Here is a 56056-nt window from a genome sequence, read left to right on the forward strand (position 1 = left end):
GGCGTGCCGGAAGTGACGCTGACGGCCACGCTGCAGAAGTAACGAGCCCGCCCCGGGCTTTGAGCCCCCAAAAGGCTGCCAGCGCTTGCGATACAAGCGCTGGCAGCTATTTTTTTGATAGCAGATTGGTCGCAGGCCGCAGCGGTGCGGCAAAACTGCAGCGCGTGCCTTATTGCTTCTGCTTCTGGTAGGCGTCGTGCGCGGGCTGGCCGCGGTCGGTGTCCTGCAAGCCGCGCTTGACGTCGCGGTAGGCTTGCTGGACGTTGGCGTCGGGCGCGCCGTCGGTCATGCCCACGGACTGGTCGCGCTCGTGCGGCATCAAGGGCGAGGCGTGTTTCTCGTCTTTGGCGCCCGCTGCAGGCGGATGCGGCGGGAGGTCGGCGCGGGTGGTGTCCACAGACCGGTGTTCGGTGCCTGCGTCCGCGTCGGGCGGCAGTTCGGACCGGGGGTTGCCGCCGGGGCGCTGGGCGGGATCGGTAGGGGGTTTGGAATGTTCGGCCATGTGGAGGGTCTCCTGGTGATTCATGTCGCCGTGCGGCGGTGAACCATCGTAGGTGGGGCGCGGCACAGGGGATGTAGGCTGGCGCGCTGGCCGGCTGTGAACCGGCTTCCATGTCACACTACTGTATGTCTCAACAGGAGTGGGCCGCGCAGGCCCTGCAGTCTTTCGATGCGGTGGTGTCGGCCACCGAGGGTTTCCGCAGCCGCACGGGCCAGCGCCGCATGGCCGAACAGGTGGCCCACACCTTCTCGCGCGCGCAGCTGGGCAAGCTTGAGGATGGCGAGGGCGAAGGCGCCCCGCCGCCCGCGCCGCAGCGCTCCATCGCCGTGGTGCAGGCGGGCACGGGCGTGGGCAAGTCGCTGGCCTACAGCGTGCCGGCCATCGCCATGGCGCTGGAGCGCGGCACGCGGGTGCTGATCTCCACGGCCACGGTGGCGCTGCAGGAGCAGCTGGTCAACAAGGACCTGCCGGCGCTGGCCAAGCGCATGGCCCAGCCCTTCCGCTTCGCGCTCGCCAAGGGGCGCGGGCGCTATGTGTGCAAGCTCAAGCTCGAACGGCTGGCGAGCGGCGGTTCGGCCGGCGGCGATGGCGAAGGCGGTGAGGGCGACGACCTGTTCGCCGACGAGGAAGCCGAGGAACGCGCACGCCGGCCGCGCCACGAATCGGAAGCGCGCATGCAGTTCTATACCTCGATGGCCGATGCGCTGTCGGCCGGCCAGTGGGACGGCGACCGCGACACGCTGCAGGCCCCGCCCGAATCCGAGGTCTGGAGCCCGGTGGCGGCCGAATCCAGCTCCTGCACCGGCAAGCACTGCCCGGTGTTCAGCCAATGCACCTATTACGACCGGCGCAAGGCGCTGGTGGCTGCGCAGGTCATCGTGGCCAACCACGACCTGCTGCTCTCCTCGATCGGCGCGCGGCTGCTGCCGGAGCTGGACAACTGCCTGCTGGTGCTGGACGAGGCCCACCACCTGCCCGCCACCGCGCTGCAGCAGTTCGCCTGCGAGGCCGACCTGAGCCGGCTGAACTGGATCGACAAGCTGGCCAGCCGGGCGCTGCGCATCGGCGCGCTGGTCGAGGTCGAGGAAATCGCCGACGTGCCCAATCACGCCGCCCGCCTGCGCACCGCGCTGCAGGACGCGGCCCGGCTGGCCATGGATGTCTATGGCGAAGAGCTGCGCGCCCCGCGCCCGGCCTGGGGCGGCCGCGCACGCCCGCAGGCGCCGGGCGTGCCCACCCGGGCACGGGTGGCCGGCGGCGTGCTGCCACCCGAGCTCATCGAGCCGCTGTCGCAGGCCGCGCACCATGCCGAGGGCTTTCTCGACGCGCTGCGCGCCATCTCCAAGGCCCTGCGCGCCGAGATCCGCGACAAGCCCGACGAGGCGCGGCGCCTGTCCACGCTCTACGCGCAGATCGGCGCGCTGGCCCCCCGGCTGGAGGCCGCGCATGCCACCGCCCAGCTGCTGCTGCAGGACGCGCCCGAAGGCGCCGTGCCCGCCGCCAAGTGGTTCACGCTGCAGGTCGATGGCGATTACATCGTCGTCAAGGCCCACGCCAGCCCGGTGCTGCCGGGCAACACGCTGCGCCACAACCTCTGGTCGGCCGTGCGCGGCGCGGTGCTGACCTCGGCCACGCTCACCAGCTGCGGTCAGTTCGATTTCTTCCTGCGCGAAGCCGGCCTCTTCGGCGACGAGGCCGTGACCACGCTGGAAGTGCCCAGCCCCTTCGACTACGCGCTGCAGGGCACGCTCATCGCCACCGAGACCACGGCCGACCCGCGCGAGGCCCAGGCCTTCACCGCCGAGATGGTCGATGCGCTGCTGAGCGATCTGGCCCTGGTCGAATCCGGCGCGCTGGTGCTGTTCACCTCGCGCGACCAGATGCGCCAGGCCGTCGATGCGCTGCCCACCGCCATGCGCGCCAGCGTGCTGGTGCAGACCGCCCTGCCCCGCCCGCAGCTGCTGGCGCAGCACCGCGAGCGCGTGGAGCGCGGCGAGCCGTCCATCATCTTCGGCATGCAGTCGTTCGGCGAGGGGCTGGACCTGCCGGGCGCGCTGTGCGAATCGCTCTTCATCACCAAGCTGCCCTTCGCCCCGCCGGACGATCCGGTGGGCGAGGCCCGCGCCGAGTGGCTGCGCGCCGCCGGGCGCGACCCGTTCAGCGAGCTGGTGGTGCCAGCCACCGCCATCCGCCTGGCGCAATGGGTGGGCCGCGCCATCCGCACCGAGGAAGACCGCGCCCACGTCTATTGCTACGACAAGCGGCTGGTGCGCACCTCCTACGGCCAGAGGCTGCTCAAGGGCCTGCCGCCCTTCACGCTGGAGCGGCGCGGGGCGGCCTAGGCGCAGGGCGGGCGGGGCCGACATGCGGCAGGCGCATACTCCCCGGCTTTTTGCGCCTTTGCAGCGCAATAACGACCATGCCCCACACGACCCCCGCCTGCCCCCAATGCGGCCTGGAAAACACCTACCCCGACGCCGACCTCTACATCTGCCCCGACTGCGGACATGAATGGCCCCAGGCCGGCGCCGTTGCGCAGGCCGATGACGCCGGCGGCGACGCCGGCGACGGCACAGTGCGCGACGCGAACGGCAACCCGCTGGCCGACGGCGACGCGGTGATCTTGGTGAAGGATCTGAAGGTGAAGGGCGCGGGCGCCACGCTCAAAAAGGGCACCAAGATCAAGGGCATCCGCCTGGTGGATGGCGCCGACGGCCACAACGTGGACTGCAAGACCGACCTGGGCAGCCTGCTGCTGAAGTCCGAGTTCCTGAAGAAGGCCTGAAGCCGGCCTGTGGACAACTTCGCCCGGGAGTTGTCCACAGCCGCTCACGGAACGCACACCACTGTCGGACGGCCCCCACAGCCAGCGGGGCCGCTTGCCGACCTGGCGCAGCCCAAGCCCGGCCTAGAGTGAATGAACCGAACGAAGGCGGATTCCCCTGCCTCCGTTGTTCCATCCCTTCATTCATTCAATCCACCCAGCCGGAGACCTCTCATGAGCCAGACCGAATCGAACCACGCCACGCTGTGGAAGCTGATCAAGGACATCCGTTTCGGCATGCTCACGCACCGCGCCGACAGCGGCGAGCTGCATGCCCACCCGCTGACCACGCAGAACAAGGACATCGACGAGCAGTCGCAGCTGTACTTCTTCATCCCCAAGAACGGCGAGCTCTACCAGCGCCTGCAGCGTGACAGCCAGGTCAACGTGAACTATGCCGATCCGGGCGAGGACAGCTACGTGTCCCTCTCGGGCAACGCCAGCTTCATCGAGGACATGGCCAAGAAGGAAGCGTTGTGGTCCCCCATGGCGAAGGCCTGGTTCCCCGACGGCGTGACCGACCCCAACCTCGCCCTGCTGGCCGTCCGCATTGGCCATGCCGAGTACTGGGACGTGAAGGAGAGCAAGATGCTCCAGCTCTTCAAGATGGCCGCTGCAGCGGTCACCGGCAAGCCGCCCAAGGACATGGGCGAGCACAAGGAACTCTCGCTCGGCTGACTCGGCCGAGCCGTCGCTCGGCACGGGGCGTGCCCGCATGCCGGGCCCCCCGCACTCAGGCGGGAGACCGCAGCCGGGGCGAACAAGCCCCCGCCGTGGACTGAGCCGGGGCGAGGACAATGGACCCCATGTCTTCCAGCCCCGCCATCGCCGTCATCGACTTCGAAACCACCGGCATGACGCCCGCCCAGGGCGCTCGCGCCACCGAGGTCGCCATCGTGCTGCTGCAGGGCGGCCGGGTGGTGGACCGCTTCCAGAGCTTGATGAACACCGGCGCCTGGATTCCGCCCTTCATCACGCAGCTGACCGGCATTACCAACGCCATGGTGGCCGAGGCGCCACCCGCCGCGCAGGTAATGTGCGAGGCCGCCCGCTTCGTGGGATCGGCGCCCATGGTGGCCCACAACGCCGCGTTCGACAGCAAGTTCTGGAGTGCCGAGCTGGCCCAGGCGGGCGTGACCGCGCAGCAGCCCTTTGCCTGCACGGTGCTGCTGTCGCGCCGGCTCTACCCGGAGGCGCCCAGCCACAAGCTAGGCCTCATCGTGGACCACCTGGGCCTGCCGCGCGCCGGCCGCGCCCACCGGGCACTGGCCGATGCGGAAATGGCCGCAGCACTGCTGGCACGCATGCAGCACGACCTGCGCCAGCGCTGGCATGTGGATAACCCGGACCATGCGCTGCTCAGCACACTGCAGCGCTGCGCTCGCCCCAAGGTGCCTGCCTTGCTGGCCGGCTGGGCTGCGGCCGGATCACGGCCCGCAGTCGCGGCCTGAAAAACAGCTTGCTGCGGTATTGATAGCAATCGGCGTGCATTCCAAGCACGCCACAAGGGTGCGAGAGCCCGCTGTTCGCCAGCCGCCAGGCGCATCGGGGATGAACCCGCGAGCAGGTGTGTGCCTGCTGCAACGACTGTATCGAGTCCGCATCGCAATGCCTCGCCCTGCCGTTGCGTGACATGCAATCCACCCCCGGCCCGGCGGTGCAATTGGTTACCCCCGCGCCGACCGCGATGAATAGGATTTGCATCGGAGGATCCACGCTTCATGACCGAACCATCGCATGCACCGCCCAGGCTGGCGCGCGTTCCGCTGCAGGCCGACGACCAGGCGCATGCCTTGCTGATCGTTCACGAACACGGGCATGTCGTTGAGCCGGCGGGCGGCCTGCGTCAGGTGCTCGGATTCGTGCCGGACGGTGCGGGCGGCTGGATCAGCGCCGCCCAGGCGGGCGACGGCCGATGGGGCTACCTCGACGGCCAGGGCTCATGGCGGGTTCGCGCCACGCTGGACGATGCCCGCAACTTCTCGGCCGACGGCGTGGCCCGCTTCTGCGACCACGGCCGATGGGGCTTCGTGGACCTGTGCGGCCGCGTGACCATCGCCCCCTTCTTCTCCGCTGCGCGGCCCATGCGCGGCGGCGTGGCAGCCGTGCAGACCGCGCCTGCCACCTGGCGCATCCTGCGCCACGGCGGCGACTTCGCATGCGATGCCATCTTTGAAGACCTGGGCGCCTTCGCCGCCTGCGGGCTGGCGCGGGCCCGCAGCCACGGCGCCTTCGGCTATGTCGATCGCAGCGGGCGCTGGGCGATCGCGCCGCAGTTGCAGCGGGCACGGGATTTCGCGGAGCAGTCCGTGACCGTGGCCTCGATCGACGGACACACTTACGGCCTGCTGGACGCCGAAGGCACCTGGGTGCTGCCGCCGTGCTACCCGCGCATCGACGCATTCAATGAAGACGGGCTCGCCTTTTTCGCCGAAGCCGATGAATGGAAGGACGGTCACGGCTACCTGGACACGCACGGCCGCGTCGCGCTGCGCGGCGGGGCCTATCTGTCCCCGCAGATGGCCTGCGGCCGCGTGGCCGACCATAGCGAGGAGGACGGCAGCGTCCGCTATTTCGCCGCCACCGGCCCGGCCACGGCAGACGCACTCGCCCCGACGGCCGCAGTCAGCCCGACCTGGAGCTACGGCACCGACTTTCGCCGCGCCGGCTGCATGGCGGTGGTGCGGCGCGCAACAGCAGCGCTGCAAGTGGAGGCCAGCGAACGCGGCATGGGCCTGGTCACGCCGGGGCCGGCGCGGGGCGCCTGGGGCCTGCTGCATGCCGACGGCCGCTTCGTTGCCGCACCCGGCGATGTGCTGGAGCCGCTGACCGGCGCCGACGGCTGGCTCGCACCGCTGCAGCCGGGCACAGCCCTGGTACCGTTCCACACCACCGATGGGCAGCTGGCCTGGATCGACGGCGAGGGCACTTGCGTCTGGCGAGCGCACTACGACGGACAGCAGGCCGCGCTGCTGGATGCCGACGGCCGCCCGCTGTGGCACAGCGCGCCGCGCGAGGCCTGCTGGCCGCCGCGCCCCTTCTTCCATGCGCCGCTGGTGGACCATCTGCAGTCGCTGGCCAGCGCCGACCAGATCGGCGTGCTGGCCCACACGCTGGCCGCCACGGCGGAGCAGCGTCTGCACGCGCTGGCAGCCGGCCAGCCTCCTGCTTCCGCCTCCGAAGAGGCCGACCGTCAGGCCACCACCGTGAGCCGCTGCGTGCTGCGCGCCACGTTGAGCGAGGCCCACCAGTCTGCCTACGCCTTTCTCCTGCCCGAACGCGAACGCCTGCTGCGCGAAGGCCGGCGCGTGCTGGCGCAACGCCTGGGCCAGCGCCACGGCACGCCGGACCAGCACCCCGACCATGCAGCGCCCGCGGAGTGCGGGACTGGCGAGGATCTGCTCGCCTGGGCCGTGCCGCCATCGCAGCCGCTGCCGGGCGATTCGGCCGAACGCCCCGAGGGCGCTGCCGCCCTGTGGCTGAGCCTCCACGCCCGCCGCAGCGAAGCAAGCCCCACGGCCGAAGGCGACGCCTGGTGGGAACTCTGGCTAATGGCAGCGCCCGACCGGAGCGCGCTGCGTGCAGCGCAGGCCGCGCGCGCGGCGATGGTGCGGCCGGTGCCGAACGTGGCCTGCGAAGCGGATGCATCGCTGCAGGTCGCGCAGCCAGCGCCGCAGCCCCTGCCGCGCGCACCAGAAGACACGGTGGCCGCGCGCTTGCCGGCGTTTCATGTCGTGCTGCCGCCGCTGGCGCCCGACGCGAATGCAGCGATTGCAAGCAGCACGGACGCGGTCTCCCGCGCGGGGCCGTCGCCAGCGCACCCTGCGCAGCACAGCCCTGCCGCGCAGCGGCCGCCCACCTCGCCATTGCGCAAGCCACAGCACCAGCCGCCCGATCTGGCTCTGATGGTGCACTTCGTGCTGAGCGTGGTCGCGCTGGCCTGCCACGTCAGCGTGGCGCTGACCGCCTGGAACGAGGCGGGCCCGCTGGCCGGCCTCGGCACGCTGGTCTGCATGGGCTTTGCAGAGCTGTACTGGGCCTGGCGCTTCGTCTTCCATGCCCCCGAAAGCCTGGTGCTGGCAGCGGCCGCGCTGGTGGTCGTGCTCTACCTGTTCGCCTGGTTCCCGCTCTACCGGCGCATGGGACAGTCCTTTTCCGCCCACCGCGCGGCGGCCTGAGCCCCGCATTCACCCTCCTGCGCTTTGCGCAGCCCTGTGCTACGATCTTTCCCATGCAACGCCGCCAGGTCCTGTCCACCCTATCGCTAAGCCTAGTGCTCGGCCGGGGTCTGCCTGCGTTCGCCTCTTTCGTTGCCTGATTCCAGCGCAACACCGACTTCTCCCCTGACCCCGGCCCGCGAACCAGCCTCCACACCCGTGGAGGGCTGCAGGGAGTCGTCGCATCGTTTCAGTCCCTAGTGATTTTTCGGAACCCGCCGGCGCAGCCACAAGTCGCCGCCGGCCTTAACGATTCGCGGAGCCCCTCATGATCGCCCAGCCTTCCACCAAGTACCAGGCATTCGCCCCCATCGCCTTGAACGACCGCACCTGGCCGTCCAAGACCCTCACGCGCGCGCCGATCTGGTTATCCACCGACCTGCGCGACGGCAACCAGGCGCTCTTCGAGCCCATGAACGGCGAGCGCAAGATGAAGCTCTTCCTGGAACTGGTGCGCATCGGCTTCAAGGAGATCGAGGTGGGCTTTCCGGCCGCATCGCAGACCGACTTCGACTTCGTGCGCCGCCTGATCGATGAAGACCTGATCCCAGACGACGTGACCATCATGGTCATGACGCAGTCGCGCAGCGACCTGATCGAGCGCACGGTGGAGGCGGTCAAGGACGCGCCGCGTGCCATCGTCCACCTCTACAACGCCACCGCTCCGGTCTGGCGCCGCGTGGTGTTCGGCATGAACGTGACCCAGGTGATGGCTTTCATCACCGAGCACGTCTCGCACTTGAAGCGCCTGACCGACGCCCGCCCCGAAACGCGCTGGACGCTGCAGTATTCGCCCGAGTGCTTCAGCGCGACGGAGCTCGACGTTTCGCTGCAGGCCTGCCAGACGGCGATCGCCGCCTGGGGCACGGGTCCGGGGCGCGAGATCATCATCAACCTGCCCACCACGGTGGAAAACGCCACGCCCAACGTGTTTGCCGACCAGATCGAGTGGATGCACCGGCACCTGAGCCCGCGCGAGCACGTCGTGCTCTCCGTGCACCCGCACAACGACCGCGGCACGGGCGTGGCGGCGGCCGAGCTGGCAATGCTGGCCGGCGCACAACGCGTGGAAGGCTGCCTCTTCGGCAACGGCGAGCGCTGCGGCAACCTCGACGTGGTGACGGTGGCGCTCAACCTGTACACCCAGGGGGTCCACCCCGGCCTGGACTTCTCCGACATCAACGCCATTGCCCGTGTGGCCGAGGAGTGCACGGCGCTGCCCATCCACCCGCGCCACCCGTATGTGGGCGACCTGGTGTTCACCTCGTTCTCGGGCTCGCACCAGGACGCGATCAAGAAGGGCTTCGCCGCGCACGAGGCGGACGGGCTCTGGGAGATCCCCTACCTGCCCATCGACCCCGCCGACCTGGGCCGCACCTACGACAGCGTGATCCGCGTGAACAGCCAGTCGGGCAAGGGCGGCATCGCCTTCCTGATGGAGCGCGAGCGCGGCGTGGTGATGCCGCGCCGCATGCAGGTCGAATTCAGCGCCGTGGTGCAGCGCCACACCGACACGAGCGACGGCGAAATGACCGGCGCGGCGCTCTGGGAACTCTTCCAGACCACCTACCTGCGCACGCCCCAGGACGTTGACGGCGCCGTGCACTACCACGCGCACCGGCTCACCGAAGACGGCCAGAGCATCGAGATCGACGTGACCATCGACGGCACGCGCCAGACCCTGCAGGGCCAGGGCAACGGCCCCATCGATGCGGCCGTCGATGCGCTCGGCCTGCCGCTGCGCGTGCATGGCTACGAAGAGCGCGCCACCGGCGCAGGCGCCAACGCCCAGGCGCTGGCCCTGGTCGAAGCCGGACTGGACGGACAGCCTGGCGCGACCTTCGGCGTGGGCCTGCACCACAACATCGTCACCGCCTCGGTGCAGGCGGTGGTGAGCGCGGCCAACCGGCTCATCGCCCGCAACAAAGCAGACGCGGCGGCCCCCGCCACCGCCTGAACCACGCACGTACGTACAACCCCGGCACCTGCCTGCTCGCCCCGCGGCCACGAGCCGCTGGCGCGGCCGGACCGCAGACACCGCCCATCCGGCGATGACCCTGCGCTCCGTGCGGCAGCCCTTGCCGACGAGCGGGCCGACTCCTGCATCCGTTACCCTCACGGTCCATGCATGACGCCGCCTCCCGCCGTGTGGTCCTCCTGCGCGCCGCCCTGCTGGCGGCGGCGCCCATTCCCCTGCTGCTGGCCGGATGCAGTTCCGCGCCGCCGCGACGTGCGCCGCGCCGCGTCGTCTATTCGCGCCTGACGCCGGAGCAGTCCAGCGACATCGCCATCCACGCCCTGGGCCTGGTGGGAACGCCCTACCGCTACGGCGGCAACACGCCCGACGGCGGCTTCGACTGCAGCGGCCTGATCGGCTACGTCTACATGAGCCGCGCCGGCGTGGCGCCGCCGCGCACGGTGGCGCAGCTCAGTGAATTCGGCGAGCCTGTGGATAACGACGAGCTGCGAACGGGCGATCTGGTGGTGTTCGGCTCCGGCCGGCCCACACATGCCGGCATCTACGTGGGCGCGGGCCGCTTCGTGCACGCGCCCTCCACCGGCGGCACGGTAAGGCTGGACCGCCTGAGCTCCGGCTACTGGGCCCGCCAGCCCACGGCGTTTCGCCGGCCTTGACGCACGGCAGGCCCTGGCCCGGCGGGGCGCGCGACAATCGCGGGTTATGACGACCCACGCCCACCGCCCCGCCAAGCCGCTTTCCACCCACGACACCACCCGCATCGACGACACGCGCATCGGCGCGGTGCGCCCGCTGCTCACGCCCGCGCTGCTGCAGGAATGGCTGCCCGCGCCCGATGCCGCGCAGGCACTGGTCGAGTCCAGCCGCGCCGCCATCTCCCGCGTGCTGCATGGCGAAGACGATCGCCTGGTGGTGGTGGTCGGCCCCTGCTCCATCCACGACCACGCGCAGGCCATGGACTATGCGAAAGCGCTCAAGGTGCAGGCCGATGCGCTCAGGAGCGAGCTGCTCGTCGTGATGCGCGTCTATTTCGAGAAGCCCCGCACCACCGTGGGCTGGAAGGGCTACATCAACGACCCGCGCATGGACGGCAGCTTCGCCATCAACGAAGGACTGGAGATGGCCCGCGCCCTGCTTCTGGACGTGCTTTCTCTGGGCCTGCCCGTGGGCACCGAGTTCCTCGACCTGCTCTCGCCGCAGTTCATCAGCGACCTGGTGAGCTGGGGCGCCATCGGCGCGCGCACCACCGAAAGCCAGAGCCACCGCCAGCTGGCCAGCGGCCTGTCGTGCCCGGTGGGCTTCAAGAACGGCACCGACGGCGGCGTGAAGGTGGCGAGCGACGCCATCCTCGCTGCGCAGGCACCGCATGCCTTCATGGGCATGACCAAGATGGGCCAGGCCGCGATCTTCGAGACGCGTGGCAACAACGACTGCCATGTGATCCTGCGCGGCGGCAAATACCCCAACTACGGCGCAGGCGATGTGCAGGCCGCGTGCGACCTGCTGCGCTCGGCCGGCCTGCGCGAGCAGGTGATGATCGACGTGTCGCACGCCAACAGCAGCAAGCAGCACCTTCGCCAGATCGAGGTGGCCGCCAACGTGGCCGCGCAGATCGCTGGCGGCGATACCCGCATCACCGGCCTGATGATCGAAAGCCATCTGCAGGAAGGCCGCCAGGACATCGTGCCCGGCCAGCCGCTGGCGCACGGCGTGTCCGTGACTGACGCATGCATCAGCATGGAGCAGACCGTGCCGGTGCTGGAGCAACTCGCCGCAGCCGTGCGCGCACGACGGGAGCTCGCCCAGGCGTAGGAGATCATTCCTCGCGAGCCTTTGTCCTACATAGACAGCATGCTATTGAGACGATAGCGGACAACATGGACGCAGGCAGCCGGTGTAGCATGAGAATGCCTTCATTTAGACACCTTTCCTTACACGTCCCCATGCTCACCTCTCTCTTTGCACACGCTTCAGATTGCGCTTGCGTGGGTTCGCAGCGGGGCCGCAGCCAGCATCGCCAGGGTGCGTGCGCAGGTGGGGAACGTGCGTTCTTTCTGGCTGATGCCAGTGTGCCGGGGCGTTGATCGTGAGCGTGCCGCCCGTCTCCGCGCGCGATGCGCGGCCCGAGCTGCCGCTGGATCACGGGCTTCCTGACGCCACTGAAGAGCCCGACTTCGACCAGCTTGCGCGGCTGGCGGCGCGGCTGTGCGGCATGCCGATGGCCGCAATCGGCTTTGTGGGTATGGAAGGCGCCCCCGGTTCACGGGGCGAATGGTGCAAGGCGGCGTCCGGTCTGCCGCGCCGTACGCTCGACGGCACTTCTCCCTTCTTCGCGCTGGCGCATGAGATCGCAGCCTCTCCCGAACCACCCGTCGTGGTGGTGACGGACGCCAGCGCGCATCCGCTCCTGCGCTCTCACGCCCTCGTCCAGGCGCCCTACCGGGTGCGTGCCGTGGCCTGCGTTCCGCTGGTCGCGGCCGACGGCAGGACGGTGCTGGGCGCCATCATCGCCATGGACACCCTGGTGCGGGATCTGCAGCCGCCGCAGCGCGAGGCGTTGCAGATCGTCGCCCAGCAGGTGATGGCGCAGCTGGAGCTGCGCCGCACCCGCAATACGGCAGCCCGGCTGGCGCTGGAGCGCGACGGACTCGCGGCGCAGCTGCAGGTGCAAGGCGGCGTGCTGCGCGACCTGAGCCTGCTGGCGCGCGCAGGCAACTGGCAGGTGGAACTGCCCAGCCGCGTGCTCACCTGGTCGCCGGAACTGGCGGCCGCCTATCAGCTGGAGCAACAGTCCCTGCAGGTCGATGAGAGCTTCCTGCTCTACCCGCCCGGTGCGCGCGAAAAGGTCGAAGCCGCCTTTGAACGCTGCGCCAGCCAGGGCATGCCCATGGACATGCAGGTCCCGGTCTGCATGCCTGATGGGCGGCGCTACCGGGTGCGGATGGTGGCTCATGCCGTGCGCAACGAGCTGGGCCGCATCATCCGCGTGCATGGCACCTTCCTCGACGTGAGCGACAGCCATGCGGCACTGTCCGCGCGCGCTGCCAGCGACGAGCGCTTCAGGCTGGTCACGCACGCCACAACCGATGCGGTCTGGGACTGGGACCTGCAAAGCGACGCGGTCTGGTGGAACGAGGGCATGGAAAAGCTGTTCGGCGTGCCGCGCCACCTCTTGCCGCCCGACAGCACGTCGTGGACGCAGCGCCTGCACCCCGAAGACTGCGGCCGAGTGATGGATAGCGTGCGCGCCGTGCTGACAGGCCAGGGCAATTCGTGGAGCGCCGAATATCGATTCCGCCGTTTCGACGGCAGCTATGCCTGGGTGAGCGACAGGGGCTTCGTGATCCGCGACGCCCGGGGGCGCGCCGTGCGCATGGTGGGTGGAATGGCCGACGTCAGCGTCCAGAAGCAGGCACGGCTGGAGGCAGAGCAGGACGCACGTGCACAGGCCGAGATGGTGCGTGTGCAGCAACGCATGACTTCGGCGGACCTGCCGGTGGCCCAGCTGTTGCAGCTGGCGGTGGATGCCGCCCTGGTGCTGACCCAGGCCGATGCGGCTCTGATCGAGCTGGCAGACGGCGAGCAGTTGCGCGTGCGAGCGCGGGCCCGGGCGAGCCTGCCCGGCCTGGGCCCGCTGGTCGGCCAGACCGCGCCGACGCAGAGCGATGCCGCGGATGACTCGCACTTCCTGACCGTGCCCCTGAACGTCGGCAAAGCCGTTTCGGGCCGATTGCGTGCGCTGCTGCGTTCGGGCAGCTCCTTCACGGCGCGCCAGGCCGTGCACCTGCAGACGCTGGCCGATTCGCTGGGGGCGACGCTTCAGCTGCGCGACATCGAGGCGCGCCTGCGCGCATCCGAGGCGCAGTACCGATCGCTCTTCGCCGACCACCCGCAGCCGATGTGGGTCTACGAGCGCGACAGTCTGCGCATCCTGGCCGTGAACCGGGCCATGGTGCAGTTGCACGGCTACTCCGAGACCGAGCTGATGCGCATGGCATTGCCGGACCTGTTCCTGCCCGAGGAACGCGAGCGGCTCGCTGCTGCGTTGCACGACATGTCGCACAGCGCACGGCCCGAGCCGCAGCGACAGCGCCACGTGCGCCGCGACGGCACGGTCATCGACATGGAGCTGTATACGGGCAGCACGCGCTTCAACGGCGTGGCGGCATGCCAGGTGCTGGGCAACGACGTGACGGAGCGCGTGCGCACCGAGCACGAACTCGCCCGCGTGGGCCGGGCCCAGCGGCTGCTGGGCGAATGCAACGAAATCCTGGTCCGCGCCACGTCCGAAGCCGAGCTGCTGCGTGCCGTCTGCCGCGTGGCGGTGGAGATCGGGGGCTACCAGCTGGGCTGGGTCGGCATGGCGCGCGACGATGCGGCCAAATCTATCGACATCGTGGCCCATGCCGGACACAACGAACATTTCGTCGAGGAGCTGCAGCTGAGCTGGTCGGCCGACCAGCCCGGCGGCCAGGGTCCGGCGGGCCAATGCGTGCGCAGCGGCAAGACCGAGATCGTGCGAGACGTGCGCAAAGCGCAGGGTTTCTCGCATCTGCTGGACCGCATGGAAGCGCTGGGCCTGCGCGCTGCGATCTGCCTGCCCCTGTGTGACACCCAGCGCACCTTCGGGCTGCTCTACCTCTACGCCTCCGAACTGATGGACCTGAGCGCGGAGGAGGCGCAACTGCTTGAATCGCTGGCCAACGACGTCGCATTCGGCATCAAGAGCCTGCGCGCACGCACCGAGCAGCAACACCTGCAGGCGATGATTCTCAAGGTGGCCTTGGCAGTGTCAGCCGGGATCGGCGCCGAGTTCTTCCAGCAGCTGGTGACCAACATGTCGGACGTGCTGGGCGCGCCGATGGCCGGGGTCGCGCGCCTGCAGCCGACCCCGGAGGGACAGCCCCCGCGCGCGAGCACCATCGCGTGCATGGTGGACGGCGCGCTGCAGCCCCCCATGGACTACGAAGTGACGGACACCCCCGGCGAGCTGCTGCTGGCGCATCCCCATGCCCTGGTTCACGAGCAGGTCTCGCAGCGCTACAAACACTGCATGCAGTGCGCCGAGCTGGGCATGGAAGGCTACGTCGGCCATCAGCTGACCGACAGCGAAGGCCAGCCGGTGGGCCATATCTTCGTCGCTTTTAGAGAGCCGCTGACGCGCCCCGACTTCATGCTGCACACGATGCAGATCTTCGCTGCGCGCGCATCGGCCGAGATGCAGCGCCAGAGCGCCGACAGCCGCATCCGCCAGCAGGCATCGCTGCTGGACAAGGCGCGCGACGCGATCATCGTGCGCGACCTGGGCCACCGCATCACCTTCTGGAACCAGGGCGCCGAGCACATGTACGGCTGGACGCGCCAGGAAGCGATGGGCCGCAGCATCGCCGAGCTGCTCTACCGCGACACGCAGGAATTCGAGAACGCCACACAGGCCACTCTGGACAACGGGGAATGGACCGGCGAGATCCTGCAGTACGACCGCCACGGCACGCCGCTGGAGGTGGAAGGCCGCTGGACGCTGGTGCGCGCAGACGACGGAACGCCCGAATCGGTGCTGGCGCTGAACACCGACATCCGACAGCGCAAGGCCACCGAGCGCGAGATCCAGCGGCTGGCCTTCTACGACCCGCTCACGGGCCTGCCCAACCGCATGCTGCTGATGGACCGCATCGGCCAGGCCCTGACCAAGGCCCAGCGCCAGCGCCAGGGCGGCGCACTGCTCTTCATCGACCTGGACAATTTCAAGACGCTCAACGACACGCTGGGCCACGACAAGGGCGATCTGCTGCTGCAGCAGGTCGCCAAGCGGCTCAACACCTGCGTGCGCAGCGTGGACACGGTGGCGCGCCTGGGCGGCGACGAGTTCGTGGTGATGATCGAAGAGCTGAGCAACGACACCGAGGCGCTCGCCCGGCACGCCCGCGGCGTGGGCGAGAAGGTGCTGACCGTGCTCTCGGCGCCCTACGCGCTCGCCGGCTATCAGTACCGCAGCACGCCCAGCATCGGCATCGCTCCCTTCGACGACATGCCCACCAGCGTGGGCGAGTTGCTCAAGCAGGCCGACCTCGCCATGTACCAGGCCAAGACGGCCGGGCGCAATACGCTGCGCTTCTTCGACCCCGGCATGCAGGCCGTGGTCAGCGCCCGCGCCCTGCTGGAAGCGGACCTGCGAGCCGCCCTGTCGCAGGACGAATTCATGCTGCACTACCAGCCGCAGGTGGACCACCACGGCCACATCGTGGGCCTGGAGGCTCTGCTGCGCTGGTCACAGCCCCAGCGCGGCATGGTGTCGCCGGGCGAATTCATCCCGCTGGCCGAAGAAACCGGGCTGATCCTGCCGCTGGGCCGCTGGGTGCTGCACACGGCGTGCAAGTTGCTGGCCAGTTGGCGCGACGAACCGGATCTCGCGCACCTGACCATGGCGGTGAACGTCAGCTCCCGGCAGTTCCGCCACGCGAGCTTCGTCGATGACGTGGCGCGCGTGCTGGCCATCACCGGAGCACCCTCGACGCAGTTGAAGCTGGAACTGACCGAGACCCTGCTGGTGGAAGACATGGAAACCACCATCGCCACCATGACGGCACTGCGCTCCTACGGCGTGCGTTTCTCGCTGGACGACTTCGGCACCGGCTACTCCTCACTGAGCTATCTCAAGCGCATGCCGCTGGACCAGCTCAAGATCGACCAGAGCTTCGTGGCCGACTTGCTGACCGACCCGAACGACGCGGCCATCGTGGACACGATCATCGCCCTCTCCCGCAGCCTGGGCCTGCAGGTGATCGCAGAAGGTGTGGAAACGGCCGACCAGCGCGAGCGCCTCGCACAGGCCGGCTGCCGCTACTACCAGGGTTATCTGTTCAGCCGACCGCTGTCGATGGACGCGCTGGACCGCCTGCTGCGCCCGCATCAGGCCCGCTGAGCTATTCAGAGATGGGGGCGCCACCCCCCCATACCCCCACCCCGTAGAACCCATTAGAAAGGCTGTAAAGGCCCTTCTTGCAGGTCTCCGCACGCGCACAACGCTCTGGCGGAACGACTTTTCTTCGGGATCGCGGAGCACGTCTTCCACCCATTTTCCTCTCCCGGGCTTCCTGTTGTCCTGTCTTCTTCTTTATATTTTTTATAAGGGGATAGTGGTAGTAGTAAGGCCCGGCCCCTTCTGTGGATAACTCAGTTTTCCCGTGCCGGGCAAGGAACTTGGGCGGCGCACAAGCCTGTGTGCCGAACCCTCTTGCCGGCGTACTGCCAACGGGGACAAGCCGGCGCCACGCGCCGTTTCTGTGGATAAGTGGCCAGTTGTGCCGGAAATGTCCCCAGACTTGTTCATTGGGAGGCCTCTGAAGAGCCTTCAGCACCCGAATCGGAGCCATCTCACAGCGTTCCGAGACGGGTTTGGCTGGATTCTGGTGAAGCTCTGGTGCTGAGCTATTGCAGTTTCGGCCATAGAGCGCCGCGTCGCGCGCGGCACGGGCGTGTCCGAGGCGCCACGCAGGCGGCCCCAGGGCGGTTTTGCACGTCCTTTTGCCCATCAGCCCACGCAGAACGGCTGTATTTCGCTTCCAAAAGATAGCGAGGCGACCCCTTTCGCCGGAAGCCCCCTCTTTTCCTGCCTCGCAGGGGCCCTTGGCGCCCGAAACCGGCGCGGCCTTGTTGTCTGGTTATTCTTCTAAGGTCTTTATAAATACATAGTCGTAGTAGTAGAGCGCGCCGGTTTTTGTGGACAAGCGCCTTTTCTTCAATCGCGACAGGATGTTGGCTCTTCTCCAACCCTGTGGCTGGCACCCGGGTGAAGGACGACGTGAAAAGGGAACAACTTCGGCCCATCGCAGGTTTCTGTGGATAACCAAGATGTTGTTCTTCATTCATGCCCAGGTTTATCCACAGGCCGTCCACTTTTTGATCGGCACCGGGAAAAAGACGGACGAAAAAAAGGCCCCGGAAGGGGCCTTTGGCGCGAAAGCCGGGCCGTGAGGCCCGCTCCGGAGCGTGTCAGAAGTGGTAGCCGTAGCGCAGCTGCACGAAGTTTTCGCCCGGGTTGGGGCTCTTGATGCCGGCGTTGGAGAGATGCTGCACGCGCAGCGAGAGTTCGTGCCGGCGCTGCTCGCCGAAGTTCACGCCGAAGCCCACGTGCGAGGCGAAGTTGAAACGCGTGCTGAATTCCTTGTGCACCGTGATGTAGCGGTCGCTGGCCACCGTGGCGCCGATGCCGCCTTCGAGGAACCAGGGCGAGCGGCCCTGGTCGGGGCGCAGCCGCAGCGTGGGCGTCACGCCCAGCAGCACCGTGTGGCTGGGCTGGCCGGCCGCAGCGTCGAAGGACCAGCGGCTGACGTAAACGTCCCAGTGGCCGCGCACTTCGCTGCCCCAGAGTTCGGTGCGCCAGCTGTTCCAGGGCAGGGTCAGGCCGAGCGTGGCGGCGTCGGTTCCTTTCTCGGCCCAGTTGCCTTGGACATAGAGTGAGGGGCTTTGCGTGGCATCGGTGGCCATGCCCTGGGCATGGGCGGCGGGCAGCAGGGGAGAGGCCAGGGCCAGCAGCGCAACGGCGCGAGAAAGAAGAGATCCGAATTCGGAGGTGCGAGATGGAAGGGTCATGGATGTAAAGACCGGTGTGAATTGTGTTTCACACTGTATGAGCCCTCCCCCAGCGTCTGCTGTAGGCCAGTGCCGTCAGCCCTTCGCCCGTCGCGGGATTGGCTGCGGCGGCATCCCACCTTCGAAAACTTCAAGTCAAAAAGGAACGGCCCGCCGGCCGTGCCGGGGATGCGGCAGGGCGGGCGGGCCGGGACGGACCGGGTCAGGCCGGTGCGCTGTCAGTCGGCGGTGCCGTTACTGGGGTGCGGCAGGTGCTCCGGGCGCTGCGGAGCCCGGCTTGGCAGCGGGGCCGCCGTGGCGGTGATGCTCGGCGCCGCCCTTGGGGCCGCGCGGGCCGGCGCCGTCCGGGCCGGCCATGCGTTGGTGCATGCGGGCCGATTCGGCATCGAACACCTTCTGCTGGGCCGGGGTGAGCGCGGCGTAGAAGGTCTTCACGGCTTCGTCGCGGCGGTCGGCCTCGGCGGCGTGCTGGGTGCGCATGGCGCGCAGGCGGTCGATGCGCTCGGGCGTGGTCAGCTTGTCCAGATCGCGCATCGCTTCATGGCGGGCTTGCGCATCGGCGGGCGGCTGCATGGCGGTGGTGAAGGCCGTCCAGGCCGATTCCTGCGCCGGGGTGATCTGCAGCTTCTGCTTCAGTTCGGAGGCATGGCGTTCCATGCGCTGCTGGCGTTCCTCGGGCGAATGGGCACGGCGTTCGCCTTGGCGCGGGGCCTTGGCGCCGTCGGCCGCTGGCTGGCTGGCCGGGGCGGCAGGTGCTGCAGCGGTCTGCGCGAAGGCCGGTGCAGCCAGCGCCACGAGCAGGGCCGTGGCCAGGGTGGTGGAAGCGAGACGTTGCTGGAGAGCGTTTGCCATGGAAATGTTCCTTTCGGGGAAGTCGGATCGTCGTCATCAGCGCTGCGGGTGACCGGTTGGTCTCTTTCGCAGCGCCTTGGAGTCAGTGTCTGTGCCCCATGTATCGCCGGCGTGCGCGCTTGATGTGGCTATGTAAAGTTGTGGCAACGGGCCGTTGCACAGGTAGTGAATTTCGCCTTGGGTGGCCCGCAGCCCTTGTGGAATGAGCGCATCCAGCTATGGAAACCAGAGCGCGATGCGCCATCGGGCCCGCTGCCGGCACGGTAACCGTGCGTTGCGCCGCCGGCCGGCGGCCTGCGAGCGCCGACAATGGCGGCCCGGCGCGCCGGCCCCAGCCAGGGCTGCGCTGCGCCATGACAAGCAAGACGGCTGGAATGTGGCGCGCCGCGCCACGGATTACGAAGGGTTGGATTTCCGTGTTCAAGAGCATGATCGTTTACCGCATCGCCCCGGGCTGGCAGGCGGACCTGACGCAGATGGAAGAGGCGCTGGCCAAGCTGCCCTTCGCCGAATGCGGCGCCACGCAGGAAAAGTCCATCGGCTGGGTGCCGCCGCGCGGCGAGGCCCACGGCCCCATGGCCGAATCGGTGGGCGGGCACTGGGTGCTGCGCTTCATGGCCGAGACCAAGGTGCTGCCCGGCTCGGTGCTGGCGCGCAAGGTCAAGGACAAGGCCGCCCGCATCGAGCAGGAGACCGGCCGCAAGCCCGGCAAGAAGGAATCGAAGGAGCTGAAGGAAGAGGCCAAGCTCGACCTGCTGCCCATGGCTTTCACCAAGCAGGGCTCGACCTGGGTGTGGATCGACCCGCAGGCGCTGACGCTGGTGCTCGACACCTCTTCCCAGGGCCGCGCCGACGAGGTGACCAGCCTGCTGGTCGAGGCGCTGCCGGGCCTGTCGCTCTCGCTGCTCGACACGCAGACCAGCCCGCAGGCCGCCATGGCGCACTGGCTCAAGGAGCAGGAGCCGCCCGCCGGCTTCAGCGTCGATCGCGAGTGCGAGCTGAAAAGCGCCGACGAGACCAAGGCCGTGGTGCGCTATGCGCGCCACCCGCTCGACATCGAGGAAGTGCAGGCGCACATCGCGGCGGGCAAGCTGCCCACCAAGCTGGCGATGACCTGGGACGACCGCGTCTCCTTCCTGCTGACCGAGGGGCTGCAGCTCAAGAAAGTCTCCTTTCTCGACACGGTGTTCGAGGGCCAGGGCTCGGGCAAGGACGACGGCGGCTTCGACACCGACGTGGCCATCGCCACGGGCGAGCTGTCCAAGCTGATCCCCGACCTGATCGAGGCGCTGGGCGGCGAAGGCCGCACCGGCCTGGGCGATGGCGCGCCCGCTGCGTCGGCCGCGGCCGCTTCGGCTCCCGCTGCGGCGGCTGCGGGCGACGACGACGCGCCGTTCTGACCGGCTTGCCGCAATAACCACGACGCCCGGCCGCTTCGCGCCCCATGGTGCTCAACTGGCTTTGGATCGGCTTCTTCACGGTGGCCTTCGCCACGGCCGCCGTGCGCTGGGCGCTGGGCGACGCGGGCATCTTCCAGGCGTTGATGGCGGCGCTCTTCGATGGCGCGCGCTCGGGCTTCGAGATCTCCTTGGGCCTGGCCGGCGTGATGGCGCTGTGGCTGGGGCTGATGCGCGTGGGCGAGCGCGCCGGCGTCATCGCGCTGCTGGCGCGGGCGGCCGGGCCGCTCCTGCGGCGGCTCTTTCCGGGGGTGCCCGACGGCCACCCCGCGCAGGGCGCGATGACCATGAATGTCTCGGCCAACCTGCTGGGGCTGGACAACGCCGCCACCCCGCTGGGCCTGGCCGCCATGCGCGAGCTGCAGTCCATCAACCCGCGTGGGCCGGGCACCGCCAGCGACGCGCAGATCATGTTCGTGGTGATGAACACGGCCGGGCTCACGCTGATTCCGACCTCGGTCATCGCCATCCGCCAGAGCGTGGCGCTGCAGCAGGGTCTGGGCCCGGGCTTCAACGCGGCCGACATCTTCCTGCCCACGCTGATCGTGACCTTCATCTCGCTCTTGGCCGGCGTGCTGGCGGTGGCCGTCGCCCAGCGGCTGCCGCTCTGGCGCCCGCGCCTGCTGCTGCCGGTGCTGGCCGTGGGCGGTGTGCTGGCGGCGGCGGTCGCGGCGCTCTCGCGCCTGCCGGCCGACCAGGCCGCGCGCGTGGCCGGCGCCACGGGCGCCGGCGTGATCCTGGGCGTGGTGATGCTCTTCGTGCTGGCCGCCGCGTGGCGGCGGGTGAACGCCTACGAAGCGTTCATCGACGGCGCCAAGGAAGGTTTCGGCGTGGCGGTGCAGATCGTGCCCTACCTCATCGCCATCCTGATCGCGGTCGGCGTGTTCCGCGCGGCGGGCTGCATGGACTTTGTGCTCTCGGGCATCGGCGCGGGCGTGTCGGCGCTGGGCTGGAACACCGACTTTCTGCCTGCCCTGCCCGTGGGGCTGATGAAGGTGCTTTCGGGCGCGGGCGCGCGCGGTCTGATGATCGACGTGATGCAGGCCCACGGCGTGGATTCCTTCGCCGGGCGGCTCGCGGCCATCGTGCAGGGCTCCACCGAAACCACGTTCTACGTGCTGGCGGTGTATTTCGGCAGCGTGGGCGTGAAGCACACCCGCCACGCGCTGGCCTGCGCACTGTTCGCCGACGCGGTGGGGCTGGTGGCGGCCATCGGCGTGGGCTACGCCCTGCTGCGCTGAAGGCGTGGCAGGGCTATGCATTGGTAGTTATCCACATCATTTCCAAATTACTGGAAATGTCGTAGCATCGCCGCATGGATGAAACCGAAGCCGCCGCCACGCTCGGCGCCCTCTCCCACCCCATGCGCCTGCGCATCTTCCGGGCCCTGGTCGTGGCCGGGCCGGACGGGCTGACGCCTGGTGTCATCGGCGAAGCCCTGGGGCTGGCCAATGCCACGCTGTCGTTCCACCTGAAGGAGCTGGCCCAGGCGGGCCTGGTCTCTCAGGAGCGCGCCAGCCGCCACCTCATCTACCGCGCCAGCTTCGACCGCATGGGCAGCCTGCTCGGTTTTCTCACCGACAACTGCTGCGCCGGCGCGCCGTGCAGCGCCAGCCTGCCGGGCGCTGCCGCCTGCGCGCCTTCCCCTTCCCCTTCCTCTTCTTCTTCTTGCAAAGACTGATTCCCCATGATCGCCGCCATCTGCATCTTCGTCGCCACGCTGGTTCTGGTCATCTGGCAGCCCCGGGGCCTGGGCATCGGCTGGAGCGCCTCGGCCGGCGCGCTGGCTGCGCTGGCGCTGGGCGTGGTCCACCTGGCCGACGTGCCGGTGGTCTGGGGCATCGTCTGGAATGCCACAGCGACCTTCGTCGCACTGATCGTCATCAGTCTGTTGCTGGACGAGGCGGGCTTTTTCGAATGGGCCGCGCTGCATGTGGCCCGCTGGGGCCGCGGCCGTGGCGCGTGGCTCTTCGGCCTGACGGTGCTGCTGGGCGCTGCGGTGTCGGCGCTCTTCGCCAACGACGGTGCGGCGCTGATCCTCACGCCCATCGTCATGTCCATGCTGCTGGCCCTGGGTTTCTCGCCCGCTGCGACGCTGGCCTTCGTGATGGCGGCGGGCTTCATCGCGGACATGGCCAGCCTGCCGCTGGTGGTGTCCAACCTGGTCAACATCGTCACGGCCGACTTCTTCCACCTGAGCTTCAGCGAGTATGCGGCGGTGATGGTGCCGGTGAACCTGGCCTCCGTCGCAGCCAGCCTGGCCGTGCTCTACCTCTTCTATCGCCGCGACCTGCCGGCAACCTATGACCTGCGCCAGCTGAAGGCCCCGGCCGAGGCGGTGCGCGACGTGGCCACCTTCCGCGCCGGCTGGGTGGTGCTGGCCCTGCTGCTGCTGGGCTGCTTCGCGCTGGAGCCGCTGGGCGTGCCGATCAGTGCGGTGGCCACGGCCTGCGCTGCGCTGCTGCTGGCCGTGGCCTGGCGCGGCCATGCCATCGGCGTGGGCCAGGTGCTGCGCGGCGCGCCCTGGCAGATCGTGGTCTTTTCTCTGGGCATGTACCTGGTGGTCTATGGCCTGCGCAACGCGGGGCTCACTTCGTACCTGGCCGGGGTGCTCGACGGCTTCGCGCGCGGCGGCGTCTGGGGCGCGGCCTTCGGCACCGGCTTTCTCGCGGCGTTGCTCTCGTCGGTGATGAACAACATGCCCACGGTGCTGGTGGGGGCGCTCTCCATCGACCAGTCCTCCGCCACCGGGGTGGTGAAGGAGGCCATGGTCTATGCCAACGCCATTGGCTGCGACCTGGGCCCGAAAATCACGCCCATCGGCAGCCTGGCGACCCTGCTGTGGCTGCATGTGCTCGCCCGCAAGGGCACGACCATCACCTGGGGCTACTACCTGCGCGTGGGCGCGGTGCTGACGCTGCCGGTGCTGGCCGTGACGCTGGCTGCGCTGGCGCTGCGTCTGAGCTTCGCGTGAACCCGTTTCTCCCCGATCTTTCCCTGCTTCGCACCATGACCGCTTCCATCACGATCTATCACAACCCGGCCTGCGGCACCTCACGCAACACGCTGGCGCTGATCCGCAATTCGGGCGAGGAGCCCATCGTCGTCGAATACCTGAAGACGCCGCCCGACCGCGCCACGCTGCAGGCGCTGATCGCCGCCATGGGCCTGCCGGTGCGCGAAGTGATGCGCCGCAAGGGAACGCCCTACGACGAGCTGGGCCTGGACGATCCGAAGTGGGGCGACGACGCGCTGATCGGCTTCATGCTGGAGCACCCCATCCTCATCAACCGCCCCATCGTCGTCACGCCGCTGGGCACGCGGCTGTGCCGGCCGTCTGAATTGGTGCTGGGCATCCTGCCCCAGCCGCAGCGCGGCGCCTTCACCAAGGAAGACGGCGAGCCGGTGGTCGATGCCCAGGGCCGGCGCGTGGCGCCGGGGGCTTAAACCGCCGCTGCCGCGGCCCGCTGCTGCGCTGCCCGGGCCGCCACGCCCACGCCCACCACGCCAGCGGACGCCACGCCCAGCACCAGGGCGGCGGCCGAGCCGTAGAAGATGCCCGAAGTCATGCCTGCATCGAGCATGGCGCCGAACACCGGGGCAGCGGTGCAAAAGCCCAGATCCAGCCCCGAATACACGGTGCCGTAGACGCGGCCGGTGGCGCCGGGGGGCGCGGCGCGCTTGATGAGCATGTCGCGCGAGGGGCCCGCCAGGCCCGTGCCCACGCCGGCCAGCGCCACCAGCACCATCGTGCCCATGCCCGGCAGCCAGCCGGTGCCGGCCACCACCAGCATGGCGGCGGTGGTCAGCATGCAGACGGTGATGGTGCGTTCCAGCCGCGCCACGCGGCCGGCCAGGAAGCCGCCCACCACCATGCCGGCGGCGCCGCACAGCATGTAGCCGGTGACGACCAGGGAGGTGACCGACAGCGGCAGGCCGTACATCTTCTGCAGCGTGGGGCTGGCGAAGCTCTGGATGACGCTGAGCGAGCAGGTGGTCCAGAAGAAGAACGAGAAGCACAGCCACACCGAGGGCAGCTTGAGGAAGGCCATCGGGTGCTCGGCCGTGGCGCCGGGCGCGGGCTTGGCGCCGGCCTGCGCACCGGCGGTGCCGCGCCGGTCGTCCAGCGCGTCGCGGTGAATGACCATCACCGTGAGCACCAGGGCCGCGAGCACGCCGCCGCACAGGCAGGCGGTGCGCCAGGAGCCGGTGGCGGCGGTGATGCCGGCCATGAAGATGGGCGCCGTCGCCCAGCCCAGGTTGCCCGAGATGCCGTGCACCGAGAAGCCGTGCCCCAGCCGCTGGGCCGACACGCGCTTGTTGAGGATGGTGAAGTCCACCGGATGGAAGGGCGCGTTGCCCAGGCCCGCGAGCGCTGCGGCGGCCATTAGGCCGAAGTAGCCGGTGGCGAGGCTGGCCACCACCCCGGCCGCCGTGAAGCACGAGAGTGCGAAGAACATCACCGGCCGCGCGCCCACCCGGTCCACGATGAAGCCCGAGAGCGCCTGGCCCACGCCGGAGATGACGAAGAACACCGACACCAGCAGACCCAGTTCGGAATAGCTGAAGCCGAATTCCTTGATGAGGAAGGGAAAGAGCGGCGGCAGCAGCAGGTGGAAGAAGTGAGAGGAGCCGTGCGCCAGGCCGATCAGGCCGATGGTGCGCGCGTCTTCGCGCAGCGTGGCGCTCGCTGCGGCGGTGGTGGGGTTGATCGAGGTCATGGCGGCGATCTTAGGCAGAGGCCTCGCGTCCGAATTACGATAGCCGGCCAAACTCTGTCGAGAACATGCCAAACACCGCCCTGCTGTTGCGCCCACCCGCCGCTCGGCCGCGCGCGCGGCCCCTGTCCTACGTCGATTCGCTCACGCCGCACCTCTTCGTGCCGAGCGCGGCGCGGCCGGTGCGGGCCAAGGTGCGCGCGCTGAGCGCCGACACGCAGGTGATGCCGCACAGCCATCCCTGGGCGCAGGTGGCGATCTCGACCCAGGGCGTGATCCGGCTGACGGTGGCAGGCGGCACCTACATCGTGCCGCCTTCGCGCGCGGTGTGGATTCCGCCCGGCGTGGAGCACGCGGTGACCATGGTGGAGGACGCGGACCTGCGCACGCTCTACCTGCACCAGCCGCGCGCCCGCTGCGGCCCCGGCGTGGCGCGGGCCGACGAGGCGCCCTGGCGCCAGTGCCGTGTGCTGGAGATGTCCGAACTGCTGCGCGCGCTGGTCTGCGAGATGCCTGCCGACAACGACGAGGCTCCGCCCCTGCCGCCCGAAGCGCTGCGCCGTGAGCGCCACCTGAGCGCGCTGATCCTCGAGGAAGTGCGCCGCGCCAGCGCCGTGCGCCTGGGCGTGGCGCTGCCGGGCGACAAGCGTCTGCGGCATCTGTGCGAGACCGTGCTGGCCGACCCCACCCGCCACGAGACGCTGGCCGACTGGGCGCGCGACACCGGCGCCAGCCCGCGCACGGTGGCGCGGCTCTTCCGTCAGGAGTTATCCACCACCTTCACGCAGTGGCGCCAGCAGGTGCTGCTGGCCCAGGCGGTGGCACTGGCGGCGGGGCGCAAGCCCGTCAACCAGATCGCGGCCGAGCTGGGCTACGCCAGCCCCAGCGCCTTCAGCGCCATGGTGCGGCGCGCGGTGGGCATGCCGCCGGCGCGCTTCCTGGGGCTGCAGCAGTGAAGTGAGGTCCGGTTTCGGATGTTTTCGGGCTGCAGCGCTCTTATCACCTACGCATTGCGCTATCGAAAGATGAGCAAACGGGTTCTCAGCCCGTCTGCGGCTCAGCCACCATTTCGCGGATCAGCGCGATCGTGGCCTGCTGCGCCAGCGTGGCCGCCCGCCGCGCCGAGGTGACCAGGTGCACCTGCCCCACCACGCGCGGCGCGTCGATGGGGTGCAGCAGGTAGCGCTGCGGATGGGCCGAGGCGCGCACCGCATGCCCGGGCAGCACGGCATAGCCCACGCCTTCGGAGACCAGGTCGAGGATGGCCGAGACGCCGTCGATCTCCATGGCGATGCGCGGCGTGCAGCCGATGTCGGCCATGCGCCGCTCCAGCAGCATGCGCAGTGCGTTGGGCCGGCTGGGCACGACCAGCGGGTGCGTGGCCAGGGTGGCCAGGGGCATGGGCGACTCGGTGCCGCCGCTGCCCGTGCCGGGGCGGGTGTCCGGGCGCGGGGCGATGGCGAAGAGTTCTTCGTCCATCAGGTGCTCGGCGGCCAGCTCGGGCGAGGTGGGCGGGTTGTAGAGCAGCGCCACGTCCAGCCGGCCGGTCTGCAGCCATTCCTGCATCTGCACCGACAGGCCTTCGCTGATCGACAGGGCCGCATCGGGCAGGCGCTGGCGGAAGGCGCGCGAGAGCGGCACCGTGAGCCGCCGCGCCAGGCTGGGCGGCAAGCCGATGCTCACGCGCCCGGTGAGCGCGCCGCGCGCGCGGCCCAGGTCTTCGCGGGCGCGCTCCACCTGGTGCAGGATGCCGCGGCCGTGCTCCAGCATCAGCTGGCCGGCGTCGGTCAGCGTCACGCCCCGGCCGTTGCGCAGCAGCAGGTTCTGGCGCAGCTCCACCTCCAGCAGGCGGATCTGGCGGCTCAGGGCGGGCTGGGCCACCGCCAGCGCCAGCGCGGCGCGGGTGAAGCTGCCCAGCTCGGCCACGCGCACGAAGTATTCGATTTGCTTGAGATCCACGGAATGCCTGCGCCCCGCGGGCGCCTCCCAAAACGGGCCGTGCTGCACATCGCACGGCAACATAGCTGGCGCCATGTTATGCCGATTTGCTCTAGCTGATAGCGGGCCAGCCCGGTGGGCAGCGGCGGGCGGGCGCGCAAGAATGCCCCACGCCGGCATTTCGGGAGAGGGTTATCCACAGGGTGGGACCCTGGCCCAGGCGCCCTGCACTGCCCCGGTTCCATAAAAACCCCCGTTCGGAGACACGCATCACCATGTCCACGCCCCAGGTTCGCGGTATTTCGTCCATGGCCACACGGGCCCTGCTGGCCGAGCTGGTCGCCGCATGGCAGCAGCAGTCAGGCCGCGAAGCCGCCATCGAATCGGTGGGTGGCGTGGATGCCGCGCGGCGCGTGCGCGAAGGCGGCGAGCCCTTCGACCTGGTGGTGCTGGCCTCCGACGCCATCGCCAAGCTGGAGGCCGCCGGCCGCATCGAGCCCGGCAGTGTGACGCCGCTGGTGCGCTCGGGCGTCGCGGTGGCTGTGCCCGCCGGCGCGCCGCAGCCCGCCATCGGCACCGAGGCGCAGCTGCGCGACGCGGTGCTGGCGGCACCCACCATCGGCTATTCGACCGGCCCGAGCGGCGTGGCGCTGCAGCAGCTGTTCGAGCGCTGGGGCATCGCCGATGTGGTGAAGGACCGCACCGTGCAGGCACCGGCCGGCACACCCGTGGCCGCGCTGGTGGCGCGCGGCGAGGTGGCGCTGGGCTTTCAGCAGCTCAGCGAAATGCTGCATGTCGAAGGCATCGCCGTGATCGGCCCGCTGCCCGACGCGGTGCAGATCACCACCGTGTTCAGCGCCGCCGTGGTGGCCGGTGCCGCCCAGGAATCTGCTGCGCGCGAACTGCTGGCCTTCATGGCCTCGCCCGCCACGGCCGACGCCAAGCGCCGCCAGGGCATGGAGCCGGCCTGATCCGCCGGCCGGCCCCTCCCCCTCTTTTTGCTTCCCCCTCTTCCCCATCATTCCCACGGAGCTTTCCGCATCATGATCATCGACTGCCACGGCCACTACACGACCGCACCCAAGGCGCTGGAGAACTGGCGCAATGCCCAGATCGCGGGCATCAAGGACCCGTCGGCCAAGCCCAACCCGTCCGACCTGAAGATCAGCGATGACGAGCTGCGCGAGTCCATCGAGAGCAACCAGCTGCGCCTGATGAAGGAACGCGGCAGCGACCTGACCATCTTCAGCCCGCGCGCGAGCTTCATGGCCCACCACATCGGCGACTTCGAGGTCTCCAGCACCTGGGCCGCCATCTGCAACGAGCTCTGCTATCGCGTCTCGCAGCTCTTTCCCGACCACTTCGTGCCTGCCGCGATGCTGCCGCAGTCGCCCGGCGTCGATCCCAAGACCTGCATCCCCGAACTGGTCAAGTGCGTGGAGCAGTACGGCAACGTGGGCATCAACCTGAACCCGGACCCGAGCGGCGGCCACTGGACGAGCCCGCCCCTCACCGACCGCCACTGGTACCCCATCTACGAGAAGATGGTGGAGTACGACATCCCCGCCATGATCCATGTGAGCACCAGCTGCAACGCGTGCTTCCACACCACCGGCGCGCACTACCTCAACGCCGACACCACGGCCGTGATGCAGTGCATCCAGGGCGACCTGTTCAAGGATTTCCCCACGCTGAAGTTCGTCATTCCGCACGGCGGCGGCGCGGTGCCCTACCACTGGGGCCGTTTCCGGGGCCTGGCGCAGGAGATGAAGAAGCCGCTGCTCGAGGACCACCTGCTGAACAACATCTTCTTCGACACCTGCGTCTATCACCAGCCCGGCATCGACCTGCTGACCAAGGTGATCCCGGTCAAGAACATTCTTTTTGCCAGCGAAATGATCGGCGCCGTGCGCGGCATCGACCCGCAGACCGGGCACTACTACGACGACACCAAGCGCTATGTGAACGCTACCGCCAACCTGAGCGACGAGGAGCGCTACCAGGTCTTCGAAGGCAACGCGCGCCGCGTGTTCCCGCGCCTGGACGCGCAGCTCAAGGCCAAGGGCCTCTGAACCCCGCCGCCCGCGACAAACCACGGAGAAACACACCATGTACGAACTCGGAGTCGTCTATCGCAACATCCAGCGCGCCGACCGCGCCGCCGCCGACGGCCTGGCCGCGCTGGGCTCGGCCACGGTGCATGAGGCCATGGGCCGCGTGGGCCTGCTCAAGCCCTACATGCGCCCGATCTATCCCGGCGCGCAGGTCTCGGGCACGGCCGTGACGGTGCTGCTGCACCCCGGCGACAACTGGATGCTGCACGTCGCGGCCGAGCAGATCCAGCCCGGCGACGTGGTGGTGGCCGCCATCACCGCCGAATGCACCGACGGCTATTTCGGCGACCTGCTGGCCACCAGCTTCCAGGCGCGCGGCGCCCGCGCGCTCATCATCGACGCCGGCGTGCGCGACGTGAAGACGCTGCAGGAGATGGACTTCCCCGTCTGGAGCAAGTGCATCAGCAGCAAGGGCTGCATCAAGGCCACCATCGGCTCGGTGAACATTCCCGTGGTCTGCGCCGGCATGCTGGTCACTCCCGGCGACGTGATCGTGGCCGACGACGACGGCGTGGTCTGCGTGCCCGCAGCGCGTGCCGTGGAAACGTTGGCCGCCGCCCGGAAGCGCGAATCCTTCGAGGGCGAGAAGCGCGCCAAGCTGGCCTCGGGCGTGCTGGGCCTGGACATGTACAAGATGCGCGAGCCGCTGGCCGCCGCAGGCCTCAAATACATCGACTGAGGAGCGCGCACACCACCCCAAGAAAGTCGCCCGCCCCTGCCCCTTGCGCTCCCGCCCCTGGCCTTCCCACCATTTCCATAAAGAGAGACAAAACGCCATGACGACCCGCACCACCTCTGTTGCAGCAGCAGCTCCCGCTGCCTCCTCCTCCTGCGCCACCATCGCCCGCCGCGGTCTGTTGGCACTGGCCGCCACTGCGGCCTGCGCCCTGCCCCTGGCTTCCCAGGCGCAGCCGGCGCCGGCCGCCTGGCCCACCAAGCCGGTGCGCATCATCACGCCCTTCCCGGTGGGCGGTGGCCCGGATGGCGTGGCGCGGCTCGTGGCCGACCGGCTCTCGCGCGCCTGGGGCCAGCCCGTGACGGTGGATAACCGCCCGGGCGGCAACGGCTTCATCGCCATCGACGCCTTCAAGCGCGGCGCCAAGGACGGCACCGACATGATCGTGCTGGACAACGTCCACCTGGCCGCCTACCCCAGCCTCTTCAAGAAGCTGCCCTACGACCCGGTGAAGGACTTCGACCCCCTGCTGCCGCTTTTCAAGGGTTACTTCTTCTTCACCGTCGCCAGCAACAGCCCCTACCGCTCGGTGGGCGACCTGATCTCCGACGCCAAGGCCCATCCCGGCAAGCTCAATTACGGCTCCTGGTCGGTGGGCAATCCGGTGCACCTGGGTTCGGAGCTGTTCGAGTCGATGACGGGCACGCAGATGGAGCACGTGGTCTTCAAGGAGACCACCCAGCTCTACACCTCGGTCTCCACGGGTGATCTGGCCTTCGCACTGGGCACCGCCGCCACGGCCGGGCCGCTGCAGCGCGCAGGCAAGCTGCGCTTTTTGGCCATCGCCGCGCCAGAGCGCTCGGCCAGCTACCCCGACGTGCCCACGGTGGCCGAATCGGGCGGCCCCAAGGGCTTCGAGGTGATCGGCTGGAACGCCATCGCCGTGCCGCCGGGCCTGCCCGCCGCCGTCACCGACAAGGTCAAGCGCGACGTGGAAGAGGCGCTCAAGTCGCCCGAGGTGCTGGAGAAGTTCAAGAGCTTCGCCTACGAGCCCTTCCCCACCACGCGCGCGCAGTTCAACCAGTTCATCCAGAGCGAGAGCCAGCGTTTCGGCGACGTGATCCGCAAGGCGAACGTGACGCTGGACTGACCGAAAGGCCGTGCGATGACCGCTCCTCTCCACCCCCGCGCGCGCGCCCTCGCCTCGCGCCGCAGCCTGCTGACGGGCGCGGCGGCCCTGGCGGCGGGCGCCGCGCTGCCCGGCCTGCTGCCCCTGCCTGCGCACGCCGAGGACGCCGCCGCCTACCCGGCGCGGCCGGTGCGCCTGCTCGTGGGCTATTCGGCCGGTGGAGCGGTGGATGCCGTCGCCCGCAGCCTGGGCCAGGCGCTCGCCGCCAGCCTGGGCCAGCCCTTCGTTGTGGATAACAAGCCCGGCGCGGGCAGCAACATCGCCGTCAGGGCGGCGATCGACGCGCCGGCCGACGGCTACACCCTCATGGTCGCGGCCAATGCGCTGGCGGCCAACATGGCGCTCTACCAGCCCGCGCCCTTCGATGCGGAGCGCGACCTGGCCGCCATCTCGCTGATCGGGCGCGTGCCGGTGGTCATCGCCGCCAATGCGCAGGCGGCCTACGGCAGCATCGGCCAGCTGATCGCGCAGGCCAAGGCCCGTCCGCGCGCGATCGCCTTCGCCTCGCCGGGCAACGGATCGACGCCGCACATGGGGGTGGAATTCTTCGAGCGTGCCGCCGGCATCGAGCTGCAGCACGTGCCCTACCGCGGCGGCGCGCAGGCGCTGACCGACGTGATCGGCGGGCAGGTGCCGCTGATTGCGGTGAACGCGCTGGAGGCCCTGCCCCATGCGCGCAGCGGCAAGCTCAAGGTGCTGGCTGTGCTTAGCCCCGGCCGCAGCGCCGTGCTGCCCGATGTGCCCACCATCGCCGAATCCGGTTTCCCCGGCTTCGAGGCCTCCGTCTGGTATGGCCTGGTGGCGCCGGCCGGCACGCCCCAGCCCATCGTGGACCGGCTGCATACCGAAGTGCAGAAGGCCCTGCAGACTCAGGCCGTGCGCGAGCGCATGGCCCAGGTGGGCGGCGAGGTGCTGCCGGGCAGCCGTGACGCGTTCGCGAAGCTGATCCATTCCGAGCGGCAGCGCTACGAGAAGCTGGTGCGCGAGGCGCGCATCCAGCCCGACTGAGTGACTGCGCAACTGAGTGAGGGGGAGGCTTGCCGCTCCGTCTCTCCTCGCCCCGACCTGTTCTTCCCTTCCGTGTGAAAGCGAACCCATCATGAGCAAACCGACCTCCGGCCCCTTCGAGAAAACCTCCGGCTGGCTCGACTGGTACACCGGCCCGTCCAAGCCGCGCTTCCAGGTGCCTGCGGGCAGCGTGGACGCGCATTGCCACGTGTTCGGCCCGGGCGCCGAATTCCCCTATGCGCCCGAGCGCAAGTACACGCCCTGCGACGCGAGCAAGGAACAGCTCTTCGCGCTGCGCGACCACCTGGGCTTCGCGCGCAACGTGATCGTGCAGGCCACCTGCCACGGCGCCGACAACCGCGCCATGGTCGATGCCTGCAAGGCCGCCGGCGGCAAGGCGCGCGGCGTGGCCACGGTGCGCCGCAGCATCAGCGACGCGGAACTGCAGGAGCTGCACGATGCCGGCGTGCGCGGTGTGCGCTTCAACTTCGTCAAGCGCCTGGTGGACTTCACGCCCAAGGACGAGCTGCTGGAGATCGCCGGCCGCATCGCCCGACTCGGCTGGCACGTGGTGATCTATTTCGAGGCGGTGGATCTGCCCGAGCTGTGGGACTTCTTCACCAGCCTGCCGACCACCGTGGTGGTGGACCACATGGGCCGGCCCGACGTGACGAAGCCCATCGACGGGCCCGAGTTCGAGCTGTTCCTGAAGTTCATGCGCGAGCACCCCAACGTCTGGAGCAAGGTGAGCTGCCCCGAGCGCCTGTCCACCACCGGCCCGCAGGCGCTTCATGGTGAGCAGAACGCCTACCGCGACGTGGTGCCCTTCGCGCGCCGCGTGGTCGAGGAGTTCCCCGACCGCGTGCTCTGGGGCACCGACTGGCCCCACCCCAACCTCAAGGGCCACATGCCCGACGACGGCCTGCTGGTGGACTTCATCCCGCACATCGCGCCCACGGCCGAGCTGCAGAAGAAGCTGCTGGTGGACAACCCCATGCGCCTTTATTGGCCCGAAGAAGCGGCCCCGCAGTAAGCGGGCGCGACGCACCTCACCGCACAAGGAGACCCAGCAATGGCACTCGAAAAACCGTACATGGACGTGCCCGGCACGATCATCTTCGACGCCGAGCAGAGCCGCAAAGGCTACTGGCTCAACCAGTTCTGCATGAGCCTGATGAAGGCCGAGAACCGCGAGCGCTTCAAGGCCGACGAACGCGCCTATCTCGATGAATGGCCGATGACCGAGGAACAGCGCCAGGCCGTGCTGGCGCGCGACCTGAACTGGTGCATGCGCACCGGCGGCAACATCTACTTTTTGGCCAAGATCGGCGCCACCGATGGCCGGAGCTTCCAGCAGATGGCCGGCAGCATGACCGGCATGACCGAGCAGGAATACCGCGACATGATGATCAGCGGCGGCCGCAGCATTGAAGGCAACCGCTATCTGGGCGAAGACGGCAGCGCGCAGCCGCATCGCCAGCCGCAGGGCGCATCGCACCCGGCCGCCGCCCCGCAACAACCCCCCCACAGCACCAGCAAGGGAGCCTGAGACCATGGCCCGCATCACCGCATCCGTCTTCACATCGCACGTGCCGGCCATCGGCGCGGCCATGGACCTGGGCAAGACCCAGGAGCCCTACTGGCAGCCGCTCTTCGCGGGCTACGAGTTCTCCAAGCAGTGGATGAAGGACAACAAGCCCGACGTGGTCTTCCTGGTCTTCAACGACCATGCCACGGCCTTCAGCATGGACATGATCCCGACCTTCGCCATCGGCACGGCCGCCGAGTATTCACCCGCCGACGAAGGCTGGGGCCCGCGCCCGGTGCCCAAGGTGGCTGGCCACCCCGAGCTCGCCAGCCATATCGCGCAGAGCGTGATCCAGCAGGACTTCGACCTCACCCTGGTCAACAAGATGGACGTGGACCACGGCCTCACCGTGCCGCTGTCGCTCATGTGCGGCGAGAAGGACCCGGCCAAGGACGCCTGGCCCTGCCCGGTCATCCCCTTCGCCGTGAACGTGGTGCAGTACCCCGCGCCCAGCGGGCAGCGCTGCTTCAACCTGGGCCGCGCCATCCGCCGCGCCGTCGAGTCGTACGACGAAGACCTGAATGTCCACATCTGGGGCACGGGCGGCATGAGCCACCAGCTGCAAGGCGCGCGCGCCGGCCTGATCAACGCCGACTGGGACAACAGGTTTCTGGACCGCCTGATCGCCGAGCCCGCAGAACTGGCCAAGGTGCCGCACATCGAATACGTGCGCGAAGCCGGCTCCGAAGGCATCGAGCTGGTGATGTGGCTGATCGCGCGCGGCGCCATGGCCGACGTGAACGACGCGGGCCCGGCGCCGCGCGTGGCCCACCGGTTCTTCCATGTGCCTGCGTCCAATACCGCCGTGGGCCACCTGATCCTCGAAGAAGCCGCCCGCTGAGGCCGGCCAGGCCCCGCGGCACGGCCGCCGCGGGGCTCGCTTCTTCCACCCCCACCCATCCACCACCTCATCTACAAGGAACCCACCGCATGACCATCAAAGTCGCACTCGCCGGCGCCGGCGCCTTCGGCATCAAGCACCTGGACGGCATCAAGAACATCGACGGCGTCGAAGTCGTCTCCCTCATCAGCCGCGATCTCGAAAAGACCCGCGAAGTGGCCGACAAGTACGGCATCCCGCATGTCACCACCGATCTCGCCGACAGCCTGGCCATCAAGGAAGTCGATGCCGTGATCCTTTGCACCCCCACGCAGATGCACGCCGCGCAGACCAAGGCCTGCCTGGAAGCCGGCAAGCACGTGCAGGTCGAGATCCCGCTGTGCGATGTGCTCAAGGAAGGCCAGGACGTGCTGGCGCTCCAGCGGCAGACCGGCAAGGTCGCCATGGTGGGCCACACCCGCCGCTTCAACCCCAGCCACCAGTACGTGCACAACAAGATCCAGGCCGGCGAATTCAACATCCAGCAGATGGATGTGCAGACCTACTTCTTCCGCCGCACCAACATGAACGCGCTGGGCCAGCCCCGCAGCTGGACCGACCACCTGCTGTGGCACCACGCCGCCCACACGGTCGATCTGTTCGCCTACCAGGCCGGCAGCCCCATCGTGAAGGCCAACGCCATCCAGGGCCCAATCCACAAGGATCTCGGCATCGCCATGGACATGAGCATCCAGCTGCAGGCCGCCAACGGCGCCATCTGCACGCTGTCCTTGAGCTTCAACAACGACGGCCCGCTGGGCACCTTCTTCCGCTACATCGGCGACACCGCGACCTACATCGCGCGCTACGACGACCTGGTGCAGTCCCACAGCAAGGGCGCCGAAGAGGCCGTGGACGTGAGCCAGGTGGCCGTGTCGATGAACGGCATCGAACTGCAGGACCGCGAATTCTTCGCCGCCATCCGCGAAGGCCGCGAGCCCAACAGCAGCATCGCGCAGGTGATGCCTTGCTACGAGGTGCTGCACCAGCTGGAGCAGCAGCTGAACGCGGGTTGATTCGCTGCAGGTTGATCCGCCCCTCGCGTGCGAGGGGCCAGGGGCGGGCAGCTATCCATCCGGTAGCTGCCCGTTGGCTTTCAGCCTTCAGAATAGTCAGCCAGGGTTCCATTCATTCATTCCGCAGGCGCCCTGCGATTGGAACCCCCAGAGTTGTTGAGGCGTCGGATCGACGCAACTTCGCACCCACCCTTGCCGCCTTGGGATTCACACCATGCAAACCCGTTCTTTAGGCCCCTTCACCGTCTCAGCCATCGGCCTTGGCTGCATGAACCTCTCCCACGCCTACGGCGCGCCGGTCTCCCCCGAGCAGGGCGAGCGCGTGCTGCTCGCCGCGCTGGATGCGGGCGTGACGCTGTTCGACACGGCCGCGCTCTACGGCTTCGGCGCCAATGAGACGCTGGTGGGCCGCGTGATGAAGCCGCACCGCAGCCGCTTCACGCTGGCCAGCAAGTGCGGCATGCAGGGCGTGGACGTGAATGGCGACGGCAAGCTGGCGCGCGTGATCGACGGGCGGCCCGAGACGCTGCGGCAGACCTGCGAAGACAGCCTGCGCCGGCTGCAGACCGACGTGATCGACCTCTACTACCTGCACCGCTGGGACAAGCGCGTGCCCATCGAAGACAGCGTGGGCGCGCTGGCCGATCTGGTGCGCGCGGGCAAGATCCGCAGCATCGGCCTCTCCGAAGTGTCGGCCGCCACGCTGCGCCGTGCTGCGGAGGTGCACCCCATCGCCGCGGTCCAGACCGAGTATTCGCTCTGGACGCGCAACCCCGAGATCGCCGTGCTGGACGCGTGCCGCGATCTGGGCACGGCCTTCGTGGCCTTCAGCCCGGTGGCGCGCGGATTCCTGTGCGGGCCGATGGACGTGGGCGCGCTGGACGCCAAGGACATCCGCCGCGCCATGCCGCGCTTCAGCCCCGAGAACTACGCCGCCAATGCGCGCCTGCTGCCCGCCTACCAGGCGCTGGCGGCCGAGGCCGGCTGCACGCCCGCGCAGCTGGCGATCGCGTGGCTGCTGCAGCGCGGCGAGCACATCATTCCCATCCCGGGCACGACGAGCGTCGATCACCTGCTGGAAGACCTGGGCGCGGCGGATGTGCGGCTTTCGGCCGACGTGATGGCGCGGGTGGAGGCGCTGATCAACCAGCAGACGGTGACCGGCCCGCGCTACAACCCGCAGGGCACGGGCGAGGTGGATACCGAGTCGTTCTGAGAGCGGCTCCAAGAGCGGCTGGGACGCCCGCAGTGCTGGCGTCGTTCACCATCCTGCCTTCGCGCCTTGCCAGAGCCGCTTCGCGGGGCGGTGCGATTCGCTCTGATTTCTTCGGCACCGTTCCCGTCACAGCATGGGCCGCAATTCCCGCGCCGCATCCTGCAGCAGCGGCAGCAGATCGCGCTTGAGGCGCTCGGGCGAGAGCCGGTCCGGCGCGGTGACCACGTTGAGCGCGGCCACGGCGTGGCCCTGCAGGTCGCGCAGCGGCACGGCCAGGGCCAGCACGCCCAGCTCGTGCTCTTCGCTGGCGATGCAGCAATCCTCCGCGCGGGCCTGGTCGATGGCGGCGCGCAGCGCGGGCGCATCGGTGCGGGTGTAGGCCGTCAGGCGCGGCAGCGGGTGGCCGCGCAGCCAGTCGCGCACGGCGCTCTTGGTGCGGGTGGCCAGCAGCATGCGGCCGGTGGAGGTGGCGTGCGCGGGCAGGCGGCTGCCCAGGTGCAGGCCATAGGCCAGCACGCGGTCGGCCGCGCCCTGGGCGCTGCTGTAGTGGCCGGTGCCGCGCACGGCGTCGCCCTGGGCGCTGCTGTAGTGGCCGGTGCCGCGCACGGCGTCGCCCTGCGGCGTGGCGGCGCTGCGCGCCACGATGACCACCTCGCGCCCTTCCAGCACCACGGCGGAAAAGGGCAGCTGCGTCTGCGCGGCCAGCCGGTTGAGCGTGGGCTGCACCACGCGCGGCAGCCGCGCCGAAGCGAGATAGCTGCCGGCCAGCCGCAGCACCTTGGGCGCGAGCCAGAAGTACTGTCCGTCGCTTTCCAGGTAGCCCAGGTACGCCAGCGTGAGCAGATGGCGCCGCGCCGCCGCGCGCGTGAGGCCGGCGCGCTCGGCCGCGAGCGTGGCGTTGAGGCGCTGGCGTTCGGTGTCGAAGCTCTCCAGCACCGCCAGGCCCTTGGCCATGCCGGCGATGAAGTCGGCATGGGCGATGCCGGCGGGTGCGGCGGGTTGGGTGGCGGCTGCCGTGGTGGCCGTCTTCCTGCGGGTGGCGGCCGGGGTTGCGGTGCGTGTTGCCATGGTGGGTGCCTGCTGCAGCCGGATGCTGTGTGCGTGGGAGGTGGGCCGATGCGCCTGTGGATAAGTCGCGCGGATTTCTCTGCGCGATCATCGCATCGTTTGCGCGGGGATCGCGCAAGGCTTGAGGGCCGGCCCTGGCGGTGTCGGAGCGGCGCTTCTACGCTGCAGGCAACGGTGGCGCTCTGATGCACATCAACCACCGTTCCTTCCACACAGCAGACCGCCGCACGCCGGCGGCAGGAGACAAAGCACCATGACCGCCAGCACGACGAACACCGTCCCCATCCCCGCATCCACCCAGGTCGCCATCATCGGCGCGGGCCCCTCGGGCCTGCTGCTGGGCCAGTTGCTGCACAAGGCCGGCATCGACGCGGTCATCATCGAACGCCAGTCGCCCGACTATGTGTTGGGCCGCATCCGCGCCGGCGTGCTGGAGCAGGTGACCATCGACCTGCTGGATGAAGCCGGCGTGGGCGCGCGCATGCACCAGGAAGGGCTGGTGCATGGCGGTTTCGATCTGCTGCTGGACGGCCAGCGCCACCGCATCGACCTGGATGCGCTCACGGGCGGCAAGCATGTGATGGTCTATGGCCAGACCGAGGTCACGCGCGACCTGATGCAGGCCCGCGCCGCCGCCGGCCTGCCCACCGTGTACAGCGCCGCCGACGTGCAGGTGCATGGCTTCGACACCGCCCGCCCCCACGTCACCTTCGAGAAGGACGGCACCACGCACACGCTGCAGTGCGACTTCATCGCGGGCTGTGACGGCTTCCATGGCGTGTGCCGCGCCAGCGTGCCGCAGGGCGCGCTGCGCAACTACGAAAAGGTCTATCCGTTCGGCTGGCTGGGCCTGCTCTCGGACACCCCGCCCGTGCACCACGAACTGATCTACGCGAACACGCCGCGCGGCTTCGCGCTGTGCTCGCAGCGCAGCGCCACACGCAGCCGCTACTACCTGCAGGTGCCGCTGACCGACAAGGTCGAAGCCTGGAGCGACGAGGCCTTCTGGAACGAGCTGCGCCTGCGCCTGGACCCGGAAGCCCGCGAGCATCTGGTGACCGGCCCCAGCCTGGAAAAGAGCATCGCGCCGCTGCGCAGCTTCGTCACCGAGCCGCTGCGCTTCGGCCGCATGTTCCTGGCCGGCGACGCGGGCCACATCGTGCCGCCCACGGGCGCCAAGGGGCTGAACCTGGCGGCGACGGACGTGAAGTACCTCTCCTCCGCGCTGATCGAGTTCTATGCCGAGCGCAGCGAGGCCGGCATCGACGACTATTCGGCGCGGTGCTTGAAGCGCATCTGGCGCGCCGAGCGCTTCTCGTGGTGGTTCACGCAGCTGATGCACAACTTCCCCGGCGATGACGCGGCCATCGCCGCGAAATTCCAGGCGGCCGAGATCGACTACCTGCTGCATTCCGAGGCGGGCTCGCGCACCATCGCCGAGAACTACGTGGGCCTGCCGCTGGACTTCGGCGGCTGACCGGCCACGGGCGGCGCACGGCCTTCGCCGAAAGACCTTGCGCCGTTCAGGCCCGCAGCGAAGGTGCGGCGCGGGCCTTCAGCTATTTTTTCGATAGCAATTGCAGGCCGGCGCCAATGCCGGTATGGTGCCTTCGCATGAACGCACCAACACCCTCCCCTGCCGATGCGCTGGCCGCTGCCGGCGGCGACGACGCGCGCTTTCACAGCTACCAGCCGCGCCAGGGCCACGGCCTGCCGCACGACCCCTTCAACGCCATCGTGGGGCCGCGCCCCATCGGCTGGATCAGCACGCAGAGCGCTGCGGGTGTGCGCAACCTGGCGCCCTACAGCTTCTTCAACGCCTTCAACTACGTGCCGCCCATCGTGGGCTTCGCGAGCATCGGCGCCAAGGACACGCTGGCCAACGTGCAGGCCACCGGCGAATTCGTGTGGAACCTGGCCACCCGCGATCTGGCCGAGGCCATGAACCAGACCTGCGCGGCCGTGCCGCCCGAGGTGGACGAATTCACGCTCGCGGGCCTCACGCCTCTGGCCTCGTCGCTGGTGGCCCCGCCCCGCGTGGCCGAGAGCCCGGTGGGCTTCGAGTGCCGCTGCACACAGATCCTGCAGCTGCAGGGCGCCGACGGCGTGCAGGTGCCGACCTGGCTGGTGCTGGGCGAGGTGGTCGCCATCCACATCGACCGGGCGCAGCTCAAGGACGGCATCTACGACACCGCCAGCGCTGGCCACATCCTGCGCGCGGGCGGCCCGGCGGACTATTTCACGGTGGGGCCGGAGCAGCTCTTCAAGATGTACCGGCCACGCTGAGCGGCTGGCCGAGCGGTGGGCGCGCCGGCGTGGCTTATGCTCGCGCCCGGCATGCCGCCCGCCCCTGGCCTGGGGTGAGTGGCAACAACCACATCACATCGCATCACAGGGAGAACCGACACCATGAACGCCACCCGCATCGTCGCCATCGCACTCATCGTTGCCGGCGCCCTGGGCCTGGCCTACCGCAGCTTCAGCTACACCAAGGACACCACGGTGGTGAAGATGGGCCCGCTGGAGATCTCGGCCAAGGAACAGGAAACCGTGAACATCCCGCTCTGGGCCGGCATCGGCGCCATCGTGATCGGCGGGGTGCTGCTGGTGGTGGGCGGGCGCAAGTAACCCCCTGCGCGCAAAGCGCCGCACCCCTGCAAGGGCGCGTGCGTTAGGGGGCTTCCTCGTCTCCAGCGCCCAGCGGCAGCGCGATGCCCGAGGCGGCGAACACCTCGCGCACCACGCCCAGCGCGTTGAGCGCGGCCGGAAAGCCCGCGTAAACGGCCATCTGCATCACCACCTCGACGATCTCCGCCGGGGTGCAGCCCACATGCAGCGCGGCATGCACATGCACGCGCAGCTGCGGCAGGGCGTGGCCCATGGCGCTCAGGGCCGCCACCGTGGCCAGCTCGCGTTCGCGCAGGCCCAGCGCGGGCCGGGCGTAGATGTCGCCGAAGGGGAACTCCACCAGCAGGCGGGCGAAGTCGGGAAAGGACTGCGCGAGCTGTTCCACGACGGCGAGGCCGGCGGGGCCATCCACCTGGTGGAGCATGCGGGCGCCGCGCTCGTGGCGCAGGCCGCCGTCGGCTTGAGGAGGCATCGGCGTGCCTTCTTCTGCGTGGCGGGGCCGCGAGGTGGGGGATGGATGTCGCATGCAAAGCTCCTGGGGGATGGGTTGGATGCGAATGTAGAAAGCCCGGCGCCGCCTGGGAAAGACCGATTTGGTGATACCTTTTCGGTATGTCTGCCAAGCTCGATTCCCGCTCGCTCGCCCTCTTCCTCGCCGTGGCCGAAGCGCAGAGCTTCCGCCAGGCTGCCGAGTCCCTGTACCTTTCGCAGCCGCCCCTGAGCCGCGCGATCCGCGCGCTGGAAGCGCGCCTGGGCGCGCCGCTCTTCGACCGCCACCCGCATGGCGCGAGCCTCACCGAAGCCGGGCGCCGGCTGCTGCCCTATGCGCGCGGCGTGGCCGATCTGCTGCGGCAGGCCGAGGCCGCCTTCCAGGGCGCCGCCGTGCCGTCCACGCTGCGGCTGGGGCTGACCAGCTCGGCCGAGCCGGCCTGGTTCCGCGGGCTGGCCGATCGCGTGCAGGCGCTGCAGCCCGGGGTGATGGTGGCCGTGGCGTCGGACACGTCCCCGCGCCTGGTGCGGCGCGTGCGCGCAGGCCAGCTCGACGCGGCCTTCATCGCGCTGCCCACCGATGTGCGCGGGCTCGACGTGCTGGAGTTGGACCACCTGCCCATGGTGGTAGCGCTGCCCTCCGCGCACCCGCTGGCCCGGCGCCGGCTGCTGCGGCTGGCCGACCTGGCGGCGGAACCCGTGTTCTGGTTCGAGCGCGCCCGGCAGCCTGCTTTTTATGACCACTGCCAGCAGGTGTTCGAGCGGCACCGCTTCGCGCCGCCCAAGCTGCACGAGCCGGCGGACCACCACGTCCTGCTGGCCGAGGTGGCGGCCGGCCGGGGCATGGCGCTGCTGGCCAGCTCCTTCACCGGATTGCGGCGGACTGGCGTGGCCTACCGGCGTTTGGCCGAGGGCGATGCGCTGGCCCTCGGCATCGGTCTCGTTACGCCGTCCGGCCAGTCTGCGCTGCGCGCGCTGCTGTCCAGGGCCGGGGGCGTGATGCGGGCGTCGCACGCCGGACATCGAGACGTTGCCCAGCGGAAACCGATCTGATCGTCCCGGGGTGCGTAGCCTCGAAGGAGTGCGGCCTGGGCGATGCGACACCCGCTTCCAGGCTCTGTTGCCCAGAAGATCGTGAACACGTTCTCAGAGGAAGTTCCCGCCGTCGTCGTCGAAGGCCGGGCCGCTGTCGTCGGGCAACCAGCCTGCGTCGCGGCTGTCGTCGTTGCCGCGGCTGTCGTAGAAATTCTCGTTGGTGATGTTCTGCACCACGGTTTCCTGTGGCAGCAACTCACCGCCGCCCAGCAGGCCATTGCCCACGGCGCTGCCGCGGTTGCCCAGCAGGTGTTCCAGCCCGTTGAACAGGAACATGCCGCCGGCCACACCGGCCGCCGCGCTGGCGGCGGTGCCCAGAAAGCCCGGCCCTGCAGGGGCGGCCGCAGCCGGCGCGCTGGCGTTGTTGCCGAACAGGCGGTCGCGCCAGCTCGGAGCGGGCGCCGGCTGCGCATAGCCCGCCGGGGAGGCTTGCGGCGGCATGGACGTGGGTTGCGCTGCGGCGGCGCCCGGGCCGTAGGCCTGCGACGGGGCGCGGCCGAAGCCCGGCTCCAGGTCGGCGCCGATGAAGCTGCGATGGCTGTCTGCGGCCTGCTGCAGCCGTGCGATTTCTTCCTGTGCATGCGCGAGGCCGCGCTCGAGCAGCAGGCAGCGCTGCACCAGCAGGTAGAGCGCGTCGGGCTGCGCGGCCAGCGCCTGGTGGATGCGGCTGTCGGCCTCGCTGTCCTTGATTGCCGGGCCGGCGTGGGCCAGGCGTTGCAGCAGGTCGTCGAGCAGCGGGCGTTCGTTCGGGGTCATCGTCACATTCCTTTGCCCGGTGGATGACGGGTATGTGCATCTGATCCCGCGTTCATTGGCGAGTTCCCGGCGCTGGCTCGCCATTGGGCGCGGCCCACAAAATCCAGCGAGGCGGTGCTGACCAGGCGCCACATCGAAGGCAGTACGGGCAGCCCTATGCGCCCGTCGGTCCCTGGTGGAACACCAGGTCCTCGACCGGCTGGCCGCCGACGAGGTGCTTTTCGATGATGCGGTCCATGTTCTCGGGCGTGACGTCGTAGTACCAGGTGCCGTCGGGCTGCACGCACATCACGGGGCCGCCCTTGCAGGCGGCGAAGCAGCTGACGCGGCTGCGCTTCACGCGCAGCTCGCCGTCGTTCAGGCCCGCGGCCTTGAACTTCTCGCCCAGGCTGTCGAACAGGGCCTGGGCCTGGCCGTCTTCCGCGCAGCGCGGGCCGGTGCAGATGAGGATGTGGCGGTGGTAGCTGCCGATCTTGGGTTTGACCACGACGCGCACGCCTTCGGGTGCGGCGGCTGCAGGGGCGGTTGTCGTGGGGATGTCGGTGCTCATGCTTCTTCCTCGGTGGTCGCAGCCTCGGCGATGACCAGCGGCTGGGCCAGCGTATCGCGGATGTAGTCGGCCGGCAGGCGGTGGCGCAGGGCCAGCGCTTCGATGCTCTCGCCGGCGGCGTGGTCGAGCTGCAGGTTCTCCAGCCAGCCGTTGAGGCCGGTGGAGAGCGAGCGGCCGGGGCGTTCGCCCTCGCGCGTGGCACCGCCGCCTTCCACGTCGTACTTGTTGGCGTAGCCGCGCGGCGTGACCATGAGGCCGTGCTGCACGATGGTGTTGCTGTTGCCGATGAGCACCGTGCTCAGCATGCCGATGTCGGCATCGCACATGGTGGCCAGGGTGGCGAACTCGATGCGTTCGCGGCGGCGGTAGGCGCTCTTGACGATGGCGACGGGCGTGTCGGGGCTGCGGTGGCGCAAAAAGAGGCGCTGGGCTTCCTCGATCTGGCGGGTGCGGCGGCCGCTCTTGGGGTTGTAGAGCGCGACGACGAAGTCAGCCATGGCGGCGGCATCGAGCCGGCGCGCGATGGTGGGCCAGGGCGTGAGCAGGTCCGAGAGGGAGATGGCGCAGAAGTCGTGCGTGAGCGGCGCGCCGACGCGGGCGGCGCAGCTGTTGAGGGCCGATGCGCCGGGAACGATCTCGACCTCGATGCCGCCGGGCTCGACCACGCCGTTCTCGTCGAAGGCGGGCGGCGTCCAGCCGGCCTGGAACAGCACCTCGAAGGTGGGGCCGGCCATGCCATAGACGCCCGCATCGCCCGAGGAGATGAGCGCGACCTTCTTGCCTTCGCGGGCGCGGGCCAGCGATTCGATGGCGCGGTCCAATTCCTCGGTCATGGACTTGCGGATGATTTCCTTGCCCTCGATGAGGTCGGCCACCAGCTTGATGTAGGTGACGTAGCCGATGATGGTGTCGGCCTCGGCGATGGCGGCGCGGGCGCGCGCGGTCATGTGGTCGGTGCTGCCGGGGCCGATGCCCACGAGCATGATCTTTCCTGCGGACATGTGCGTGTGTTCTTTTCTGTGGGGTGCGGGGTCAGAGGGCGGCGGCGGCGGCCGCAGCGGTGCGGGGCGCGGCGATGCGCTGCAGCGTGCCTTCGTCGATGCAGGCCGCCAGCCAGCGGCGGCCGCGCAGGCGCGTGGCGCCGAGGGTGATGGCGATGGTCAGCAGCGGCTCCACGGCCACGAGGCTGAGGTAGGACGCGGCGAACAGCGCCCAGTCGGCCACGGGGGCCGGGTCGCTGCTGATGGAGAGCCAGAAGCCGACCATGAGGGTGACGCCGGCGTAGTACAGGGCATCGAGCTTGAGCACGTTGGCGATGCTGATGCGTTCCAGGCGCTTGCCCAGGCCGTGGTGCACGGCGACCAGCGGCACGGCCAGGCTCAGGAAGTTGACGGCCAGGTGCGCCAGATCCTGCGGCTCGAAAACGAGGGCCTGGGCCAGCAGCCCCAGGCCGAAGCCGAACAGCGTGGGAATGAAGCCGAACAGCAGGTAGATGGGCATGGCGCCGACGAAGTGCAGCTCGGACGGGCCGATGGGCATGTGCCACACCTGCATCAGCGCGCTGAAGAAGAACGCGGCCAGCAGCGTGCGCAGCCAGGCCGTGGGGCTCTTGAGCAGGGGCAGCGTGTGCGCGGCCAGCAGCGCGGTGGCGGCGACGGAGGCATAGGCGATCTTGTCCTGCGAGAGGATGCCGATTTCGATATGCATGGTGGACCTTTCAGGGGTTGGGAGAAGAAGAGGAGCCCGCGGCGTGCGGGATGCGGGCGATGGACACGGTGGCGTTGCGCCCGTCGGGCCCGCGCAGGCGGTGCTTTTCGACCAGCAGGGCCGACGCATCGGCCGCGCCGGCCGCCAGCAGCGCGGCGGCTTCGCTGACCGACGGCGTGCCCATGTAGCGCAGCACGGTCTCGGACGGGTTGGGCACGGGCACGGCGGCCAGCTGCGCAGCGGCGTACCAGCGCAGCGGCCAGCCGTGGCGTGCGGCCAGCGAGAGGAAGGCGGCCTCGTCCCGCTTGGCCTCAATGCTTGCGGCCACGGCCACCTGGGCGATCTGCGCGCCGGCCTGGGCCAGCGCCGCGTGCAGGCAGGCTTCGACCGTGGCCTCGGGCGTGCCGCGGTCGCAGCCCAGGCCGATCGCCAGGCGCATGGCGTGTCCGGTGCTCACGCGGCGGCGTCCACGGGCGGGCGATAGACCACCAGGCGCTCGTGCCAGGCGGCCCAGCGTTCGGGCGCGACCTCGTCGTGGGTGATCCACAGCACGGCCTGGAAGCGGCCGGGCTCCACGCCGCTCCAGTCGGCGAGGCAGGTGATGTTGGCGGGCAGCGGCGTGGGGCGGTTCCACCAGTGCGGGCTGCCGGCTTCCTGCACGACGGCGATGGGCTCGCCGTTGACCACGTGGGCCGAGACGCGGGTGATGTTGATCTTGGGCGCCTCCACGCGCCAGCCCAGGTGGCGGCCGAGGATATCGACGGGAATGGTCTTGCCCACGTCGGACGCGGTGGTGAGCACCGGCGTGGCGCCGATCAGCGCGGCGATGCGCTCGCTCCATTCGTTGGCACCGCCCACATGGCCCGAGAGCACGGGGATGACGAACTGGCCGGCATCGTCCACCACCGTGACGCCCGGGTCTTCGTCCTTGGATTTCAGCACCGGGGCGATGAGGCGCACCACCGCGCCCAGCGAGACGAAGAAGACCAGCTGGTCGTACTGCGCGAAGAGCGGCGCGATCTCGTCGCGCAGCGCGCCTTCGTAGGCCCGCACGGTGTTGGGCAGGCCCTCGAAGGCGGCGGCGAACTTGGCGGCGGTGCAGACGTGGGCCTGGGGCACGTCGCGCGCCAGCTGCGCGGCCTGGGCGGCGCCGTGGCGGGTGATGGCGACGAGGCACACGCGCACCTCGCTGGCGGGCTGTGCGGGGGCGGAGAGCACCACGTCGGGGGTGGCGGGGGGGGGGGGCGTCATTCGGCAAGCTCCGGTTCGTCGTCGGACAGGGGTTGGCCCGCAGCGGCGGAGGCTGTGGCGGGCGAGGATTTCTTCAGGCAGCCCTTGATGCGCTCGCCGCGGATGCGGTGCGGGTTCTTCACCACCATGAGCGAGAGGTAGCTGACCTTGGTGCCGCGCAGCGCGGGGAGATCGGTGCCTGCCACACAGCGTTCGTCGGGCGCACCCACGCGCTCGATGAACTGGGTGTGGGGCAGCAAGGCGCGCCGCTCCAGCCAGTCGATGAGATCGTCCATGAGCGGCTTGACCTTCATCAGCACCAGGGTGTCGAAGTCGGGCAGCAGGCGGTCCACCGCGCTTACGCCGTAGGCGGCGGGCACGATGGCGATGGTGTCGTCCTGCTCGGCCAAGGGCATGCCGCGCGTGGCGCAGGCGGCGGTGAAGGCGTTCACGCCGGCGATCACGGGCGCCTCGATGCGCGCATCCAGCGCCCGCACGGTGCGCGCCAGGTGGCCGAAGGTGGCGTAGGTGCTGGCGTCGCCTTCCACGAGGAAGAGCACGTCCTGCCCGGCCTGCAGCCAGGGCAGGACGGTGTCGGCGGCGCGCATCCAGGCCCGGGCGAGCTTGTCGCCGTCGTGCGTCATGGGAAAGAGCAGCGTCTGGTGCGTCGCGGGCGGCGTCAATCCTGCGCGCTGCACGATGTCGAAGGCGTAGCTGGGCGTCTTGGTGCTGCGGGCCGGATAGGTCCACACGGCATCGCTGCGCTGTAGCTGCGCCCAGGCGGCGCGGGTGATGAGGCCGGGGTCGCCCGGGCCGAGGGAGACGCCGATCAGGCGGCCCAGGGGCCGGTTGTGCGGGGCCTGCTCCTGTGCTGGGGATGTTGTGGTCAGCTCGGTCATGCGCCCTCCTCCACGGCGGCGGCCGGTGCCGTGGCGCTGGCGGCCTGCGCGCAGACGATCCACACCGGGTTCTCGGCCGCCATGCGGTGCATGTGCAGGATGGGCTTGCTGCGCGCGGCCTGCAGCTGCAGCACGTCCCATGCGGCGCCGGCGGCCTGCAGGGCCTGCGTGGCGGCAGCGAGGTTCTCCAGCGTGACGAAGTTCATCACCAGCCAGCCGCCGGGGCGCAGGCGTTTGAGGCACAGCGCGATCAGCTCGGCCAGTTCGCCGCCCGAGCCGCCGATGAAGACGGCGTCCGGATCGGGCCAGGCATCGAGCCCCTCGGGTGCCTTGCCGTGCACCAGCGTGTGGTTGGAGACGCCGAAGTCGCGCACGTTGCGGCGCGCGATCTCCACGTCGCCCTCGTTTTTCTCCATCGCCCAGACATGGCCCTGCGGGCACAGGCGCGCGGCCTCCAGCCCCACGGAGCCGCTGCCCGCGCCGATGTCCCACACGCGGCTGGCGCAGCGCAATTGCATGCGGGCCAGCGAGACGGCGCGCACTTCCTGCTTGGTGATCAGGCCCTTGTCGGGCTGGCGCTGGTGGTAGGCCGCATCGGGCAGGCCGAAGCGCACCGCGTCGGGCCGCTGGCGGGTGCGCACCAGCAGCACCACGTTGGGGTCGGCAAACGGCTGCGCGGCGGCTTGGGCGGGCGCCATGTCGGCCCAGACGCGCTCGTCGGGCGTGCACAGGCGCTCGGCCACGCTGATCTGGAAGTCCTCGCCCAGGCCCTCGGCCACCAGCAGGCGGGCGATGCGCGCGGGCGTGTTGTCGGGGCTGGTGAGCACGGCCAGCCGGTCGTGCTGGCCCACGGCCTGGGCCAGCGCGTAGAGGCCGTGCGCGGGCGCAGCGCCCACGGCCCATTCGCCGGCATCCTTGGCGTGGACGGAGACGATGCGCGCATCCTGCCAGGCCAGGCCCAGCCGCGCGCAGGCCAGCTGCAGGGTGGAGACGTTGGGCATCACCTCCAGCGCCTGGATGCACAGGCGCGATGCCAGGTAGCTGGCGATGCCGTGGCAGAGCGGATCGCCCGTGGCCAGCACCACGCAGGCCTGCTCGGCGGCGCGGGCCTCGGCGATCCAGCCGGGCACGGACGAGAGGCAGCCGGTCAGGTCGCGCCGCACGGCGTGCGGGGCGATGTCGTCTTCCAGCAGCGCCAGGGTGCGCGTGCCGCCGATCACCAGGTCGGCGCGGCGCAGCAGCGCGAGCGCGGTGGCGCTGAGGCTGGCGGCGCCGTCGTCCAGCACGCCGATCACGCGGCAGGGCTGGGGGTCTTTTTCAAGCAGGTTGGTGGTCGTCATCGTCATGCGTTGGCGGCCGGCCCGGAGGCGGCCTCGGTGATCTTGCTGCCGTCGAAATCGCAGACCAGCACGGTGAGATGGAAGCGGTCGCCGTAGCGGTCGGGCGCCGTCAGCGTCTGCACGACGGCCTGGGCGAGCGCGTGGTGGAAGGGCTCGCCCAGGCCCAGGGCCTGCATGCGTTCGGCGCCGAAGCGCGCGGTCTCGGCCGCGGCGATCTCGGCGCAGACCTCGGGCGGCGCGCCCACGCGGGCGGCGAGTTCGGCCAGCAGCTGGGTATCGACCTCGGCGCGGTTGGCGTGGGTGATGGTCTCGCCCTGGGCGATCTTCGTGAGCTTGCCCACCATGCCGCCGATGACCACTTCGCGCAGGCCCTGCGCCACGGCTTCGTCGAGCGCATAGCGCAGGAAGTCGCCCATCTGCACGAAGCAGGCGGCGGGCAGTTCGGGCCGCTCCTTCATGGCGAACTGTTCGGTACGCCCGCCGGTGGTCAGCACCACCACGCCGTGGCCCAGCGTGGCGGCCACCTGCACGCCCTGCACCACGCTCGCGCGGTAGGCGGAGGTGGAATAGGGCTTGACGATGCCGGTGGTGCCGAGGATGGAGATGCCGCCCAAAATCCCTAAGCGCGCGTTCAGCGTCTTCTTGGCCATTTCCACGCCCTGCGGCACGGAGATGGTCACTTCCAGCCCGGCATGCTCCAGCAGCGGGCCGCCCACGGCGCGCACGTTGTCCTCGATGTTGCGGCGGGGCACGGGGTTGATGGCCGGGCCGCCCACTTCCAGGCCCAGGCCGGCCATGGTGACCGTGCCCACGCCGAAGCCGCCGCACAGAACGACCTCGCCCGCGCGGCCGGGCAGCACGCGCACGTCGGCGGTGAGGTGGGCCTTGTCGGTGCAGTCGGGGTCGTCGCCCGCGTCCTTGATGACCATGGCGTGCGCGGCCTGGCCGCCTTCGCCGGTGCCATCACAGTGGCCGTCGTTCACGGCGAAGCGCACCACGTCGCCGTTGGGCAGCAGGCATTCCACCGCCTCGGGCACGGCGCCTTCGACCAGGCCCAGCACGGCGGCGCGTGCGGCGGCGGCGGAGCAGGCCCCGGTGGTGAAGCCGGTGCGCGTGCCGCGGCGGACGGTTTTCTCCATCATGGCGGGTTCAGCCTCCGGCGGCGCCTGGTTGTTGCTGCTGTTGCTGCTTCTGCCGCGCCTCGGCCAGCGCCAGCAGCGCGTGCAGCGCGGCCACCACCAGGGTGGAGCCGCCCTTGCGGCCGCGGATGACGATCCAGGGCACCTCGGCCACATCGGCCATCAGGTCCTTGGATTCGGCGGCGGACACGAAGCCCACCGGCATGCCGACCACGAGGGCCGGGCGCACGCCCTCTTCGCGGATCAGGCGCACGAGTTCGATGAGCGCGGTGGGCGCGTTGCCGATGCCGACCACGGCGCCCTGCAGCAGCCCCAGCCAGTGCGCCTTGCGCATGGCCTGCACGGCGCGGGTGGTGTCCTCGGCCTGGGCCTGGGCGATCACGTCGGCGTCGCTGATGAACTGGTGTGCGCGCATGCCGAAGTGCGCCAGGCGCGGCTGCGAGAGGCCCGAGCAGATCATCTCCACGTCGGCCACCACGGGCGCGCCGCCGCGCAGCAGGGCGGCGATGCCGGCTTCCACCGCTTCAGGGTGGAAGTCGGTCAGGCCGTTGAATTCGAAGTCGGCGTTGGCGTGGATCATGCGGCGCACGATGGGCCACTGCTGCGCCGTGTAGGGGTGCGGGCCGGCCTCGGCGTCGATGATGGCGAAGCTGTCGTGCTCGATGGCCTGGCCGGCGCGCGTGAGCTGTTCGGTGACGGTGTTGACGGTGCTCATGCCGCGGCTCCGGCCGGCTGGGGGGCGGCGTGGCCGTGGTGGTGATGGTCGTGATCGTGGCCGTGGGAATGGCCGTGTTCATGGCCGTGTTCATGGCCGTGTTCATGGCCGTGGTCGCCGTGCCCGTGGGCGTGGTCATGTGCGTGGTCGTGCCCATGGTCGTGGCCCGGCTCGGCGCTCGCTGCGGCTGCGGCGGGCGCATGGGCGTGCGTGTGTTCGTGGCTGTGGCCGTGGCCCAGGTCGTGGGCGATCTCGCGGTACTTGCAGCCGTCGCAGGGCAGGCGGCTGTCGGGGAGGCCGGCCTGCAGGTCGGCCACGCGCTGCTCCAGCAGCGTGAAGATCTCGGGCTCCATGCCGAAGTGGGCGGACTGCGCGAAGCGCAGCTGCGGGTACTGCACGCGCAGGTGCTCCACCTGCCGGGCTATGCGCTGCATCAGCGTGCCGGTATAGAGGTAGTACGGCAGCACCACGATCTGCTTCATGCCCAGCAGCGCCTGGCGCTGCACCACGCGCTCCAGGCGCGGCCAGGTGATGCCGGTGAAGGCGATCTCGACCAGTTCGTGGTGGCTGTCTTCCTGCAGCCAGCGCGCCATCTTGGCGACGTCGCCGTTGGCCTGGCGGTCGGAGGAGCCTCGGCCCAGCAGCACCACGCCGGTGGTGGTGGGGTCGGGCATGTCCAGCTTCTGCATACAGCGGCGCAGCTGGCGCTGCAGGATCGTGAGGATGGGTTCGCAGGCGGTGAGGTGCGGTCCGTAGAGGAATTCGACGCCCGGGCAGTGCTCGCGCGCATGCTCGATGGCTTCGGGGATTTCCATCTTCACGTGGCCGGCCGCGTTCAGGATGAGCGGCAGCACCAGCACGCGGGTGCTGCCCTTGGCAGCCATCAGCAGGCCGTCGTGCAGGCCGGGCGGCGCGAATTCGATGAAGCAGACCTCGATGCGCCAGCCGGGCTGGCGCTCGCGCCACTGGCGCACGAAGGCGTGGATCTCGTCGTTGCCTTCGGGCTCGCGCGAGCCGTGGCCGATCAGGAGGATGGTGGTGGTCATGGTGCGGTCGGTTCGTGGGGTTCTTGGGGCGCAGCGGCCGGCTGGCTGGCGCGGCGGAAGCGGTGGGTGAAGCTCGCGTCGTAGAGCTTGGACTTGGCCAGCTCCTGCCACTGGCGCGCGCCCAGCGTGGGGCTGGCGATCACCATGGCCTGGCTGACGATGCCGGCGGCGCGGCAGCGCTCGCGGATGTCGGCCAGCGTGCCGCGCACGATGACCTCCTCGCCCGGCCAGCTGGCCTTGTGCACGACCAGCATGGGCGCGTCGTCCGCCCAGCCCGCTTCGCGCAGGCCGGCCTGCACCTTGTGCAGCAGCGTGATCGACAGAAAGATGCAGAGCGTGCAGTGGTGGCGGCCCAGCTCGGCCAGCGATTCGCCGGGCGGCATGGGCGTGCGGCCTTCCACGCGGGTGAAGATCACGCTCTGGGTGACCTCGGGCAGCGTGAAGCTTTCCACCGCCGCGGCGGCCGAGGCCATGGCCGAGGACACGCCCGGCACCACGCGCACCGGCACGCCGGCCGCATCGAGCGGCTGCACGACCTCGATCAGCGCGCCGTAGAGCGCCGGGTCGCCGGTCTGCAGGCGGATCACGGTCTCGTGCTTGTGGGCATGCAGGATGAGCCAGGCGGCCATCTGCTCGAGCGTCATGTCCTTGCTGTCGGCGATGGTGCAGCCGGGCGGCGCCCAGCGGGTGGCGGCCTCGTTGACCAGCGAGCCGGCGAACAGGATGGCGCCGGCGCGCTCGATCAGCGCGCGGCCCTTGACGGTGATGAGCTCGGGATCGCCCGGCCCGGCGCCGACGAACCAGACGGTGCCTGGCGCTCTCATGGATGGCGTGGCGCGGGCGAACGCGCGCTTGCGAAGGAAACTGGCATGGGACAACGACGATGGATGGCGGCAGGCTGCACCGCACGGGCCCGGACCCCTGCCTCCCCGCAGGTTCCGTGAAATGGTGTGCGGCGCTGTGCAAACGCCTTGCGCCTTGCGGCGCCGCACCCCCCTGTCGGCCGGTATCCGGGCTGGCGACGCTGGCGTGGGCCCTTCCCGGAAGCGCTGGCGGCTTCCAGTGGGCGTGATGTTCCACGCAGTCAAGGCGGCGCTCGTCGCCGTCCTTCGTCGCTTACCGTTGCGGGGGCAGCCCAGGTGGGGGAGCCGGCCTGGGCGGGCGGCTTCCTTCCTGGTTCCCGTTTAACTGCGCTGCCGCCAAAGAGGGCGGCCACGCGAGCACCAACGGGCGCGAGTATAAGACGCCCGACTGTCAGGGACACCATTGATGAGCCGTGCCGCCCTGGTGCCGTCTGGGTTGGGTGCTATTGATTTCGGAGCATTGGAGCCATGCGCGCCGTGCGGTCGCGCCGGGGTCCGGGGCTGGCGCGGTGTTGTGGCGCATCCGGGATGGCGTGAGGGTTGCCCCCCGGGCCGGGCCGCGAAGCGCCACAATCGCGGCACCCTCTCTGTCCAGCGAAATCTTCCATGCGCCGCCACTCTTACGCCCGCCGAGCCTTGACAGCCTGTTCGATTCCCGCGGCCCTGATGCTGCTCTGGGGCGTGAGCGGGCCCGCTCAGGCCGCCAATCCTGCCACAGCAGCGGCGCCCGACGGCTGCGCGGACGGCACCACGGTGACGATCGGCGCCAGCGCGGCCCATGCCGCAGCGACTGCCGCCTCTGCCGGTGCTGTTGCTGCTGCGGCGGCGGCTGCATCCGCGCCGGCCGCTGCCGCCAGCGATGCCGCCGTGGCCGCCGCGACCCCGGCCCCGGCCCCGGCGCTGCCGACGCTCTGCGGGCTGCGCAGGGCCGTCACGCCGGCCGGCGCTGCGGCGCCCGTGCCGGTCAACCGCTATATGGGCATCGAATACGCCAAGGCGGATCGCTTCAAGCCGCCGGTCATGCTCGCGCCCGGCGGCAACCTGGTGGCGCAGACGGTGCCCGGGCCCTTCTGTCCGCAGTCCCCGCGCCCGCAGATCCCGGTGAGCGCGCAGGACGAACGCTGCCTCTTCCTGAACGTCTTCACGCCCCAGGCCGCCGTGGGTGCAACGCAGCCGGCCCCGGGCCGCCTGCCGGTGCTGTTCTACATCCACGGCGGCGGTTTCACGCAGGGCAGCGGCTACCTGCCGCTCTACGACAGCCGCCGCAAGATCCTGACGGGCAACCTGTATGACGGCTCCTACCTGGCAGCGGCCGGCAACATGGTGGTGGTCACGCTCAACTACCGCCTGGGCGCGCTGGGCTTTCTCGCCATCGACGACCCGGTGGAGAACGCCGCCCTGGGCGGGCCGCTGCGCGGCAATTTCGGCATCCTCGACCAGCAGATGGCGCTGCAGTGGGTGCAGAAGTACATCGCCGACTTCGGCGGCGACCCGTCCCGGGTGACGATTGCCGGCGCCAGCGCGGGCGCCATGGCCACCGGCCTGCACCTCTTCGCCGCGCCGGGCAGCGCGGGCAGCTTCCAGGGGGCCATCATGCAGAGCAACCCGGTCGCTTCGCTCTACCGCACGACGGCGCAGGCGCAGAAGCTGGGCGACGTGTTCCTCGACGCGCTGTGCAGCCGGGTCACGGCCTGCGTGCGCGGGCGGCCGGTGCTGCAGCGCGCGACCACGGCGCAGATCGTCACTGCGCAGTCGGCGGGCGTCTTCGGCCAGCAGGCGTCTCCGCGTACCGCCGCGGCGCGCGAGGCCACGGCCCTGCCCCTGGCGCGGCTGCTGGGCGAGGCCTCGCTGCAGATCCACGACGGCCTGCCCTGGTCGCCCAACGTGGACGGCCGGGTCATCGTGGGCCAGCCGCTGTCCGGATTCGCCAGCGCGGCCGGCGTGCCGCCCAAGCCTTTTGTCTTCGGCATGAACCGCGACGAGGGCGCGGTGTTCGCCCATCTGGCCTATCTGCGGCTGGGCTCGGGGCTGGACCCGCTGAGCTTCAACCGCATCCTGATCTCGCAGGTCTGGCCCAAGGACGGCCAGACCATCCTCAACTACGACAAGGCCACCCAGGGCCGGCCGATGTACCCCTACCGCGCGCCCGGCGCGCCCGCGCCTGGCTTCATGAACGGCACGGCGGTGACCCTGGCCAGCCTGATCGACGACTTCGCGTTCCGCTGCGGCAACCTCGCGCTGGCTGGCCGCGCGGTGAAGCAGGCGCAAGCGGCTTCGGCTGCGGCGCCGGTGTTCGGCTACCTGTTCTCGCAGCCGGCCCTGCTCAACCAGTACTACGCGGGCCGGCCCGAGGCCGAGGTGGAGGCCTGCGCGCCCGGCAGCGGCAACGTCTGCCACGGCGCCGAGGTGCCTTATGTCTTCCACACCCTGGACGCTGCCTATGCGGCCTACATCCACGGCACCCAGCCGCCGCCGCCCGACAGCCAGGCGCTGACCAACACCATGAGCGCCGCCTGGGCCAGCTTCGTGAACAACCCGGCCCAGCCTGCGCCGTGGACGCCTTCGCCCGGCCGAGGCAGCGAGATCACCACCCTGCCCGGTGCCTGGACGCCCTACACCGGGCTCACCTCGTCGCTGGCGCAGTGGAGCACCGCCCCGGGCAGCCCGGCACGCATCAGCGCCTCGGCCATCGACTCGGCCTCGAACTGCTCGGCGCTGTGGGACAAGGTGGCGCCGATCTCGGGGCTTTGAGCGCCGGCTGAAGGTGTTGGCCGGCCCTTCGGCGGGGGGCGCCCCGGCGCAGGCATGCAGCGCGGGCCAGCGCAGGCGCTGGCGTGGTGCCCGTGCGAGATCTGTGCCGTGGAAGGCGCCTCCTCCAGGCGACGCACGCCGGCTCAGGGCGCCGTCGGGCCTGCGGGAGACTCGCCCCCGCCTTCGCCCAGCCGATAGATCCACACCGCATGCCTGCCCGGCGGCTGCAGCCGGGCGAAGGGCGTGGCGCCGGGCACCTCGAAGGCCAGGCTGACCAGCCAGCTGCCGGGTGCCATCTCGGCCTGGGCCTTGGCGGCGGCGCGGGCCATGCTCTCGGGCCGCTGGAAGAGATAGACCAGCTGGTAGCCGCCCCAGCCGGCGGCCCAGATGTCGCCGCGCCGCACGCGGGCCCAGGGGCAGCGCAAGGCGCAGAGCGCCCGTAGCGGCCAGCTCCATTCCAGCCCGTGCAGCCGGGCCTGCGGATAGGCGCGCCGCAGCGCGATGAGGCCGTCGCCCAGGCCGCAGCCCGCGTCCAGCACGGCGGCGCCTGCGGGCAGCGGGGCCTGCTGCGCGAGCCCCCCTAAGGCCGCATGCGGCGTGGGAAAGAGCGGCGCGTCGCGCCAGGCATTGAGCGGATAGACCAGCAGCAGCAGCGCCAGCGGCACCAGCCAGGCCCAGGCCGGCACGCCCGCCGCGGCGCCGGTGAGCGCGAGCGAAAGCGGAAAGCCCGCTGCGATCAGTGCGCGCCGCCACCAGCCCTGCCCCAGCAGGCTGGCCGCCGTGCCCAGGGCGCAGGCCAGGGCCAGCGCGGCGGCGGCCGGCAGCCAGCGCTGCAGGCCCGCGAAGGCCAGCCAGGCGCCGCTCCAGGCCAGCAAGGCTGGCAGGGGCCAGGGTAGCCGGCGCAGGCGTGCTCCAGGGGCTGCCAAGGGCTTGTGCGCCTTATCGGGAGGGGCTGGCGACGGTCAGGCGGCGGCTTCGGGGCCGCGCAGGCGCTCGATCAGGCCGTTGAGCGCGT

Annotated in this window: 53 protein-coding genes and 1 riboswitch (2 of these 54 cut by a window edge); of the genes, 32 read left to right on the forward strand and 21 right to left on the reverse strand. The window is 70.0% G+C overall.

The window, feature by feature from the left end; all coding sequences use genetic code 11:
• Positions 1-42, forward strand: the end of a protein-coding gene (locus AC3A84_RS12455; RefSeq protein WP_487969957.1) for an OsmC family protein. Its footprint begins 399 nt before the window's first position; the window shows 42 of its 441 coding nt (coding positions 400-441); its start codon lies beyond the left edge, outside the window; the stop codon is at positions 40-42.
• A gap of 127 nt (positions 43-169) precedes the next feature.
• Here AC3A84_RS12455 and AC3A84_RS12460 read toward each other — a convergent pair whose 3' ends face one another.
• Positions 170-502, reverse strand: coding sequence for a hypothetical protein (locus tag AC3A84_RS12460; RefSeq protein ID WP_487969958.1), 333 nt, complete (start codon positions 500-502; stop codon positions 170-172).
• 125 nt (positions 503-627) lie between these two features.
• Between AC3A84_RS12460 and dinG the strand changes: the two genes are divergently transcribed.
• From dinG to AC3A84_RS12510, 10 genes are all read left to right on the forward strand, one after another.
• A complete protein-coding gene (gene dinG, locus AC3A84_RS12465) occupies positions 628-2844 on the forward strand; it encodes an ATP-dependent DNA helicase DinG (RefSeq protein ID WP_487970073.1) in 2217 nt (738 codons plus the stop codon).
• 77 nt (positions 2845-2921) lie between these two features.
• On the forward strand, positions 2922-3287 hold the full coding sequence (locus AC3A84_RS12470) for a zinc ribbon domain-containing protein YjdM (protein WP_487969960.1): 366 nt from the start codon (positions 2922-2924) through the stop codon (positions 3285-3287).
• 213 nt (positions 3288-3500) lie between these two features.
• Positions 3501-4004 carry a pyridoxamine 5'-phosphate oxidase family protein gene (locus AC3A84_RS12475; protein WP_487969962.1) on the forward strand — a complete coding sequence of 168 codons (504 nt, stop codon included), beginning with the start codon at positions 3501-3503 and terminating at the stop codon, positions 4002-4004.
• Positions 4005-4132: 128 nt separating this feature from the next.
• Positions 4133-4777, forward strand: a complete 645-nt coding sequence (locus AC3A84_RS12480; protein ID WP_487969964.1) for a 3'-5' exonuclease — start codon at positions 4133-4135, stop codon at positions 4775-4777.
• A 270-nt stretch (positions 4778-5047) separates the two neighbouring features.
• Positions 5048-7504, forward strand: coding sequence for a WG repeat-containing protein (locus AC3A84_RS12485; RefSeq protein WP_487969966.1), 2457 nt, complete (start codon positions 5048-5050; stop codon positions 7502-7504).
• A gap of 307 nt (positions 7505-7811) precedes the next feature.
• The gene (gene leuA, locus AC3A84_RS12490) at positions 7812-9500 is read left to right on the forward strand and encodes a 2-isopropylmalate synthase (protein ID WP_487969967.1); all 1689 of its coding nucleotides are present in this window, start codon (positions 7812-7814) and stop codon (positions 9498-9500) included.
• Positions 9501-9667: 167 nt separating this feature from the next.
• Positions 9668-10177: a C40 family peptidase gene (locus AC3A84_RS12495; RefSeq protein WP_487969968.1), complete on the forward strand. Its 510-nt coding sequence runs from the start codon at positions 9668-9670 to the stop codon at positions 10175-10177.
• Positions 10178-10223: 46 nt separating this feature from the next.
• Positions 10224-11333 carry a 3-deoxy-7-phosphoheptulonate synthase gene (locus AC3A84_RS12500; protein WP_487969969.1) on the forward strand — a complete coding sequence of 370 codons (1110 nt, stop codon included), beginning with the start codon at positions 10224-10226 and terminating at the stop codon, positions 11331-11333.
• Positions 11334-11613: 280 nt separating this feature from the next.
• Entirely contained in the window at positions 11614-16443 is a 4830-nt protein-coding gene (locus AC3A84_RS12505; protein WP_487969971.1) for an EAL domain-containing protein, read from the forward strand.
• Positions 16444-17372: 929 nt separating this feature from the next.
• On the forward strand, positions 17373-17495 hold the full coding sequence (locus AC3A84_RS12510; protein ID WP_487969972.1) for a hypothetical protein: 123 nt from the start codon (positions 17373-17375) through the stop codon (positions 17493-17495).
• An 18-nt stretch (positions 17496-17513) separates the two neighbouring features.
• On the opposite strand, the gene AC3A84_RS12515 is transcribed toward AC3A84_RS12510, so the two are convergent.
• Positions 17514-18113, reverse strand: a complete 600-nt coding sequence (locus tag AC3A84_RS12515; RefSeq protein ID WP_487969973.1) for an acyloxyacyl hydrolase — start codon at positions 18111-18113, stop codon at positions 17514-17516.
• Positions 18114-18347: 234 nt separating this feature from the next.
• On the reverse strand, positions 18348-18965 hold the full coding sequence (locus AC3A84_RS12520; protein WP_487969974.1) for a Spy/CpxP family protein refolding chaperone: 618 nt from the start codon (positions 18963-18965) through the stop codon (positions 18348-18350).
• Between the two features lie 416 nt (positions 18966-19381).
• On the opposite strand from AC3A84_RS12520, the gene AC3A84_RS12525 reads away from it, so the two are divergent.
• The 5 genes from AC3A84_RS12525 (at position 19382) to arsC (ending at position 23869) form a co-directional block, all read left to right on the forward strand.
• Complete coding sequence (locus AC3A84_RS12525; protein WP_487969975.1) at positions 19382-20365, forward strand: recombination-associated protein RdgC; 984 nt, start codon at positions 19382-19384, stop codon at positions 20363-20365.
• 44 nt (positions 20366-20409) lie between these two features.
• The gene (locus AC3A84_RS12530) at positions 20410-21663 is read left to right on the forward strand and encodes a nucleoside recognition domain-containing protein (RefSeq protein ID WP_487969977.1); all 1254 of its coding nucleotides are present in this window, start codon (positions 20410-20412) and stop codon (positions 21661-21663) included.
• A 74-nt stretch (positions 21664-21737) separates the two neighbouring features.
• Positions 21738-22103, forward strand: coding sequence for an ArsR/SmtB family transcription factor (locus AC3A84_RS12535; RefSeq protein WP_487969978.1), 366 nt, complete (start codon positions 21738-21740; stop codon positions 22101-22103).
• A gap of 6 nt (positions 22104-22109) precedes the next feature.
• Complete coding sequence (locus AC3A84_RS12540; protein WP_487969979.1) at positions 22110-23396, forward strand: arsenic transporter; 1287 nt, start codon at positions 22110-22112, stop codon at positions 23394-23396.
• A gap of 35 nt (positions 23397-23431) precedes the next feature.
• A complete protein-coding gene (gene arsC, locus AC3A84_RS12545) occupies positions 23432-23869 on the forward strand; it encodes an arsenate reductase (glutaredoxin) (protein WP_487969981.1) in 438 nt (145 codons plus the stop codon).
• Here arsC and AC3A84_RS12550 read toward each other — a convergent pair.
• Entirely contained in the window at positions 23866-25143 is a 1278-nt protein-coding gene (locus tag AC3A84_RS12550) for an MFS transporter (protein ID WP_487969982.1), read from the reverse strand. The two genes, arsC and AC3A84_RS12550, sit on opposite strands and share 4 nt — an antisense overlap.
• A 65-nt stretch (positions 25144-25208) precedes the next feature.
• On the opposite strand from AC3A84_RS12550, the gene AC3A84_RS12555 reads away from it, so the two are divergent.
• Positions 25209-26096, forward strand: a complete 888-nt coding sequence (locus AC3A84_RS12555) for an AraC family transcriptional regulator (RefSeq protein WP_487969983.1) — start codon at positions 25209-25211, stop codon at positions 26094-26096.
• 85 nt (positions 26097-26181) lie between these two features.
• Here AC3A84_RS12555 and AC3A84_RS12560 read toward each other — a convergent pair whose 3' ends face one another.
• Positions 26182-27099 carry a LysR family transcriptional regulator gene (locus AC3A84_RS12560; protein WP_486159869.1) on the reverse strand — a complete coding sequence of 306 codons (918 nt, stop codon included), beginning with the start codon at positions 27097-27099 and terminating at the stop codon, positions 26182-26184.
• 254 nt (positions 27100-27353) lie between these two features.
• On the opposite strand from AC3A84_RS12560, the gene AC3A84_RS12565 reads away from it, so the two are divergent.
• The 10 genes from AC3A84_RS12565 to AC3A84_RS12610 all read left to right on the forward strand — a co-directional run bounded on the left by AC3A84_RS12565 (position 27354) and on the right by AC3A84_RS12610 (position 36765).
• Complete coding sequence (locus AC3A84_RS12565) at positions 27354-28049, forward strand: substrate-binding domain-containing protein (RefSeq protein WP_487969985.1); 696 nt, start codon at positions 27354-27356, stop codon at positions 28047-28049.
• 72 nt (positions 28050-28121) lie between these two features.
• Positions 28122-29150: an amidohydrolase family protein gene (locus tag AC3A84_RS12570; RefSeq protein ID WP_487969987.1), complete on the forward strand. Its 1029-nt coding sequence runs from the start codon at positions 28122-28124 to the stop codon at positions 29148-29150.
• Between the two features lie 37 nt (positions 29151-29187).
• A complete protein-coding gene (ligK, locus tag AC3A84_RS12575; protein ID WP_092937448.1) occupies positions 29188-29871 on the forward strand; it encodes a 4-carboxy-4-hydroxy-2-oxoadipate aldolase/oxaloacetate decarboxylase in 684 nt (227 codons plus the stop codon).
• Positions 29872-29968: 97 nt separating this feature from the next.
• Complete coding sequence (locus AC3A84_RS12580) at positions 29969-31018, forward strand: Bug family tripartite tricarboxylate transporter substrate binding protein (RefSeq protein WP_487969989.1); 1050 nt, start codon at positions 29969-29971, stop codon at positions 31016-31018.
• Positions 31019-31033: 15 nt separating this feature from the next.
• On the forward strand, positions 31034-32065 hold the full coding sequence (locus AC3A84_RS12585; protein ID WP_487969991.1) for a tripartite tricarboxylate transporter substrate binding protein: 1032 nt from the start codon (positions 31034-31036) through the stop codon (positions 32063-32065).
• A gap of 91 nt (positions 32066-32156) precedes the next feature.
• Positions 32157-33098, forward strand: coding sequence for an amidohydrolase family protein (locus AC3A84_RS12590; protein WP_487969992.1), 942 nt, complete (start codon positions 32157-32159; stop codon positions 33096-33098).
• Positions 33099-33137: 39 nt separating this feature from the next.
• Positions 33138-33614, forward strand: coding sequence for a protocatechuate 4,5-dioxygenase subunit alpha (ligA, locus tag AC3A84_RS12595; RefSeq protein WP_487969994.1), 477 nt, complete (start codon positions 33138-33140; stop codon positions 33612-33614).
• Positions 33615-33618: 4 nt separating this feature from the next.
• Entirely contained in the window at positions 33619-34494 is an 876-nt protein-coding gene (locus AC3A84_RS12600; RefSeq protein WP_487969996.1) for a class III extradiol dioxygenase subunit beta, read from the forward strand.
• An 89-nt stretch (positions 34495-34583) separates the two neighbouring features.
• Positions 34584-35549: a Gfo/Idh/MocA family oxidoreductase gene (locus AC3A84_RS12605; protein ID WP_288508568.1), complete on the forward strand. Its 966-nt coding sequence runs from the start codon at positions 34584-34586 to the stop codon at positions 35547-35549.
• Between the two features lie 214 nt (positions 35550-35763).
• Complete coding sequence (locus AC3A84_RS12610; protein WP_487969998.1) at positions 35764-36765, forward strand: aldo/keto reductase; 1002 nt, start codon at positions 35764-35766, stop codon at positions 36763-36765.
• Positions 36766-36891: 126 nt separating this feature from the next.
• Here AC3A84_RS12610 and AC3A84_RS12615 read toward each other — a convergent pair whose 3' ends face one another.
• Positions 36892-37719: an IclR family transcriptional regulator domain-containing protein gene (locus tag AC3A84_RS12615; RefSeq protein ID WP_487970075.1), complete on the reverse strand. Its 828-nt coding sequence runs from the start codon at positions 37717-37719 to the stop codon at positions 36892-36894.
• Between the two features lie 367 nt (positions 37720-38086).
• On the opposite strand from AC3A84_RS12615, the gene pobA reads away from it, so the two are divergent.
• From pobA to AC3A84_RS12630, 3 genes are all read left to right on the forward strand, one after another.
• Positions 38087-39310, forward strand: coding sequence for a 4-hydroxybenzoate 3-monooxygenase (gene pobA, locus AC3A84_RS12620; RefSeq protein WP_487970000.1), 1224 nt, complete (start codon positions 38087-38089; stop codon positions 39308-39310).
• Positions 39311-39426: 116 nt separating this feature from the next.
• The gene (locus AC3A84_RS12625) at positions 39427-40119 is read left to right on the forward strand and encodes a flavin reductase family protein (RefSeq protein ID WP_487970001.1); all 693 of its coding nucleotides are present in this window, start codon (positions 39427-39429) and stop codon (positions 40117-40119) included.
• A gap of 123 nt (positions 40120-40242) precedes the next feature.
• Positions 40243-40461: a hypothetical protein gene (locus AC3A84_RS12630; protein ID WP_487970003.1), complete on the forward strand. Its 219-nt coding sequence runs from the start codon at positions 40243-40245 to the stop codon at positions 40459-40461.
• Between the two features lie 43 nt (positions 40462-40504).
• On the opposite strand, the gene AC3A84_RS12635 is transcribed toward AC3A84_RS12630, so the two are convergent.
• On the reverse strand, positions 40505-40933 hold the full coding sequence (locus AC3A84_RS12635; protein ID WP_487970004.1) for a carboxymuconolactone decarboxylase family protein: 429 nt from the start codon (positions 40931-40933) through the stop codon (positions 40505-40507).
• 140 nt (positions 40934-41073) lie between these two features.
• Between AC3A84_RS12635 and AC3A84_RS12640 the strand changes: the two genes are divergently transcribed.
• Positions 41074-42003, forward strand: coding sequence for a LysR family transcriptional regulator (locus tag AC3A84_RS12640; protein WP_487970006.1), 930 nt, complete (start codon positions 41074-41076; stop codon positions 42001-42003).
• A gap of 93 nt (positions 42004-42096) precedes the next feature.
• On the opposite strand, the gene AC3A84_RS12645 is transcribed toward AC3A84_RS12640, so the two are convergent.
• The 12 genes from AC3A84_RS12645 to cobM all read right to left on the reverse strand — a co-directional run bounded on the left by AC3A84_RS12645 (position 42097) and on the right by cobM (position 52251).
• On the reverse strand, positions 42097-42801 hold the full coding sequence (locus AC3A84_RS12645) for a DUF2076 domain-containing protein (RefSeq protein WP_487970008.1): 705 nt from the start codon (positions 42799-42801) through the stop codon (positions 42097-42099).
• Between the two features lie 154 nt (positions 42802-42955).
• Positions 42956-43351, reverse strand: coding sequence for a (2Fe-2S) ferredoxin domain-containing protein (locus AC3A84_RS12650; protein ID WP_487970009.1), 396 nt, complete (start codon positions 43349-43351; stop codon positions 42956-42958).
• On the reverse strand, positions 43348-44352 hold the full coding sequence (gene cobJ, locus AC3A84_RS12655) for a precorrin-3B C(17)-methyltransferase (RefSeq protein WP_487970011.1): 1005 nt from the start codon (positions 44350-44352) through the stop codon (positions 43348-43350). The genes AC3A84_RS12650 and cobJ overlap by 4 nt, the downstream gene beginning before the upstream one ends.
• Positions 44353-44383: 31 nt before the next feature.
• Complete coding sequence (locus AC3A84_RS12660) at positions 44384-45058, reverse strand: energy-coupling factor ABC transporter permease (protein ID WP_487970012.1); 675 nt, start codon at positions 45056-45058, stop codon at positions 44384-44386.
• Positions 45059-45068: 10 nt separating this feature from the next.
• Complete coding sequence (locus AC3A84_RS12665; protein WP_487970077.1) at positions 45069-45497, reverse strand: cobalamin biosynthesis protein; 429 nt, start codon at positions 45495-45497, stop codon at positions 45069-45071.
• A gap of 14 nt (positions 45498-45511) precedes the next feature.
• Positions 45512-46309, reverse strand: a complete 798-nt coding sequence (locus AC3A84_RS12670) for a cobalamin biosynthesis central domain-containing protein (RefSeq protein ID WP_487970014.1) — start codon at positions 46307-46309, stop codon at positions 45512-45514.
• Positions 46306-47187, reverse strand: a complete 882-nt coding sequence (cobI, locus tag AC3A84_RS12675; RefSeq protein ID WP_487970016.1) for a precorrin-2 C(20)-methyltransferase — start codon at positions 47185-47187, stop codon at positions 46306-46308. The genes AC3A84_RS12670 and cobI overlap by 4 nt, the downstream gene beginning before the upstream one ends.
• Positions 47184-48527 carry a precorrin-6y C5,15-methyltransferase (decarboxylating) subunit CbiE gene (cbiE, locus tag AC3A84_RS12680; RefSeq protein ID WP_487970018.1) on the reverse strand — a complete coding sequence of 448 codons (1344 nt, stop codon included), beginning with the start codon at positions 48525-48527 and terminating at the stop codon, positions 47184-47186. The genes cobI and cbiE overlap by 4 nt, the downstream gene beginning before the upstream one ends.
• Positions 48528-48529: 2 nt before the next feature.
• Positions 48530-49669: a cobalt-precorrin-5B (C(1))-methyltransferase gene (locus AC3A84_RS12685; protein ID WP_487970020.1), complete on the reverse strand. Its 1140-nt coding sequence runs from the start codon at positions 49667-49669 to the stop codon at positions 48530-48532.
• Positions 49670-49676: 7 nt separating this feature from the next.
• Positions 49677-50381: a precorrin-8X methylmutase gene (locus tag AC3A84_RS12690; protein ID WP_487970022.1), complete on the reverse strand. Its 705-nt coding sequence runs from the start codon at positions 50379-50381 to the stop codon at positions 49677-49679.
• Entirely contained in the window at positions 50378-51427 is a 1050-nt protein-coding gene (locus tag AC3A84_RS12695) for a sirohydrochlorin chelatase (protein ID WP_487970023.1), read from the reverse strand. Before AC3A84_RS12695 ends, AC3A84_RS12690 begins: the two co-directional genes overlap by 4 nt.
• Positions 51424-52251: a precorrin-4 C(11)-methyltransferase gene (cobM, locus tag AC3A84_RS12700; protein ID WP_487970025.1), complete on the reverse strand. Its 828-nt coding sequence runs from the start codon at positions 52249-52251 to the stop codon at positions 51424-51426. The genes AC3A84_RS12695 and cobM overlap by 4 nt, the downstream gene beginning before the upstream one ends.
• A 160-nt stretch (positions 52252-52411) precedes the next feature.
• Positions 52412-52670: riboswitch (cobalamin riboswitch) on the reverse strand.
• Between the two features lie 256 nt (positions 52671-52926).
• On the opposite strand from cobM, the gene AC3A84_RS12705 reads away from it, so the two are divergent.
• Entirely contained in the window at positions 52927-55041 is a 2115-nt protein-coding gene (locus AC3A84_RS12705; RefSeq protein WP_487970027.1) for a carboxylesterase family protein, read from the forward strand.
• 143 nt (positions 55042-55184) lie between these two features.
• On the opposite strand, the gene AC3A84_RS12710 is transcribed toward AC3A84_RS12705, so the two are convergent.
• Positions 55185-55967 (reverse strand): class I SAM-dependent methyltransferase, encoded by a 783-nt coding sequence (locus AC3A84_RS12710; protein ID WP_487970028.1) that lies wholly within the window; start codon positions 55965-55967, stop codon positions 55185-55187.
• Positions 55968-56003: 36 nt separating this feature from the next.
• On the reverse strand, positions 56004-56056 hold the end of the coding sequence (locus tag AC3A84_RS12715; protein WP_487970030.1) for a ParB/RepB/Spo0J family partition protein. 928 nt of this gene lie beyond the right edge of the window; the window shows 53 of its 981 coding nt (coding positions 929-981); its start codon lies beyond the right edge, outside the window; its stop codon occupies positions 56004-56006.

It is taken from the genome of Paracidovorax sp., assembly GCF_057642795.1.

Bases quoted from the DNA above. Each gene is read 5' to 3' on its own strand.
- AC3A84_RS12460 (WP_487969958.1), bottom strand. From the start codon at position 502: ATGGCCGAACATTCCAAACCCCCTACCGATCCCGCCCAGCGCCCCGGC.
- dinG (WP_487970073.1), top strand. From the start codon at position 628: ATGTCTCAACAGGAGTGGGCCGCGCAGGCCCTGCAGTCTTTCGATGCG.
- AC3A84_RS12470 (WP_487969960.1), top strand. From the start codon at position 2,922: ATGCCCCACACGACCCCCGCCTGCCCCCAATGCGGCCTGGAAAACACC.
- AC3A84_RS12475 (WP_487969962.1), top strand. From the start codon at position 3,501: ATGAGCCAGACCGAATCGAACCACGCCACGCTGTGGAAGCTGATCAAG.
- AC3A84_RS12480 (WP_487969964.1), top strand. From the start codon at position 4,133: ATGTCTTCCAGCCCCGCCATCGCCGTCATCGACTTCGAAACCACCGGC.
- AC3A84_RS12485 (WP_487969966.1), top strand. From the start codon at position 5,048: ATGACCGAACCATCGCATGCACCGCCCAGGCTGGCGCGCGTTCCGCTG.
- leuA (WP_487969967.1), top strand. From the start codon at position 7,812: ATGATCGCCCAGCCTTCCACCAAGTACCAGGCATTCGCCCCCATCGCC.
- AC3A84_RS12495 (WP_487969968.1), top strand. From the start codon at position 9,668: ATGCATGACGCCGCCTCCCGCCGTGTGGTCCTCCTGCGCGCCGCCCTG.
- AC3A84_RS12500 (WP_487969969.1), top strand. From the start codon at position 10,224: ATGACGACCCACGCCCACCGCCCCGCCAAGCCGCTTTCCACCCACGAC.
- AC3A84_RS12510 (WP_487969972.1), top strand. From the start codon at position 17,373: ATGTTGTTCTTCATTCATGCCCAGGTTTATCCACAGGCCGTCCACTTT.
- AC3A84_RS12515 (WP_487969973.1), bottom strand. From the start codon at position 18,113: ATGACCCTTCCATCTCGCACCTCCGAATTCGGATCTCTTCTTTCTCGC.
- AC3A84_RS12520 (WP_487969974.1), bottom strand. From the start codon at position 18,965: ATGGCAAACGCTCTCCAGCAACGTCTCGCTTCCACCACCCTGGCCACG.
- AC3A84_RS12530 (WP_487969977.1), top strand. From the start codon at position 20,410: ATGGTGCTCAACTGGCTTTGGATCGGCTTCTTCACGGTGGCCTTCGCC.
- AC3A84_RS12535 (WP_487969978.1), top strand. From the start codon at position 21,738: ATGGATGAAACCGAAGCCGCCGCCACGCTCGGCGCCCTCTCCCACCCC.
- AC3A84_RS12540 (WP_487969979.1), top strand. From the start codon at position 22,110: ATGATCGCCGCCATCTGCATCTTCGTCGCCACGCTGGTTCTGGTCATC.
- arsC (WP_487969981.1), top strand. From the start codon at position 23,432: ATGACCGCTTCCATCACGATCTATCACAACCCGGCCTGCGGCACCTCA.
- AC3A84_RS12550 (WP_487969982.1), bottom strand. From the start codon at position 25,143: ATGACCTCGATCAACCCCACCACCGCCGCAGCGAGCGCCACGCTGCGC.
- AC3A84_RS12555 (WP_487969983.1), top strand. From the start codon at position 25,209: ATGCCAAACACCGCCCTGCTGTTGCGCCCACCCGCCGCTCGGCCGCGC.
- AC3A84_RS12565 (WP_487969985.1), top strand. From the start codon at position 27,354: ATGTCCACGCCCCAGGTTCGCGGTATTTCGTCCATGGCCACACGGGCC.
- AC3A84_RS12570 (WP_487969987.1), top strand. From the start codon at position 28,122: ATGATCATCGACTGCCACGGCCACTACACGACCGCACCCAAGGCGCTG.
- ligK (WP_092937448.1), top strand. From the start codon at position 29,188: ATGTACGAACTCGGAGTCGTCTATCGCAACATCCAGCGCGCCGACCGC.
- AC3A84_RS12580 (WP_487969989.1), top strand. From the start codon at position 29,969: ATGACGACCCGCACCACCTCTGTTGCAGCAGCAGCTCCCGCTGCCTCC.
- AC3A84_RS12585 (WP_487969991.1), top strand. From the start codon at position 31,034: ATGACCGCTCCTCTCCACCCCCGCGCGCGCGCCCTCGCCTCGCGCCGC.
- AC3A84_RS12590 (WP_487969992.1), top strand. From the start codon at position 32,157: ATGAGCAAACCGACCTCCGGCCCCTTCGAGAAAACCTCCGGCTGGCTC.
- ligA (WP_487969994.1), top strand. From the start codon at position 33,138: ATGGCACTCGAAAAACCGTACATGGACGTGCCCGGCACGATCATCTTC.
- AC3A84_RS12600 (WP_487969996.1), top strand. From the start codon at position 33,619: ATGGCCCGCATCACCGCATCCGTCTTCACATCGCACGTGCCGGCCATC.
- AC3A84_RS12605 (WP_288508568.1), top strand. From the start codon at position 34,584: ATGACCATCAAAGTCGCACTCGCCGGCGCCGGCGCCTTCGGCATCAAG.
- AC3A84_RS12610 (WP_487969998.1), top strand. From the start codon at position 35,764: ATGCAAACCCGTTCTTTAGGCCCCTTCACCGTCTCAGCCATCGGCCTT.
- AC3A84_RS12615 (WP_487970075.1), bottom strand. From the start codon at position 37,719: ATGGCCAAGGGCCTGGCGGTGCTGGAGAGCTTCGACACCGAACGCCAG.
- pobA (WP_487970000.1), top strand. From the start codon at position 38,087: ATGACCGCCAGCACGACGAACACCGTCCCCATCCCCGCATCCACCCAG.
- AC3A84_RS12625 (WP_487970001.1), top strand. From the start codon at position 39,427: ATGCCGGTATGGTGCCTTCGCATGAACGCACCAACACCCTCCCCTGCC.
- AC3A84_RS12630 (WP_487970003.1), top strand. From the start codon at position 40,243: ATGAACGCCACCCGCATCGTCGCCATCGCACTCATCGTTGCCGGCGCC.
- AC3A84_RS12635 (WP_487970004.1), bottom strand. From the start codon at position 40,933: ATGCCTCCTCAAGCCGACGGCGGCCTGCGCCACGAGCGCGGCGCCCGC.
- AC3A84_RS12640 (WP_487970006.1), top strand. From the start codon at position 41,074: ATGTCTGCCAAGCTCGATTCCCGCTCGCTCGCCCTCTTCCTCGCCGTG.
- AC3A84_RS12645 (WP_487970008.1), bottom strand. From the start codon at position 42,801: ATGACCCCGAACGAACGCCCGCTGCTCGACGACCTGCTGCAACGCCTG.
- AC3A84_RS12650 (WP_487970009.1), bottom strand. From the start codon at position 43,351: ATGAGCACCGACATCCCCACGACAACCGCCCCTGCAGCCGCCGCACCC.
- cobJ (WP_487970011.1), bottom strand. From the start codon at position 44,352: ATGTCCGCAGGAAAGATCATGCTCGTGGGCATCGGCCCCGGCAGCACC.
- AC3A84_RS12660 (WP_487970012.1), bottom strand. From the start codon at position 45,058: ATGCATATCGAAATCGGCATCCTCTCGCAGGACAAGATCGCCTATGCC.
- AC3A84_RS12665 (WP_487970077.1), bottom strand. From the start codon at position 45,497: ATGCGCCTGGCGATCGGCCTGGGCTGCGACCGCGGCACGCCCGAGGCC.
- AC3A84_RS12670 (WP_487970014.1), bottom strand. From the start codon at position 46,309: ATGACGCCCCCCCCCCCCGCCACCCCCGACGTGGTGCTCTCCGCCCCC.
- cobI (WP_487970016.1), bottom strand. From the start codon at position 47,187: ATGACCGAGCTGACCACAACATCCCCAGCACAGGAGCAGGCCCCGCAC.
- cbiE (WP_487970018.1), bottom strand. From the start codon at position 48,527: ATGACGACCACCAACCTGCTTGAAAAAGACCCCCAGCCCTGCCGCGTG.
- AC3A84_RS12685 (WP_487970020.1), bottom strand. From the start codon at position 49,669: ATGATGGAGAAAACCGTCCGCCGCGGCACGCGCACCGGCTTCACCACC.
- AC3A84_RS12690 (WP_487970022.1), bottom strand. From the start codon at position 50,381: ATGAGCACCGTCAACACCGTCACCGAACAGCTCACGCGCGCCGGCCAG.
- AC3A84_RS12695 (WP_487970023.1), bottom strand. From the start codon at position 51,427: ATGACCACCACCATCCTCCTGATCGGCCACGGCTCGCGCGAGCCCGAA.
- cobM (WP_487970025.1), bottom strand. From the start codon at position 52,251: ATGAGAGCGCCAGGCACCGTCTGGTTCGTCGGCGCCGGGCCGGGCGAT.